61 protein-coding genes (2 of these 61 cut by a window edge) are annotated in these 52935 nt (G+C 71.8%); 25 read left to right on the top strand and 36 right to left on the bottom strand.

The features are described from left to right. A protein-coding gene (locus AB0C28_RS30940) for a VOC family protein (protein ID WP_357860985.1) crosses the window boundary here: on the top strand, positions 1–52 show its final stretch. It extends 971 nt beyond the left edge of the window; 52 of the gene's 1023 nt are visible here — the last part of the coding sequence; its start codon lies beyond the left edge, outside the window; the stop codon is at positions 50–52. 93 nt (positions 53–145) lie between these two features. Here AB0C28_RS30940 and AB0C28_RS30945 read toward each other — a convergent pair whose 3' ends face one another. After that, a complete protein-coding gene (locus tag AB0C28_RS30945) occupies positions 146–928 on the bottom strand; it encodes an SDR family oxidoreductase (protein WP_357860982.1) in 783 nt (260 codons plus the stop codon). Between the two features lie 89 nt (positions 929–1017). Here AB0C28_RS30945 and AB0C28_RS30950 point away from each other — a divergent pair, with 89 nt between their 5' ends. Next, positions 1018–1623, top strand: coding sequence for a TetR family transcriptional regulator (locus AB0C28_RS30950; protein ID WP_357860979.1), 606 nt, complete (start codon positions 1018–1020; stop codon positions 1621–1623). Between the two features lie 274 nt (positions 1624–1897). On the opposite strand, the gene AB0C28_RS30955 is transcribed toward AB0C28_RS30950, so the two are convergent. From AB0C28_RS30955 to AB0C28_RS30985, 7 genes are all read right to left on the bottom strand, one after another. Beyond that, positions 1898–2353 (bottom strand): hypothetical protein, encoded by a 456-nt coding sequence (locus AB0C28_RS30955; protein WP_358079460.1) that lies wholly within the window; start codon positions 2351–2353, stop codon positions 1898–1900. Then, entirely contained in the window at positions 2347–2547 is a 201-nt protein-coding gene (locus AB0C28_RS30960) for a hypothetical protein (RefSeq protein WP_358079462.1), read from the bottom strand. The genes AB0C28_RS30955 and AB0C28_RS30960 overlap by 7 nt, the downstream gene beginning before the upstream one ends. Before the next feature lie 85 nt (positions 2548–2632). Further along, entirely contained in the window at positions 2633–2950 is a 318-nt protein-coding gene (locus AB0C28_RS30965) for a hypothetical protein (protein WP_357860973.1), read from the bottom strand. 71 nt (positions 2951–3021) lie between these two features. Next, positions 3022–3750 carry an aspartate/glutamate racemase family protein gene (locus AB0C28_RS30970; protein ID WP_358079464.1) on the bottom strand — a complete coding sequence of 243 codons (729 nt, stop codon included), beginning with the start codon at positions 3748–3750 and terminating at the stop codon, positions 3022–3024. 48 nt (positions 3751–3798) lie between these two features. Then, positions 3799–5169, bottom strand: a complete 1371-nt coding sequence (murF, locus tag AB0C28_RS30975) for a UDP-N-acetylmuramoyl-tripeptide--D-alanyl-D-alanine ligase (protein WP_358079573.1) — start codon at positions 5167–5169, stop codon at positions 3799–3801. A gap of 5 nt (positions 5170–5174) precedes the next feature. Continuing rightward, on the bottom strand, positions 5175–6131 hold the full coding sequence (locus tag AB0C28_RS30980; protein ID WP_357860967.1) for a D-alanine--D-alanine ligase family protein: 957 nt from the start codon (positions 6129–6131) through the stop codon (positions 5175–5177). A 117-nt stretch (positions 6132–6248) separates the two neighbouring features. After that, positions 6249–6830: a TetR/AcrR family transcriptional regulator gene (locus AB0C28_RS30985; protein WP_357860964.1), complete on the bottom strand. Its 582-nt coding sequence runs from the start codon at positions 6828–6830 to the stop codon at positions 6249–6251. A gap of 82 nt (positions 6831–6912) precedes the next feature. On the opposite strand from AB0C28_RS30985, the gene AB0C28_RS30990 reads away from it, so the two are divergent. Next, a complete protein-coding gene (locus AB0C28_RS30990; RefSeq protein ID WP_358079466.1) occupies positions 6913–7686 on the top strand; it encodes an oxidoreductase in 774 nt (257 codons plus the stop codon). A gap of 34 nt (positions 7687–7720) precedes the next feature. Continuing rightward, positions 7721–8056, top strand: a complete 336-nt coding sequence (locus tag AB0C28_RS30995) for a VOC family protein (protein WP_358079468.1) — start codon at positions 7721–7723, stop codon at positions 8054–8056. A 1-nt stretch (position 8057) separates the two neighbouring features. On the opposite strand, the gene AB0C28_RS31000 is transcribed toward AB0C28_RS30995, so the two are convergent. Further along, complete coding sequence (locus tag AB0C28_RS31000; protein WP_358079470.1) at positions 8058–8657, bottom strand: TetR/AcrR family transcriptional regulator; 600 nt, start codon at positions 8655–8657, stop codon at positions 8058–8060. Between the two features lie 112 nt (positions 8658–8769). Here AB0C28_RS31000 and AB0C28_RS31005 point away from each other — a divergent pair, with 112 nt between their 5' ends. Further along, the gene (locus AB0C28_RS31005; protein ID WP_358079472.1) at positions 8770–9585 is read left to right on the top strand and encodes an SDR family NAD(P)-dependent oxidoreductase; all 816 of its coding nucleotides are present in this window, start codon (positions 8770–8772) and stop codon (positions 9583–9585) included. Positions 9586–9588: 3 nt separating this feature from the next. On the opposite strand, the gene AB0C28_RS31010 is transcribed toward AB0C28_RS31005, so the two are convergent. The 3 genes from AB0C28_RS31010 to AB0C28_RS31020 all read right to left on the bottom strand — a co-directional run bounded on the left by AB0C28_RS31010 (position 9589) and on the right by AB0C28_RS31020 (position 11887). Beyond that, positions 9589–10323 carry a phosphotransferase gene (locus AB0C28_RS31010; protein WP_357860949.1) on the bottom strand — a complete coding sequence of 245 codons (735 nt, stop codon included), beginning with the start codon at positions 10321–10323 and terminating at the stop codon, positions 9589–9591. A 40-nt stretch (positions 10324–10363) separates the two neighbouring features. Then, entirely contained in the window at positions 10364–11209 is an 846-nt protein-coding gene (locus AB0C28_RS31015; RefSeq protein WP_358079474.1) for a M55 family metallopeptidase, read from the bottom strand. 105 nt (positions 11210–11314) lie between these two features. Continuing rightward, entirely contained in the window at positions 11315–11887 is a 573-nt protein-coding gene (locus AB0C28_RS31020; protein ID WP_357860943.1) for a helix-turn-helix domain-containing protein, read from the bottom strand. 136 nt (positions 11888–12023) lie between these two features. On the opposite strand from AB0C28_RS31020, the gene AB0C28_RS31025 reads away from it, so the two are divergent. Beyond that, entirely contained in the window at positions 12024–12761 is a 738-nt protein-coding gene (locus AB0C28_RS31025) for an SDR family oxidoreductase (protein WP_357860940.1), read from the top strand. A gap of 43 nt (positions 12762–12804) precedes the next feature. On the opposite strand, the gene AB0C28_RS31030 is transcribed toward AB0C28_RS31025, so the two are convergent. The 4 genes from AB0C28_RS31030 to AB0C28_RS31045 form a co-directional block, all read right to left on the bottom strand. Further along, positions 12805–13701 (bottom strand): TauD/TfdA family dioxygenase, encoded by an 897-nt coding sequence (locus tag AB0C28_RS31030; RefSeq protein WP_358079476.1) that lies wholly within the window; start codon positions 13699–13701, stop codon positions 12805–12807. A 223-nt stretch (positions 13702–13924) separates the two neighbouring features. Next, positions 13925–16837, bottom strand: coding sequence for a hypothetical protein (locus AB0C28_RS31035; protein WP_358079478.1), 2913 nt, complete (start codon positions 16835–16837; stop codon positions 13925–13927). Then, positions 16834–17262, bottom strand: a complete 429-nt coding sequence (locus AB0C28_RS31040) for a hypothetical protein (RefSeq protein ID WP_357860931.1) — start codon at positions 17260–17262, stop codon at positions 16834–16836. The genes AB0C28_RS31035 and AB0C28_RS31040 overlap by 4 nt, the downstream gene beginning before the upstream one ends. A gap of 114 nt (positions 17263–17376) precedes the next feature. Further along, positions 17377–18111: a Clp protease N-terminal domain-containing protein gene (locus AB0C28_RS31045; protein ID WP_357860928.1), complete on the bottom strand. Its 735-nt coding sequence runs from the start codon at positions 18109–18111 to the stop codon at positions 17377–17379. A 163-nt stretch (positions 18112–18274) separates the two neighbouring features. Between AB0C28_RS31045 and AB0C28_RS31050 the strand changes: the two genes are divergently transcribed. After that, positions 18275–18490 carry a hypothetical protein gene (locus tag AB0C28_RS31050; RefSeq protein ID WP_357860925.1) on the top strand — a complete coding sequence of 72 codons (216 nt, stop codon included), beginning with the start codon at positions 18275–18277 and terminating at the stop codon, positions 18488–18490. A 66-nt stretch (positions 18491–18556) separates the two neighbouring features. Here AB0C28_RS31050 and AB0C28_RS31055 read toward each other — a convergent pair whose 3' ends face one another. Beyond that, the gene (locus AB0C28_RS31055; RefSeq protein WP_357860923.1) at positions 18557–19009 is read right to left on the bottom strand and encodes a hypothetical protein; all 453 of its coding nucleotides are present in this window, start codon (positions 19007–19009) and stop codon (positions 18557–18559) included. A 153-nt stretch (positions 19010–19162) separates the two neighbouring features. Between AB0C28_RS31055 and AB0C28_RS31060 the strand changes: the two genes are divergently transcribed. Then, the gene (locus tag AB0C28_RS31060; protein ID WP_358079480.1) at positions 19163–20440 is read left to right on the top strand and encodes an MFS transporter; all 1278 of its coding nucleotides are present in this window, start codon (positions 19163–19165) and stop codon (positions 20438–20440) included. A 147-nt stretch (positions 20441–20587) separates the two neighbouring features. After that, entirely contained in the window at positions 20588–21016 is a 429-nt protein-coding gene (locus AB0C28_RS31065; RefSeq protein ID WP_358079482.1) for an RICIN domain-containing protein, read from the top strand. Positions 21017–21050: 34 nt separating this feature from the next. On the opposite strand, the gene AB0C28_RS31070 is transcribed toward AB0C28_RS31065, so the two are convergent. Both AB0C28_RS31070 and AB0C28_RS31075 read right to left on the bottom strand, forming a co-directional pair. Further along, the gene (locus tag AB0C28_RS31070) at positions 21051–21440 is read right to left on the bottom strand and encodes a VOC family protein (protein WP_357860911.1); all 390 of its coding nucleotides are present in this window, start codon (positions 21438–21440) and stop codon (positions 21051–21053) included. Next, complete coding sequence (locus AB0C28_RS31075) at positions 21437–22183, bottom strand: ArsR family transcriptional regulator (RefSeq protein WP_357860908.1); 747 nt, start codon at positions 22181–22183, stop codon at positions 21437–21439. The genes AB0C28_RS31070 and AB0C28_RS31075 overlap by 4 nt, the downstream gene beginning before the upstream one ends. 133 nt (positions 22184–22316) lie before the next feature. Here AB0C28_RS31075 and AB0C28_RS31080 point away from each other — a divergent pair, with 133 nt between their 5' ends. Continuing rightward, a complete protein-coding gene (locus AB0C28_RS31080; protein ID WP_358079484.1) occupies positions 22317–23264 on the top strand; it encodes a M56 family metallopeptidase in 948 nt (315 codons plus the stop codon). 66 nt (positions 23265–23330) lie between these two features. Here the strand turns inward: AB0C28_RS31080 and AB0C28_RS31085 are convergent, their stop codons facing one another. Further along, positions 23331–23795: a DUF998 domain-containing protein gene (locus AB0C28_RS31085; RefSeq protein WP_358079486.1), complete on the bottom strand. Its 465-nt coding sequence runs from the start codon at positions 23793–23795 to the stop codon at positions 23331–23333. Between the two features lie 173 nt (positions 23796–23968). Here AB0C28_RS31085 and AB0C28_RS31090 point away from each other — a divergent pair, with 173 nt between their 5' ends. Then, a complete protein-coding gene (locus AB0C28_RS31090) occupies positions 23969–24574 on the top strand; it encodes a helix-turn-helix domain-containing protein (RefSeq protein WP_357860899.1) in 606 nt (201 codons plus the stop codon). A 226-nt stretch (positions 24575–24800) separates the two neighbouring features. On the opposite strand, the gene efeB is transcribed toward AB0C28_RS31090, so the two are convergent. The 3 genes from efeB to efeU are packed head-to-tail and all read right to left on the bottom strand — an operon-like array spanning position 24801 to position 27990. Then, positions 24801–26027, bottom strand: coding sequence for an iron uptake transporter deferrochelatase/peroxidase subunit (gene efeB / locus AB0C28_RS31095; RefSeq protein ID WP_358079488.1), 1227 nt, complete (start codon positions 26025–26027; stop codon positions 24801–24803). Then, positions 26024–27151 (bottom strand): iron uptake system protein EfeO, encoded by a 1128-nt coding sequence (gene efeO, locus AB0C28_RS31100; protein WP_358079490.1) that lies wholly within the window; start codon positions 27149–27151, stop codon positions 26024–26026. Before efeO ends, efeB begins: the two co-directional genes overlap by 4 nt. 11 nt (positions 27152–27162) lie before the next feature. Next, positions 27163–27990 carry an iron uptake transporter permease EfeU gene (efeU, locus tag AB0C28_RS31105; RefSeq protein WP_358079492.1) on the bottom strand — a complete coding sequence of 276 codons (828 nt, stop codon included), beginning with the start codon at positions 27988–27990 and terminating at the stop codon, positions 27163–27165. 107 nt (positions 27991–28097) lie between these two features. Between efeU and AB0C28_RS31110 the strand changes: the two genes are divergently transcribed. Together AB0C28_RS31110 and AB0C28_RS31115 are read left to right on the top strand one after the other, a co-directional pair. Next, the gene (locus AB0C28_RS31110; RefSeq protein ID WP_357860887.1) at positions 28098–28505 is read left to right on the top strand and encodes a BlaI/MecI/CopY family transcriptional regulator; all 408 of its coding nucleotides are present in this window, start codon (positions 28098–28100) and stop codon (positions 28503–28505) included. A gap of 46 nt (positions 28506–28551) precedes the next feature. Beyond that, a complete protein-coding gene (locus AB0C28_RS31115) occupies positions 28552–29985 on the top strand; it encodes a PLP-dependent aminotransferase family protein (protein ID WP_358079494.1) in 1434 nt (477 codons plus the stop codon). Positions 29986–30072: 87 nt separating this feature from the next. Here AB0C28_RS31115 and AB0C28_RS31120 read toward each other — a convergent pair whose 3' ends face one another. Beyond that, positions 30073–31425 (bottom strand): FAD-binding protein, encoded by a 1353-nt coding sequence (locus AB0C28_RS31120; protein ID WP_358079496.1) that lies wholly within the window; start codon positions 31423–31425, stop codon positions 30073–30075. Between the two features lie 181 nt (positions 31426–31606). Here AB0C28_RS31120 and AB0C28_RS31125 point away from each other — a divergent pair, with 181 nt between their 5' ends. Together AB0C28_RS31125 and AB0C28_RS31130 are read left to right on the top strand one after the other, a co-directional pair. Continuing rightward, entirely contained in the window at positions 31607–32419 is an 813-nt protein-coding gene (locus AB0C28_RS31125; protein ID WP_358079498.1) for a helix-turn-helix domain-containing protein, read from the top strand. 72 nt (positions 32420–32491) lie between these two features. Continuing rightward, a complete protein-coding gene (locus tag AB0C28_RS31130; protein WP_358079500.1) occupies positions 32492–33130 on the top strand; it encodes an NAD(P)H-binding protein in 639 nt (212 codons plus the stop codon). 10 nt (positions 33131–33140) lie between these two features. Here the strand turns inward: AB0C28_RS31130 and AB0C28_RS31135 are convergent, their stop codons facing one another. Together AB0C28_RS31135 and AB0C28_RS31140 are read right to left on the bottom strand one after the other, a co-directional pair. After that, positions 33141–34262: an SWIM zinc finger family protein gene (locus tag AB0C28_RS31135; RefSeq protein ID WP_358079502.1), complete on the bottom strand. Its 1122-nt coding sequence runs from the start codon at positions 34260–34262 to the stop codon at positions 33141–33143. Between the two features lie 23 nt (positions 34263–34285). Next, the gene (locus tag AB0C28_RS31140; RefSeq protein WP_358079504.1) at positions 34286–37036 is read right to left on the bottom strand and encodes a DEAD/DEAH box helicase; all 2751 of its coding nucleotides are present in this window, start codon (positions 37034–37036) and stop codon (positions 34286–34288) included. Between the two features lie 102 nt (positions 37037–37138). Here AB0C28_RS31140 and AB0C28_RS31145 point away from each other — a divergent pair, with 102 nt between their 5' ends. Genes AB0C28_RS31145 through AB0C28_RS31155 form a run of 3 tightly spaced genes read left to right on the top strand, consistent with a single transcriptional unit; the run spans position 37139 to position 39502 of the window. Then, positions 37139–37756 carry a DedA family protein gene (locus AB0C28_RS31145; protein WP_357860868.1) on the top strand — a complete coding sequence of 206 codons (618 nt, stop codon included), beginning with the start codon at positions 37139–37141 and terminating at the stop codon, positions 37754–37756. Next, the gene (locus AB0C28_RS31150) at positions 37740–38867 is read left to right on the top strand and encodes a histidine kinase (RefSeq protein ID WP_358079506.1); all 1128 of its coding nucleotides are present in this window, start codon (positions 37740–37742) and stop codon (positions 38865–38867) included. The genes AB0C28_RS31145 and AB0C28_RS31150 overlap by 17 nt, the downstream gene beginning before the upstream one ends. Beyond that, positions 38858–39502, top strand: coding sequence for a response regulator transcription factor (locus tag AB0C28_RS31155; RefSeq protein ID WP_358079509.1), 645 nt, complete (start codon positions 38858–38860; stop codon positions 39500–39502). Before AB0C28_RS31150 ends, AB0C28_RS31155 begins: the two co-directional genes overlap by 10 nt. Before the next feature lie 13 nt (positions 39503–39515). Here the strand turns inward: AB0C28_RS31155 and AB0C28_RS31160 are convergent, their stop codons facing one another. After that, the gene (locus AB0C28_RS31160; protein ID WP_358079511.1) at positions 39516–40385 is read right to left on the bottom strand and encodes a GNAT family N-acetyltransferase; all 870 of its coding nucleotides are present in this window, start codon (positions 40383–40385) and stop codon (positions 39516–39518) included. Between the two features lie 61 nt (positions 40386–40446). Further along, positions 40447–41160 carry an SDR family NAD(P)-dependent oxidoreductase gene (locus AB0C28_RS31165; protein ID WP_358079513.1) on the bottom strand — a complete coding sequence of 238 codons (714 nt, stop codon included), beginning with the start codon at positions 41158–41160 and terminating at the stop codon, positions 40447–40449. A gap of 161 nt (positions 41161–41321) precedes the next feature. On the opposite strand from AB0C28_RS31165, the gene AB0C28_RS31170 reads away from it, so the two are divergent. Genes AB0C28_RS31170 through AB0C28_RS31180 form a run of 3 tightly spaced genes read left to right on the top strand, consistent with a single transcriptional unit; the run spans position 41322 to position 42780 of the window. After that, entirely contained in the window at positions 41322–41921 is a 600-nt protein-coding gene (locus AB0C28_RS31170) for a TetR family transcriptional regulator (RefSeq protein ID WP_357860854.1), read from the top strand. 41 nt (positions 41922–41962) lie between these two features. After that, positions 41963–42343: a nuclear transport factor 2 family protein gene (locus AB0C28_RS31175; protein WP_357860851.1), complete on the top strand. Its 381-nt coding sequence runs from the start codon at positions 41963–41965 to the stop codon at positions 42341–42343. Further along, positions 42340–42780 carry a MarR family winged helix-turn-helix transcriptional regulator gene (locus AB0C28_RS31180; RefSeq protein ID WP_358079515.1) on the top strand — a complete coding sequence of 147 codons (441 nt, stop codon included), beginning with the start codon at positions 42340–42342 and terminating at the stop codon, positions 42778–42780. Before AB0C28_RS31175 ends, AB0C28_RS31180 begins: the two co-directional genes overlap by 4 nt. A 13-nt stretch (positions 42781–42793) precedes the next feature. Here the strand turns inward: AB0C28_RS31180 and AB0C28_RS31185 are convergent, their stop codons facing one another. The 4 genes from AB0C28_RS31185 to AB0C28_RS31200 all read right to left on the bottom strand — a co-directional run bounded on the left by AB0C28_RS31185 (position 42794) and on the right by AB0C28_RS31200 (position 45914). After that, positions 42794–43165, bottom strand: coding sequence for a hypothetical protein (locus AB0C28_RS31185; RefSeq protein WP_358079517.1), 372 nt, complete (start codon positions 43163–43165; stop codon positions 42794–42796). A 4-nt stretch (positions 43166–43169) separates the two neighbouring features. Then, on the bottom strand, positions 43170–43883 hold the full coding sequence (locus tag AB0C28_RS31190; protein WP_357860842.1) for an SDR family oxidoreductase: 714 nt from the start codon (positions 43881–43883) through the stop codon (positions 43170–43172). A gap of 382 nt (positions 43884–44265) precedes the next feature. Beyond that, the gene (locus AB0C28_RS31195) at positions 44266–45018 is read right to left on the bottom strand and encodes an SDR family oxidoreductase (RefSeq protein WP_358079519.1); all 753 of its coding nucleotides are present in this window, start codon (positions 45016–45018) and stop codon (positions 44266–44268) included. Positions 45019–45044: 26 nt separating this feature from the next. After that, positions 45045–45914, bottom strand: a complete 870-nt coding sequence (locus AB0C28_RS31200) for a helix-turn-helix transcriptional regulator (RefSeq protein WP_358079521.1) — start codon at positions 45912–45914, stop codon at positions 45045–45047. Between the two features lie 135 nt (positions 45915–46049). On the opposite strand from AB0C28_RS31200, the gene AB0C28_RS31205 reads away from it, so the two are divergent. Together AB0C28_RS31205 and AB0C28_RS31210 are read left to right on the top strand one after the other, a co-directional pair. After that, positions 46050–46853, top strand: coding sequence for a hypothetical protein (locus AB0C28_RS31205; protein WP_358079523.1), 804 nt, complete (start codon positions 46050–46052; stop codon positions 46851–46853). 61 nt (positions 46854–46914) lie between these two features. Further along, positions 46915–47583, top strand: coding sequence for a TetR/AcrR family transcriptional regulator (locus AB0C28_RS31210; protein WP_358079525.1), 669 nt, complete (start codon positions 46915–46917; stop codon positions 47581–47583). 16 nt (positions 47584–47599) lie between these two features. Here the strand turns inward: AB0C28_RS31210 and AB0C28_RS31215 are convergent, their stop codons facing one another. Then, the gene (locus AB0C28_RS31215) at positions 47600–49093 is read right to left on the bottom strand and encodes an FAD-dependent monooxygenase (protein ID WP_358079527.1); all 1494 of its coding nucleotides are present in this window, start codon (positions 49091–49093) and stop codon (positions 47600–47602) included. 273 nt (positions 49094–49366) lie between these two features. On the opposite strand from AB0C28_RS31215, the gene AB0C28_RS31220 reads away from it, so the two are divergent. Both AB0C28_RS31220 and AB0C28_RS31225 read left to right on the top strand, forming a co-directional pair. Further along, positions 49367–49912, top strand: coding sequence for a dihydrofolate reductase family protein (locus AB0C28_RS31220; RefSeq protein WP_357860823.1), 546 nt, complete (start codon positions 49367–49369; stop codon positions 49910–49912). Between the two features lie 2 nt (positions 49913–49914). Beyond that, on the top strand, positions 49915–50316 hold the full coding sequence (locus AB0C28_RS31225; RefSeq protein ID WP_358079529.1) for a hypothetical protein: 402 nt from the start codon (positions 49915–49917) through the stop codon (positions 50314–50316). 298 nt (positions 50317–50614) lie between these two features. Here AB0C28_RS31225 and AB0C28_RS31230 read toward each other — a convergent pair whose 3' ends face one another. The 3 genes from AB0C28_RS31230 to AB0C28_RS31240 all read right to left on the bottom strand — a co-directional run. Next, the gene (locus AB0C28_RS31230; protein ID WP_357860817.1) at positions 50615–50950 is read right to left on the bottom strand and encodes a helix-turn-helix transcriptional regulator; all 336 of its coding nucleotides are present in this window, start codon (positions 50948–50950) and stop codon (positions 50615–50617) included. Then, positions 50947–51096, bottom strand: a complete 150-nt coding sequence (locus tag AB0C28_RS31235) for a hypothetical protein (protein WP_357860814.1) — start codon at positions 51094–51096, stop codon at positions 50947–50949. The genes AB0C28_RS31230 and AB0C28_RS31235 overlap by 4 nt, the downstream gene beginning before the upstream one ends. A gap of 512 nt (positions 51097–51608) precedes the next feature. After that, a protein-coding gene (locus AB0C28_RS31240; RefSeq protein WP_358079531.1) for a multicopper oxidase family protein crosses the window boundary here: on the bottom strand, positions 51609–52935 show its 3' portion. 146 nt of this gene lie beyond the right edge of the window; the window shows 1327 of its 1473 coding nt (coding positions 147–1473); its start codon lies off the right edge, out of view; it ends in the stop codon at positions 51609–51611.

Here is a 52935-nt window from a genome sequence, read left to right on the forward strand (position 1 = left end):
CGGCTGGGTCAACGACCGCTTCGGCGTCTCCTGGCAGCTCAATCTGCCGTGAGGGCGCGCGGGTGCGCGGCTGATTCGCCGACGGCGGACCCGTCAGCGGATACGCCGGCGGGTTCGTCGGGGGATCCGTCGGCGGTCGCAGGGCTCACACCAGGGCCTGGCCGCCGTCGACGGAGAGCACCGTGCCCGTGATGAGGTTGTTCGCCATGATGAACAGCGCCGCCGAGGCCGCCTCCTGCGCCGTGCCGAGCCGGCCGATCAGCAGTCCCTGCCCGGCGGCCGCCACCGCCGCGTCGTCGGCCAGCCCCATCACCGCACGCGACAGCGGCGTGTCGATCGCCCCGTAGCGGACGGCGTTGACCCGCAGCCGCCGCGGCGCCAGCTCCACCGCCAGCGCCTTGGTCAGCGCCTCCACCGCGCCGATGCCGGCGATGCTCGCGGACGCTCCGGGGACGGGGCGTACCAGGTAGAGGCCCGAGGTGAAGGTGATCGAACCGCCGGCGGGCAGGCGGGGGGCGGCGGCGCGGGCGACGCCGTACGAGCCCCAGATGCGTCCGTCCACGGCCTCGCCGACCTGCTCGCGCGGCGTGTCCAGCAGTGCTCCGCCGGCGATGGAACCTGCCGTCACCAGGACGTGGTCCACCTCGCCCACCTGGTCGAGCGCCCGTTCCACCTCGCTCTCGTCGTTGCCGTCGGCGGAGATCCCGAGCGCGGAGGCGCCGGGCGTCGCGCGTAGGTGGTCGAGTGCGGCCTCCAGGCGGCCCGGGTCGCGCGCGACCAGCGCGACCCGGGCTCCGACCGAGGTCAGCAGCGCGCCGGCGGCCAGGCCGATGCCGGAGCTGCCTCCGATGATCATCACAGTACGGCCTTCCAGCGCCGTGGGCAGGGGAGAGCCGGTCGGCATGGGGGCGAGCGTGGTCGTGGTCATGGTGGTCCCTTTCAGAAATAAACCATCTGGTTGGTTTAGACTGTCCCGCGAGGAGGCGAAAAAGTCAACTGGATGGTTTAATTGCCGGTATGAGATACGACGCGGAGGCGACCCGGCAGCGGATCTTTCAGGCCGCCACCGCCGAGTTCGCCGAGCACGGGCTGGCCGGCGCGCGGATCGACCGCATCGCCGCCGCCGCGCAGGCCAACAAGCAGGCGATCTACCTCTACTTCGGCGGCAAGGAGAAGCTGTTCGGCCTGGTCGTACGGGCCAAGATGGACGAGATCTGCCACGCGGTGAACCTCGACCCCCGCACGCTGCCCGAGTCGGTGGGGCTGCTGTTCGACTGGTACGCCGAGCATCCGGAGCTGATCCGCCTGCTGCTGTGGGAGTCCCTGGAGACCGACGGCGACCGGATCGAGGGCGGAGAGGAACGCCTGCAGTTCTACCGCGGGAACGTGGACCACCTGCTGGAGGCGGGCCTGGAGGACCGGGAGACGGCCCAGGACTGGCTGTTCACCATCCTGGGCCTGGTGGCGTGGAACTTCTCCGTGCCGCAACTGCGCCGCCTCATCCTGGATGAGGCGGACCAGGAGCGGGCCATCGCGCGCCGCCGCGCCATCGTGGTGGACCTGGCCCGCGCCCTGTCCGAACGGACGCTGGCCGAACGCGCGGAGGCCGCCGCCGGCCGCTGACGGTGCCCGACCGATGTCCGACCGCTCCGCAGCGCAGCGGAGAAAAACGACACGATCAGACGTTGATCTGACATGAGCGATTCGAGCGGTGAGCCGGGCCGTTCAGCGGGCAGCGGGCGCGCGGGAGCGGGAGCGAAGGTAGCGGCCGGGCTGCTCATCGTCCTGACGGTTCCGGTCGGGCTCGGGGCGGGGCTTGGCGCGCTGTGGGCGGCGGCCGCAGCGAGTGGCAACCGGTACGTGGCGCTCGCCGTGGCCGCGTCGGTGCTGGCGGGCCTCACCTGGTGGTTGTGCCGGTCGGCGCTGCGGCGGGTGGCGGGCTCACGGGTACGGCGCCTGCTGCCGATCGCGGTCGCCGGGCTGGTGCTGACGGCCGCCGCCGTACCTCTCGCGGGCCTGCTGTCCGGCCCGCCACCGTCCCGGCCGATCGTCGCCGGGCCAGGAACGCGGTACTGGGACCTGCCGACCGGTCGTCGCCGAACAGGCCCAGCGCGGACAGCGCCCAGGCGTCGCCGTGCAAGAACAGCGCCCAGCCCAGATCGGCCAGCGAACGCCGGTCGCAGGCGTCGCGCACCGCGTCCAGCGACTCGTCCTGCTTCTGGGCCAGCGCGACGAGCCGCCTGGTCGCGGCGGCGGGCAGGGCCAGGCCGCCGCCCTTGAGCAGCACCTGCGGCAGGACGTCGGGCTCGGCGTAAGCGGGCAGCCGGGGCGCCCGGCCCGGCGCGGTCAGCACCGCCGGGACGTCCGAGGCGGCGCGTCAGGAACCCGCGGCGCCGGGGCCGGACCGGACAGCTCAGGATGGGCCTTGAGGTGCGTGCGGAGCAGCCCGGCGGCGGGCAGCGCACCGCCCCGTCGCAGGTGCAGGTCTCGGCGCAGGTGCTCGGGGAGGATCAGGACGTCCTCGGCCGGCGGGAAATGATCATCCATGGCGGATCACCGTAGCTGAGCCGGCTGACATTAGTTCCGGGTCCGGCGGGGTACTCCAGCGCTCGGGTGCCGGCCCGCCTGCTGATCAGCGGGGGCGGCTGAGGGCGGCCTCGGCCAGGTCCGTCCACCGCCCGGCCGAGGTGTGCGGCACGACCACCCAGTCCTTCATCTCCCTGCCCTGCCCCGAGGGGTCGAACAGGCACGCCCCGGCCAGCCGCAGCGCGGCCGCGTGTTCGGGCGTCTCCCTGACCAGCCGGAACACCATCGCCCCGTCGCGCTGCAGGCTCGCGAACACCTTCCCCGCCTGATCCTTGAGCGCGGGCCGGCCCATCATCCGGGAGATCCGTACCCCCAGGTCGGCCAGCTCCGCGCCGACCTGCTTGAAGTCCTCTTCCGCGCTCATCGTCGGTCGGCCCCCGAGCTCTCATGGCGGAGTGGCGCGATCGTCCGCCCGCCGTTCCGGCAGAACGGCGATCAGGCTAGTGGGCCGGAGCCGGGCTCATCAAGCGCGGATCCGGCGAGGGCGAAGGCGGCCGCGGCCTCCGCGTGCAGCCGGGCGCTCGGCAGCACAGGGACGGGGGTGTCCTTCTCGCCGATCAGCAGCTCGATCTCCGTGCAGCCGAGAATGACGGCCTCGGCACCGTCGTCCGCCAGGTCGGCGACGATCCGGGCGTACGCCTCCCTGGACGGCTCCCGCAGCACCCCGCGCACCAGCTCCTCGAAGATCACGCGATGGACGAGTTCGCGCTGCTCCCGCCCCGGTACGACCACGTCGAAGCCGTGCGCGGCCAGCCGATCGCGGTAGAAGGGCTGCTCCATGGTGAAGCGCGTGCCCAGCAGGCCGACCTTGCGCATCCCCCTGGTACGCACCTCGGCGCCCACGGCGTCGGCGATGTGCAGCACGGGCACGGTCGCGGCCCGCGCCACGTCGTCGCTCACCCGGCTGAAGGTGTTGCTGCAGATGAGCAGGACCTCGGCGCCGAGCCGCTCCAGTTTCCCGCCCGCCTCGGTCAGCAGCGCGCTCACCTCGTCCCAGCGGTCGGCGAAGATGAGGTTCTCGACGGTGGTGTAGTCGACCGACCAGATGAGGCTGTCGGCGGAGTGACTGCCGCCGAGCCGCTCGCGTACCCGCTGGTTTATGATCTGGTAGTAGATCACCGTCGATTCCCAGCTCAACCCGCCGATGAGGCCGATGGCGCGCATGGAACTCCGTTTCGCTCTCGTGTGCATGATGGGGCTCGGTGCGGGCGGTCAGATGCCGACCAGCGCGCGGGCGCAGGCCCCGAGGCCGACCTCGCTGGACGCCTTGACGAACACCACGTCTCCCGGCTGGATCAGGGCCGTGGCCAGCGTGATCGCCCCGGCCACGTCCTCGACGGCGTGGACGGACACGTTCCGGCTCGCGGCGGCCGCCTCACCGGCCAGCGCGACCGGATCTCCCGATCCGACCGCGATCAGCAGGTCGTAGCCGAGTTCGGCGACGAGCCGGCCGATCTCGGCGTGCCGGGCGCGGGAGACGTCCGCCTGCTGCCCCATCGCGCCGAGCACGGCGACGCTGCGCCGGTTCCCGGCCAGGGCCCTGGCCGCGTGCAGCCCGGCCCGCATGGATTCGGGGCTGGCGTTGTAGGCGTCGTCGACGACGGTGACGCCGTCGGCCCGTTCGACGATCTCCAGCCGGCCGGACGAGCGCCGCCGGGCCGCGTTCAGCCCGGCGGCGATCTCGCGCGCGTCCAGCCCGAGCACGGTCGCGACGGCGGCGGCCGCCACGGCGTTGCCCACCTGGTGCTCGCCGATGAGGTCGAGCTCGACGGGGGCCCGGCCGGAGGGCGCCACCAGCTCGAACGCGGTCCGCCCGCGCCCGGCCGGCCGCACGTCCTCGGCCCGCACCGGCGCCTGCGGCGACCGGCCGAAGCGCACGATCTGGGCCTTCGTGCGGCCCGCCATGCCCATGACGTACGGGTCGTCGGCGTTGAGCAGCGCGAACCCGTCCGCCGGCAGGGCCGCGACCAGCTCGCCCTTGGCCTCGGCGATGTCGGCGGGCCCCGCTCCCATGCGCTCGACGTGCGCGCTGCCGACGTTGAGCACCAGCCCGACCAGGGGCGGCGCGATGCCGGTCAGGTACGTCAGGTCGCCCTTGCGGCCCGCGCCCATCTCCAGCACCAGGTAGCGGGTGCCGGCGTCGGCCCGCAGCACGGTGAGCGGCAGCCCGAGCTCGTTGTTGAACGAGCGGTCGGTGGCGACCGTCGCCGCGTGCCGTTCGAGCACCTGGGCCAGCAGGTCCTTGGTGGTGGTCTTGCCCACCGAGCCGGTCAGGCCGATCACGACCGGGCCGATGCGGCCGAGCACGTGCCTGGCCAGCAGGCCGAGCGCGACCTGGACGTCCTCGACCACCAGCGCGGGCACGCCGACGGGCCTGGAGGCGAGCACGGCGACCGCGCCGGCCGCGACGGCGACGCCCGCGTAGTCGTGCCCGTCCACCCGGGCGCCGGCCGTCGCGGCGAAGAGGCCGCCGGGGACCACCTCGCGCGAGTCGACCGCCGCCGGCGCCGTCACCAGCGCCCCCGGATTGTCCACGTCGTACGGGGCCGCGCCGACGACCTGCGCGATCTCCTCCAGCGTCATGGGGATCACGAGCCGCTCCTGGCGAACGCGAGGTCGATGAGGCGGCGCAGCAGCTCCGGGTACGGGACGCCGCTCGCGGCCCACGCCCTGGCGTAGACGGAACGGGCCGTGAAGCCGGGCATGGTGTTGATCTCCAGCAGATGGATGTGGCCGGTGTCCTCCTCGTAGAGGAAGTCGGCCCTGGCCAGGCCGTAGCCGTCGATGGCCCGGAAGGCGCGCAGGGACAGCTCGCGTACGTCCTCGGCCACCCGCTCCGGCAGCTCGGCGGGGATGGTGGCGATCTCGGCCTGGCTGAGGTATTTGGCCTCGTAGTCCAGCCAGGCGCCGGGCACGATGAGCTCGCCGGGCACCGAGGCGTCCGGGGTGTCGTGGTCGCCGAGCACGCCGCAGATGAGCTCGCGGGCGCGTACCTCCTGCTCGACGACGACCGTCCGGTCGTGGGTGAGCGCCAGTTCCACGCCCGCGCGCAGCTCGTCCATGGTGGTGACCCGGGAGATGCCGATGGAGGAGCCCAGGCCGGCCGGTTTGACGTACATCGGCCAGTCGAGCGGCTTCACCAGGCCCCACGGGTCGGTGGTGGCCCGCCATTCGTGCTCGGTGAACCACACGTAAGGGGGCACCCGGATGCCCTCGGCGAGGAACGCGCGCCGCATCGCGACCTTGTTCATGGCCACGGCCGAGGCCAGGACGCCGCAGCCCACGTACGGGAGGCCGAGCGTCTCCAGGTGGCCCTGGACGACGCCGTCCTCGCCGAACGGCCCGTGCAGCACGGGGAAGACCACGTCCGCCTGGTCGCGGCCGAAGTGCGCGGGCCATCTGCCCTGCCGGTCGATGATGACGGCGACGGGCTCGTACAGGTCTCTCGGCAGAGCGTCCAGCACCGCCTGCGCCGACTGCAGCGAAACCTCGTGCTCGGCGGACGGCCCGCCCGCCAGCACAGCCACGCGCACGCGTTCAGTCACGATCGATCAGCCTTCCTCAGTGGCACGGGGGAGCGCCGGTCCCGTCACGCGGGACCGGGCCTCCACCACTGTCGGCCGCCGGTGTCCCCGCCTCGTCAGCGCCGTGTCATCGTTGTGTCACGGGTGCGACCCGGCGGACGCCGCGCCGTGGCGCAGGCCGTCGTGCAGGATCGTGGCGATGCGGATCGCGTCCTCCTGCCAGCCGTTGGCGCGCATCGAGCAGATGCCGCCGAGGCCGCGCAGCAGGACGCGCCCGGTGACGCCGTCGCGGAGCAGGCCGGCCGCGACTCCGGCGGCGAGGAGGTCGTCGAGGGCGCGGGCCATCTCCTCGCGCGCGTCGTCGAAGACCGGCGAGTCGGTCGCCATGATGCTCTCCAGCGCCTCGCCCATCCCCCTGCTCACCGCCGCGTGCTCCACGAGCAGCAGGAGGAAGGCGCGCAGGGCCTCGTCGGGAGCGTGCTCGGCGAGCAACCGGGCGGGGGTGGCGCAGAGGTCGGCGACCTCCTGGCGGTAGACCTCGGCGACCAGCGCCTCGCGCGTGTCGAAGTGGCGGTACAGCGTGCCGACGGCCACGCCGGCGCGGCGGGCGATCTCCTCCACGTGGGCGTCGTCGTCGGCGAGGAACGCCTCCCGTGCCGCGGCCAGGAGCGCTTCGCGGTTGCGGCGGGCGTCGGCGCGCAGCGGGCGTGGTGACGGCAATGGTCCTCCCTAAGGTGAGTCCGGTTCAGTATATGTGTAGAGTTTCCGGAGTCCGATTCACCTTATTGAGGGGGTCATACCCATGACGATCGATCACGAAGAGCCGGCCGGCCTGCGCGTGCTGGTGACCGGCGCGAGCCGGGGGCTCGGGCTGGCCACGGCTCGCCGCTTCGCCGGGGCCGGCGCCACCGTCCTGACGGCCTCGCGTACCGCGCCTCCTGACGACCTGCCCGCCACCTTCATCCCCGCAGACCTGCGCTCCGAGGAGGGGGTGGAGGAGCTCGGCCGGCGCGTGGTGGAGCGCGCCGGAGGCGTCGACGTCCTGGTCGACAACGCCGGAGCGACGGCCGGGCCGGCGCCGACCCTGGAGCGGTCCGACGCGTCGTGGCTGGCCGACCTGGAGATCAACCTGCTCAGCGCGGTCCGGCTGGACCGGATCCTGGTGCCCGGGATGGTCGAGCGCGGCTCCGGCGTCGTGGTGCACGTCTCCTCCATCGCCAGCCACATCCCCCAGCCCGACGAGGCGTCGTACGCGGCGTCGAAGGCGGCGCTCAACGCCTACAGCCGCGAGCTGGCGACGGCGGTGGGCCCGCACGGCGTGCGCGTGGTGTGCGTCCTGCCGGGGTTCGTCGTGACCGAGGGCGCGGCCGACCATCTGCGGCACATGGCCGACAGCCAGGGAGTGAGCGTCGAGGAGATGCAGCGGCGGCTCGTGGAGCACCTGAAGGTCCCGATGGGGCGGCCCGGCCGGCCCGAGGACGTCGCGGAGCTGATCGCGTTCCTCGCCTCGGACCGTGGCCGCTGGCTCACCGGAGCCCAGTACCGGGTGGACGGCGGCATCATCCCCGTCGTCTGAACCGCCCTATCCGCATCGCATCGAGGAGAGCATCATGACCTTCAGCCTTCTGTCACTCGTCGTGGACGCCGCGGATCTGGAGGGCGAGAGCTCGTTCTGGCACCGGCTGCTCGGCGGCACGGTCACGCGGACGGCGACGCACCACTTCCTGCAGATCGACGGCTTCCCCGTGATCGTGATCCAGCACGCCCCCGGGCACGTTCCGCCGCGCTGGCCGGACGGCATTTCCCAGCAGTTGCACGTCGATCTCGCCACGGACGACGTGGCGGGTGCGGACGAGCGGGTGCGTGCCGCCGGCGGCACGCGGCTGAGCCCGGCCGGGGTGTACGCGAGCCCGGCAGGACACCCCTTCTGCGTCCGCCCGGCCTGAGTCAGCCGGCCGGGCGCATAGCCCTGAGGAAGGCTTCGACCAGGGCGTCGGCGTAGTCAGGGGTGAGCGGTCCCGTGCGCAGCAGCCAGCGCTGGTAGAGGGGGGCGTACAGCAGCTCAAGGGCCAGGTCGAGATCGGCGTCGGCGGCGAGCTGCCCGGCCCGCTGCGCGCTGCGCAGCCGGTCCTTCTTGGCCTCGTCCACCGGGCCGGCCAGCTTCTCGCGATACTGGGCGGCCAGCGCAGGATCGTTGATGATCTCGGCGTTGAGCGCGCGGATCGGCCCCTCGAACGCCGGGTCGGCAAACTCGGCCACCGTCGCCCGCATCACCGCCCTGAGGTCGGCCGCCACGTCGCCGGTGTCGGGCAGCGCCATGCTGCCCTCGGGACCGGCCTCGCTGAGGGCGAGGAAGGCGTCGAGGACGACCGCGCCCTTGGAGGGCCACCAGCGGTAGATGGTCTGCTTGCCCACGCCGGCGCGGGCCGCGATGGCCTCGATGGTCAGCTTGGCGTAGCCCACCTCGGAGATCAGCTCGCGGGCGGCGGCGAGGATGGCCTGCCGGGAGCGCTCACTGCGGCGGGCGGGGTCGGGCTGCTTCACCATGGCCGGGATCCTATCACGTCGGCGAGACGAGACGTACCGTCTTGACAATGTGGCAAGACGAGACGTAACGTCTTGTCTCGTTCGACGACGAATCTGCATAAAGGGGATTGCAATGAGCCGAGTGTGGTTCATCACCGGTGCGTCGCGCGGCCTGGGCCGGGCGTTCACGGAAGCCGCTCTGGAGGCGGGGGATCGGGTCATCGCGGCGGCGCGGAACATCGAGCCGCTCGCCGACCTGGCCGCCGAGCATCCGGACCGTCTGGTACGGCTCCCGCTCGACGTGTCCGACCGGGCGGCCGTGTTCGAGGGCGTGGACAAGGCGGTCGCGGCCTTCGGCCGGCTCGACGTCGTGGTCAACAATGCCGGCGCCATGCTGCTCGGCATGGTGGAGGAGGTGACGGAAGAGCAGATCAGGGCTCATTTCGCGGTCAACGTGTTCGGCGCGCTCTGGGTCACCCAAGCTGTGCTGCCGCACCTGCGCGCCCAGGGCGGTGGCCGCATTCTCCAGGTCACGACGATGGGCACGGGCGGCGGCTTCCCCATGACCGGCCTGTACGCGGCCGGCAAGTCGGCGCTCGACTCGATCTCCGAGGCAGTGGCCATGGAGGCGGAGCAGTTCGGCGTCAAGCTCACCATCGTCCAGATGGGCGGCTACGACACCGCCCTGTTCACGACCGGCACGACGACGACCGACCCCTTGCCGCACTACCAGGGGCTGCGCGACCAGCTGATCGAAATGTGGGGCGACGAGGCCGGGCCCGCGCCGAGCACGGCTGCGCCGGTGATCATGGAGCTGGCGGGGCTGGCGGATCCGCCGCGCCGGCTCGTCGTGGGCAGCGCGTCGTACGACATGGTGCTGGCCGGTCTGGAGGAGCGGGTGGCGGCGTACCGGGCCTGGGAAGACCTCAGCCGCAAGGCCGCCGGGTGACTCTCAGATGGCCCGGACTTCGGCGAGCCGCTTGACCGCGTACTCGTCGTCCCAGCAGACGGCGGCCTCCCACGCGGCCGACGCCTGCGCGGCGACGTCGTACGCGCCGTCGTCCAGGCCGGCGGCGTTGCCGGGCAGCACCAGGTCGAGCTCGGGAACGTCGACGTGCGCCTCGTCCCAGTCGATCAGCGCGACCCGATCGGCGGTCACCCGGACGTTGCCCAGGTTGTTGGAGTCGCCGTGGACGACGCACGTCTCACGCCCGGCGAGCCGCGCCCACGCCGCCCGGCACCGGGCGACGCCTTCTGCGGGCATCGCGCGGAGGTCGACCTTCGTCCCGGTCTCGGCGTGCAGGAGGTCGGCCGACGACCGCCAGCCCGGGCGTTGCGGCCAGCCCCGCGTCAGCTCGTGCAGCCGGCGCAGCGTCTCGGCCGCGCGCCGCCAGTCATCCTCGGTCTCCGGTGGGACGCCCTCCACGTACGTCATCACCACCAGGCCGTCCGCGAACAGCCGGCCGTCCGCCGTGGGGATCGGCACCGGCACGGTCAAGCCCTCACGGTCGAGGTAGCGGAGCAGCTCGGTCTCCCACGCGAGGTCGGCGTCGCTCCTGCCGCCGAGCCGTCCGACCGCGAACCGCCCACCGACGCGCACACTCCACACGTCGTTGGCGACCCCACCGGTGAGCGGCTCGACGCGGGCGGCGTCCGCGCCCCACCGCTTGAGTGTCTCCCATCCCATTGAGCAGATCTTACGCGTGGCGGGGCCCACGCCTGGGGGGTCACCGCCGGGCCACCACGGCGGCGGTGTCCCTGGTCGCGTTCGCCGACAGGTGCAGGCAGGCGGAGATCAGCCGGATCAGGTCCTCGGTGCTGCCGACCTCGCGGACGAGCCCCAGGCCGCCGAGGCGCCGCGCTTCGGGCACGTACATGGCGTAGTCGCAGGCCAGCGGGGTGGTGAACTCGATCTCGACACGCATATCGTCCGGCACCGGCGGGCACTCCAGCCCGGCGTGACCGGCCACGGCGTCGCGGGCGGCGGACCTGATGCGCTCGGCGGCCACCGACGGGTGCGTGGAGGTCGCCGCGTGGAAGCCCGCCGCCCGTTTCACCGGCACGGTCAGCACCCCGGGCAGCGCCTTGGCCGCTGCGGCGCAGACCAGGTCGTCACCGGTGACCAGCCCTACGGGCACGCCCAGCGCCGCCGCGTGAAGGGCGTTGACCTCAAGCTCGCCGACCGGCGCGCCGTTCACCCGGATCTCGCGGAAGGCGCCGGAGAAGCTGTGCGCCAGCACGCCCTGCTCGCCCGCCGCCGCGTGGTAGCCGACGAGCAGGGCGACCGCGTCGCCTTCCGTGATGCCCTGCATCATGGCCAGCGGTTTGGGCGAGCCGGTCACGACTTGGGCGCGCGGGTCCAGCTCGGCGTGGAGCAGGTTGTCCATGCTGCCGTGGCTGTCGTTGACCACGACCTCATCGGCGCCGGCGTCGAACGCGCCCCTAATGGCGGCGTCGGCCTCGGCGGTCATCAGCCGCTGGGCGTGCACGTAGCCGGTGCCGCCGCGTACGGCCTGATCAAGGGTCGCGACGCCCGCGACTCCTTCCATGTCGATCGAGATGAAGACTCGCATGCCCGCGATCTTAGTGACGCCCCTCGTCCGGGACCGGCACCCGCCCGGCGGCGCGGGGACGCCCGGACACGGCGGCGCTTCGCGTGCCCCGCGACGGAAGTGGTGTCACGAGCGAACCCTGAGGCCGTCCAGGGTGAGATCGAGCAGGCGTTCGGCCTGCTCCCGCTGCTCGGGCGCGGCCGAGCTGAGGGCGATGCCGGCCAGGGCGGCGCCCAGGTCCGCCGGGCTGATGTCGGTGCGGATCAGGTCGGCGGCCAGGCAGGCGTCCATCAGGGCGGTGATGGCGTCCTCGATCATCTCCCGGCTGTGCCTGTAGGGGTTCTCGCCCGTGGCCGCGATGGCGCGCAGGGCGTCGGCCATGCCGAGCTTGGCGGTCACGTAGTCGAGGAAGAGCCGCGTCCAGGCGCGCAGGGCCTCGTAGGGCGGATGCGCCGCGAGCAGATCCGGTACGGCGTCGCACAACTGAGCCACCTCGTTGCGGTAGACCGCCTCGATCAGCGCCTCCCGGGTGGGGAAGTTGCGATACAGGGTGGCGGTGCCCACGCCCGCCTCCTTGGCGATGCGTTCCAGGTGGGCGTCCAGTCCCTGCTCGGCGAAGACGCCTGCCGCGGCCGTGATGATCTTGTCCCGGTTGCGGCGCGCGTCGGCCCGCAACGGGCGCGGTGCGTTCTGGCTCATCTGCGGCCCGTCGTCCCCTCTCCGTTTGCTAAACGGAGGCGTGCCCACTTACGCTGCCAATAAGTGGTGGCGCCTCCACTTCCACTGTAGGTCATCGGCTGGCCTGCACACGTACCTCGGGAAAGGACTGCTGATCATGACAGGCATCGCAGGAAAGGTGGTGGCGATCACGGGCGCCAGCAGCGGCATCGGCGCGGCCACGGCGACGTACCTCGCGGAGAGAGGCGCCCGGCTGGTGCTCGGCGCGCGCAGGAAGGACCGGCTGCGCGAGGTGGTGGACCAGATCGTCGCCCAGGGCGGCGTGGCCGTCGGGGAAGTCGTCGACGTGACGCGCCGCGAGGATCTGCGGCTGCTCACGGACACGGCGATCGACCGGTACGGCCGGCTCGACGTCCTGGTCTCCAACGCCGGCACGATGGCGGTCTCACCCTTCGACGACCTGCGCCAGGACGACTGGGACGCGATGGTCGCGACCCACGTCACCGGCCTGCTGAACGGCATCGGCGCGGCCCTGCCCGTCTTCCGGCGGCAGCGCTCGGGCCAGTTCGTCAACGTCGCCTCGACCGCGGCCTACGTCGTGAAATCGCCCCAGGGCGTCTACGCGGCCACCAAGGCGGCGGTCAAGGTGCTGACCGAGGCGCTGCGCCAGGAGTCGGGGCCCGACCTGCGCGTCACCCTCGTCTCACCCGGCTTCACCAACACGGAGGGGGTCGGCAAGGGGGCAGCCCCTGAGACGGCAGCGGCGATGATCCGGCAACGCGACGAGATCGCCATCCCGCCGTCGGCCATCGCGTCGGCGATCGGCTTCGCCATCGAGCAGCCGGCGGGCGTCGACATCAGCGAGATCGTCGTCAGACCCACCGCCCAAGCCTGACGCTCGCGGGCGCCGACGCCCGCCGCGCCCCCACCGGCCACCGTCACGTCGCCAGCCAGAGGCGCAGTAAGTGACGGCGGCGTTCAAGTTGGGGGTGATCGGTGTAGGCGGTGCGGCTGTGCAGGACGACGTGATTGTTGAGCAACTGCAGGTCACCGGGCCGCAGGTCCATGGTCAGCGCGAAGCGGGGGTCGGCGGTCAGCCGGTCGAGCAGCTCCATCACCTCTGCCTGCGCGGGGGTGAGCGGCGGCACGCCGGCGCCGCGCAGCGCCGAGCGCAGGTAGTCGGGGCCGTAGGCGAAGGACACCCCGCCGTCCGGGCGCGGCGTGCACAGCGGCTTGGTGTAGAAGCTGTCGGGGCCGTCTCCGGTGCGGCGGTCGTGCCACCACGGCTGGTAGAGCACCTGGGCCAGGTCGGGGCGGGTGCGTACGACCTCGTTGTGCACCGCGACGGAGCTGACGATGGAACTGAGCCCGCCGGACCGCGCCGGACGCAGACACAGCAGGGCGACGGCGTCATACGGGTCGCTGTGGTAGCCGAGCCGCCCGCTGTGCTGGTAGCTGCGGGTGACGGCGCCGGCCGGGTCGGCCCCGGTGTCGCGTACGTGTCTCAGCGGCGCCCCGTCCGGGCCCTGCGGGATGATCTGCCCGACGTGGCCGGTCAGACCCAGCGCGGCGGCCTCGCACTGCCGCTCGCTCAGCTCACCCACCGGCACGCCGCGCAGCAGCACGAACCCGCGGCCGTGCACGAGCCGCTCACGTACCTCCCTCAGGACGGGTCCAAGCGTCGGCAGCCGGAATCGCCCGGCACCCGGCCCAGTCCTTGCGGCGTCGAGGATCTCCCGCTGGGCTCGCTCGTCGAGGTGGACCTGCCAGTCGCCGCCGTCACGGACCTCCGCCGCCATCCATCCGGCCGGTCCTGACACCTCCGTCACCGCCATCGCGCCGATGCCTCCCTTCCTTCGCCCGGTACCTCGCCTCCTCAACGATCGCCCCCGCATCAGCCGTACGGGACCCGTCATCGCCCACGGCGGAACGTCTTCGCCGACAGCGCAAGACCGGCAGCGCAAGACCGGCAGCGCAAGACCGGCAGCGCAAGACGTTGTCGGAACATCCGTTCCAGCATGCGGGCCGCACTGCGAAGGTCGTGAAGCCGCGCCGGCCTCATCCTCGAGGACGTGGCCGGACCAGCCAGAACAGGACCGCCACCGCAACCCCGCTGAGCGTCGCCTCCAGTGGCCCCCTCCCAGCCGTCAAGCTGAGGACGAAGGCGACCGCCCCCAGCGCGGGCGCAGTCACCAGGCCGACCTTGGTACGCAGGTTCATGGCACGCCTTGGCGGTTCGTCCTGGCCAAGGCCGAAGAGGTTCGCGAACAGATTGGGGAACATGTTGTCGATCTGGTCCTGCAGCCGCGCCGCTTCCCGTGCCTCGGCCGCCGCACGCCTGCGCTTGCCCTGGACTCTGGCCAGTTGCTCGCGGGCCAGATGCAGGTCGATCACCGCTCTGAGCACGCCGACATCCTGGACGAGCCGTTCGTAGAGTGCGACCCTCTCGCCGGCGGCGCCCACGGCCTCCTTCTTCCTGCCCAGCGCGACCAGCAGGGTGACGAACTGGTCGAGCATTCGCGCCAGCTCCAGCCTGGCCGCTGCCTGTGCGTCCGGATCGGCCGGATCCTCCTCCGTGACGGCCGCGCGCAGCCGCTCCGCTGTTTCCCGCGCGTAGGGCAGGGCCTCCTCCTGCCTGTCCAGCGCGGTGAATACGGTCGCCATCCCGGCGAGCATGTTGGTGAGCAGGGGACCGCCGAAGTCTCGGACGGCGACCAGGTGCTCCTGGCCGATGGCGAGGGCCTCTTCCCACCGTTCCAGCCGCTGGTACATGCCCATCAAGCTCACCACGTTCCTGGCCAGCGCTGACTGGAAGGTGCGGATCGGGTGTCTGGCGACGGTCTCACGCGCCAGCGCCACGGCCTCGATCGCGGCCCGCACCCCGTCATCGTGGCGTCCCACGGTGAACAGCTGGGCGGCGTGCGTGCCGAGCATCGTCGGCACCCGGTGCCCGAACGCGTCAGGGTCCGCCTCGGCCAGCCGCCTGCTCAGCGTCATCGCCTCCTGCGAGGCTTCGATCGCCTGCTCCTCGCCCCGCTTCAGCGTCATCCGCAGGTACGCGAGATTGCCCAGGGCCATGGCCAGGCCGCCTTGGAAGTCGAGGTCGTCGGGGTCGGCGGCCACTGCCAGCCGGTGGTTCCGCACGGCCTCCCGCGCCGACTCGATCGCCTCGCTGTTCCTGTCCAGCTGGTAGGCGAGCATTGCGCGGTTGCCCAGTGCCATCGCCAGGTTGAACGGGTCGTCGAGGCCGCGGAGCAGGTCCACCGCTTCCTCCACGGCCGACATGGCCTCCTCGTCGCGATCGGTGCCCATGAGCAGGTTGGCGAGGTTGTTCAGGTTGATGGCGAAGAGGCCCGTGAACCGCGCCGGGTCCTCTCCCACGAGGGCGCGGTAGCCCTCGATCGCCCGCTCCTCGTGGGTGACCGCGTCCTGCGTGCGGTCGACGACCAGCAGGCGGCGCGCGAGAGTGGCGTGGAGCTCAGCTCGCGTGGCCGGGTCGACGCCGGTGGCCAGGCGGTAGGCGACGACGCGCTCGGCGACGGCAGCGATTCCAGCGTCGAGGTCGATGTTCCTGCGCTCGGGGAAGAGCCTCTCGACCGCGTCGAGCACCGCCGGATCGAGGTGCGGTACCTCGGCGAGCGCGGTGAGCGCCGCTCCACCTCCAGCCAGCGCCAGGGCCGGATCCGCGGAAAGGACGTCGGCCAGGCTCTTGCCCACGTGCGGCCACCTCGTGGCCGACGAGGCGAGAAAGGTGATGGCCCGTCCCGCGTAGGCGGGTGGGTCGCCGTCATGGGCCAGCAGCCCGGCGATCGCGCCCGGCGTCCACGGGTCGGCGCCGCCGGCCGCATGGCCGGGCAGAGCCAGCGCCAGCAGGTCCTCCGCCAGCCTGTCGGGGTAGAGCGGTTCCAGGACCCGATCCGGCTCGGCCGGCGGGTAACAGACGGCATGATCGTCGATCAGCTCGTGCGGGTGCCTCGGCAGGCCCAGCCCGCCCAGCACCCCTGCCGCCGCCTCGTAGTTCTGGGCGCCGGTCAGGACAGCGGTGAACACCGTCCTGGCCATCATCTGCGGAGGTGTCGACAGGGCCTGGTTGTCGTGCAGCTCCGTCCAGTGGCGGCGTTCGCGGTCGAGCAGGTAGGCGGAGAACTCCGACGGATCGCCGGGCGGGCTGACGCCTCTGGCGCGTGCGTCGACGGCTACCAGGGCGGCCATGTGCAGGGTCAGCACGAGCTCGAATCCGGGGTCGTCGAGGCGAGGCGGCGCAACCGCATCCGGTACGGCCAGGCCGTACCGTTCGCAGAAGCAGTCGTGAGCGGCGGTGAACACCCGTTCACGGTCGATCGCCTTCCGGGGTAACGGTCCGAGCGGTAGGTCGCCGGTTCGCGCGCCACGTTCGGTCAGTACGGCACGCAGCGCCGGCCAGGACCGCGTCGACCTGGCCACCAGCAGCACCCGCGTGCGTCGATGAGCGTGCAGCAGCGCGTTGGCGAACAGCCAGCTCAGGTGGGAGAGGGGCCACCGATCCGCGTAGTCGACGATCAGCAGCAGGCCGGGCGCCGCCCCGGGGAGCAGGTTCTGGCTCCCGGGAGAGGGGACGGCACGGTGGGCGGCGGTCACGACCTTCCAGCCGCGCTCAGCCACCAGGTCGGCGAACGCGGACACCAGGCGGGTCTTGCCCTGGCCGCCCGGGCCGTGCAACCAGCGCGCCGCCAGTTGCGGCCCCTCCAGCCACGAGGTCAGGTCGGCGAGTTCGGCCTCGCGCCCGTCGAAGGCGACGACCTCGTGGCGGGCGTCGAGCAGCCTGGTGGGCTGTTCGAGCAGCCAGGCGGCGTCCACGGCCGGTGGTCGTGCCCGCTCGATCAGCGTGTAGACGGGACCCGCGTCCTGGAAGACGTTCAGGTCCGCCCCAATGACGCCGTACGCGAAGCCGGCCTCGGCCTGGACCGTCTGTCGGAAGAGCGGCTTCTTCACCGAGCCGGGTCGTCGATGTCGCCGTGGATGATGACGTTGCCCCCTTGCGCGGCGAAGATCCTGCCGTGGTCGCGGGCGATGTTGTTCTGCACCCACGTCATCGACTTCTCCGGGAGCCCGGCCTGCAGCTCGGTCACCAGGTCGCGCAGCTCGCCGGCCAGCTCTGGATGCTCTTCGAGCAGATCCTCGACCTCCAGCTGCCACGCGCCGATCAGCGCCTGGCGGACCCGGTCTTCGTCCTTCCGCGCCACCCGGCCCGCGTTGGTGTCGAGCTGGGCGTCGATCCTGTCCAGTTCGGCCTGGCCGCGCCTGGAAAACAGGCGGGAGAAGCCCGACTTGGCGCTCTCCCATCCGTCTGTGGCCATCGCGCCCACCAGGGTGGTGGCTGCGGTGGCGGCGAGAGCGGACAGAGCCTCTGTGAGCATCGAATCTCCTTCGGGGGAAGCCTGCCACGAGTGTCCATCCCGGGGAGGATCATTTCAATCGTCGAGCAGCCGCCAGATGAGAGAGCGATCTCGTTCCGCGGCGGCCCGGCGGGGTCACGCGTTCTTCGAGCGCAGGATCCGTTCGACCGCGGGTACGATCTCCGCCTCCGCGGGCTGCTTGGCCACGCCGAGCCCGGCCAGCGTGCGCACCACCGGCGCGTCGTCCAGCGACAGGATGCCGAGCAGGAGGTGCTCGGTGCCGACGAAGTCGTGTTCGAGGCGCAGGGCCTCGCGGGCGGCCAGTTCGAGGGCCTTTCTGCCCTGCGCGGTGAACGGTGTCGGCTGGTCGGGCCGCCCGTCGCCGGGGCCCAGGTCGGCCGTGACGGCGTCCCTGACCGCGTCCAAAGAGGCGCCCAGCGCCACCATGGTCGTGGCGGCCAGCCCTTCGGGCTCGCGCAGCAGGCCCAGCACCAGGTGCCCGACCTCGATGTGGGCGTGGCCGCCGGTATGGGCCTCTTCCTGTGCCTTGACGAGGACGCTGCGTGCCTTGTCGGTGAAGCGGGAGAAGGTGCGCAGGTCCTCCTGAAGGGAACTGGCGTTGCCGCTGCTCTTGGGCACGAAGCGCTTCTGCACGGCTTGCTTGCTGACCCCCATGCTGCGGCCGATGTCGGTCCACGAGGCGCCGGAGCGCCTGGCCTGATCGACGAAGTGGCCGATGAGGTGGTCGGCGACCTCGCCGATGTGCTCGGCCAGGGTGACGGCGTCGGACAGCTCGCCGAGCGGGTCGCCGTCCGGGTGGCGGTCCTTGATCGTGGTGATGAGGTCGTCGAGACGTACGTTGCTCTGCATGCCGTCAACTATAGGTTGACGCATTCCAATCGTCAACCATTGGTTGACGGACGCTCTGGCAGGAGAGGTGGCTGCGCTGGGCGGCCGGGTCGTTGGGTGCTTCGTTCAGCGACGGGGGATCTCGGGTGGGAAGAAGGGCGGGGCTCCCGGGGGGAAGGGCAACATGAGCCGGCCGTACTCCTCCAGGACGCTCATGAGCACGGGGAAAGTCCGCGAGATCGCTCAGGAGCGCGCGGAGGCGGATGCCACGGCGGTGGTGTTCTTCAATCCGCTGACCGGCAGGCAGCGTACGGTTCTCAGCGAACTGCTCGGCTGCCCGGTGTTCAGTCGCGCAGATCTCCAGCCGCCTGGAGCATCCGGAGCCGGCTGCGATGAGTGAACGCGAGTACTTCGCCTTCGTGTCCAAGCGGCTGGGCATGTTCTCGTAGGACGGGAGCCGGCGGCCTCACGCCGGGACACGTCTCGTCGCCTTTGCGTACGACCTGATCATCTCCAGGGACAGGACGATCGCGACGGCACCGAGAACCCCGTGGTACCACCGCCAGCCCACGCCGATGCCGACGAAGCCGTCCACGATCATGATGCCGCCCCCGCCCGCGACGGCCAGCCCCATCCCGGCCAGGACGAGCAGCATCAACGCCCTCGGTGCTCTGCGGCCGGCGGGCGTGACCGTGGCCAGGGCGACGCACGCGCCCAGTACGCCGGTCGCGGCCGCGAGCCACTGTGCGGTGGCCGGGTCGAGGAAGTAGCCGGCGGTCTCGGCAGCCGACACGGGCGGCCCGCCCGGGAACCCGAGCCGGGCCTGCGCGGCGAAGGCGGCCTTCCCGGCGGCGTAGCCGAGGAACAGTGCCGCCATCAGGTACGCCGGCCAGCGCCGCGGACGATTCGGATCGCTCATGGGCCCGAGCGTAGGAAGCGCGGGCCGGGCGTCGCCTCCCCGCGGCGGGGAGGGCGGCTCCCTCTCATGGGGGATCAGGCGCGAAAACCCAGGTGAGAATTCCGGACCGCTCGTGCTAGGAAATAGGGCTCATCATCGGACGGGACCAGGGCGGTGCATCGCGTGGCGCGGGCGGCGGAAGACGAGGATGTCGAGCGGAGACGCCGGAGGCGGTGGCCGCTGCTGACGGCGGTGGCGGTCGACTCCGTGGGCACGGGCCTGTATCTCCCGCTGTCCCTGCTGTACTTCCTCAAGGTCACCGACCTGGACCTGGCCACCATCGGCCTGCTGGTCAGCGTGACCACGGCGCTGACGCTGCCGGTGCCGATCGTCGTCGGGCGGCTGGCCGATCGGTTCGGGCCGCGGCTGGTGGTCGCGGGCGGCCAGGCGCTGCAAGGGGTCGGCTTCCTGCTCTACCTGACGGTCTCCGGGGCGGGCTCTCTGGTGGCCGCCGTCCTGGTGACGATGGTGGGGTCGCGGGTCTACTGGTCCTCGATCTTCACGCTCATCGCCGACCACGCCGACCACACCGGGTCGGGGGAGACGAAGGATCACTGGTACGCGCGTACGGGGATGATCAGGGAAGCGGGCGCCGGCGGCGGGGCACTGCTGGCCAGTGCGATGCTCGCCTTCGACTCCACGGGCGTCTACGACGGGCTGATCCTGGGCAGCGCGCTGGCGTTCCTGGCCGCCGCGCTCATGGTGGTGCTGGCCGTGCCGGCGCTCCCGCACGCCCGGCCGCCGACGAACGGCCCCTCCGGGCACCGGGCGCTGCTGCGGGACCGGCCCTACCTCGCGCTGATCGGTACGTGCACGATCTTCGCCCTGTGCAGCACGTTCCTCGCCCTGTCGCTGCCCGTCTACGTCGTCCAGGGCCTGTCCGGCCCCGACTGGGTGCCCGGCCCCCTCCTGGCCATGAACACGCTGCTGCTCGCCACCTGCACGGCGTCCCTCACCCGGTTCGCCCGCCGCCACGGCACCCGCGCCCGCGCCCTGACCTGGGCCGGCGCGTTGTGGGCGCTGTGGTGCGCCTTGTCGGCGGCCGCCGTGCTGCTGCCGACGCAGGCGCTGGTGCCGTACCTGGTGGCGGTGGTGCTGGTCTACACCGCCGCGGAGATGATCTCCGGGCCCGCGACGAACGCGCTGGCGGCCGACGCGGCGCCGGCCGGGTCGCGGGGCACGTACCTGGCGGCCTTCCAGTACTCCTTCGCGGTCGCGAACATCGTCGCGCCCGGCCTGTTCGGCCTGCTCTTCAGCCGGCACCACCAGCTTCCCTGGCTCGTCGTCGGCCTGCTCGCGACGCTGGGCGCGGTCCTCATGCTGCGCCTCGAACGCCGGCTGCCGCAAGAGCGCCAACCGGCCGGGGCCGGCGTGCCGGAGAGCGCGGCCTGACGACCCTGGGACTCAGGTCCCAGACCGCCCGCGTCGGCTTCCCTGCCACAAGGGCTTGACGTCCCTGGAATCGAGGACGCCGGGAGCGCGCGCCTGTGATCGCAGGCGCCATCCACGTCCTGCTCGATCGATTCGAAAGAGGTCCTCATGGCCGACATCGCCGTACGACGCATCCTGGTCCTGGCCGCCGCTGCCGCGCTCGCCCTGTCCGGCGTCTCGGCTGCCACAGCGGCAGCCGACGATCCGGAGGAGACAGGCACGGTCGAGGGGCCGGGACTGACCGTGATCAGCTACGTCCAGCTCCAGAACGAGCGTAGCGGGAAGTGCCTGGAGGTCAACCAGGCCGGCTCGACCAAGGGCAAGGGCGACAACGCCAAACTCCTGCAGTGGAACTGCCACAGGGGCGCCCAGCAGCAGTGGCACAAGGCGCAGCTGAAGGCCGGCTTCCTCAAGAACAGGCGCAGCGGCAGGTGTGCCGAGCCCGACCAGCGGATCGGCAAGGGCCGCGCCGAGGGCGGCCAGGTCCTGCAGTGGACCTGCCACGGCGGGTCACAGCAGCAGTGGAGACAGCGCTGACCATCAGCGGGATCCTCCGATGATCCGGCCGGGATCAGGCCTGGGCGGGCTGGAAGAGTTCGACGAGGTTGCCCGCGGGGTCGGTGAGCAGGATCTGGCGTCCGCCGGGGCCGGCGACCACCTCGCTGACGAACGACGACACGCCGGCGGCACGCAGGCGGGTGATCTCAGCGTCCAGGTCGGCGACGATGAGGTGGATGCGGTTGCCGCCGGCGCCGAGGCCGGTGGGGGTGGCGCGGGCGCCGGAGCTGGCCGGTCCTGACAGCAGCAGCCGCAGGGGCCCGCGTACGACGTCGGCGAAGGCCGGCGCGGCGTCGAGGCGCACGGTGAAGCCCAGGTGCTCGGTGTAGAAGCCGACCGCGGCGGCCACGTCGTCCACGAGGTAGCGGACGCCGGCGAGTTGTTCGGGGGCGGGTGCGGTCATGGCAGGACCTCCTGGGACATGAGGACGGGCAGCAGGTGGCGGACGCGGCTGTCGATCTCCGCCGCGACGCGGTCGAACGCGAGGTGATCACCGCCGGCGGGGTCGGGGATGCTCCAGTGCACCTTCCTGGAACGGGGCCCGAAGCCGGGGCAGACCTCGCGGACCTTGTCGCACAGGCTGATCACGTAGTCGAAGCGGCGGCCGGTCAGGGTGTCCAGGTGCCGGGGCCGCCGGTCGCTCACGTCGATGCCGTGGCGATCGCGCAGGACGCGTACGGCCTCCGGATGCAACCGCGCGCGGGGATGGCTGCCCGCGCTGGCCGTCTCGACGCGGCCGGCGGTGTGATGGCGCAGCAGGGCCTCGGCGATCGGGGAGCGGGCGCTGTTGCCGGTGCAGGTGAACAGCACGACGGGCGGGCGAACGGATACCGGCGCGGGGGAGGGCGGGGCCGGGGCGAGGCGGAGCGCGGGGTGCAGGAGGGCGCCGGTGCCGGCCAGCGCCTGGGCGCAACGTTCCAGGTCGAGGTGGTAGTAGCTGTCGCGGGCGTCGAAGCTGCTGCGGCGGGCGGTGACCAGCCCGGCGCCGCGCAGCTGCCTCAGGTGGTAGGAGACCAGGTTCTGCGGCTGCGCGATCAGGTCGACCAGCTCGCGGACCCGGTGGTCGCCGGTGGCCAGCTCGGTCAGCAGCCGCCATCGGATCGGATGGGCGGCCAGCTTCACGAAGGACGGGGGCGAACTCGCCATGCAGGCGACGATACATCAAAACAGTTTGATGCATAAGGCTCGGGCCGCACCTGGCCCTGGCCGACGCCGCCTGCCCTTCCTTCCGGTCTGCTTCGACATTAGGTTAGGGTTACCTTTCTTCTGGAGTACGGCCTTGTTTGATCATTTCGTCTGGTCCGTCGTGGCGGTTCCGGTGGCGTTGGTCGTGGTCATCGCGCTGCTCGCCGACCGGCTGCCCCCGGCGCGCGCGGCCAAGGTGCTGGCCTGGTCGGCGGCCGGGACCGCGCTGGCGAGCGTGCTCAACGTGGCGGCGTTCACCGTTGTAGCCGCGGCGGAGATTCCCGTCATCGCCGGATATTTCGGATGGTCCTACCAGACGGTGATCGCCGACACAGGGCATGTGCGCTGGGTTCCGTGGTTGTGCGTGGTCCTGCTGGCGTGGGCGGCGGTGGCCGCCGCCCGGGTGGTGCGGCGGCATCGTGGCGGGCGCGCCTGGGCGGCGGGACTGGCCGCGGCCGAAGCCCACGACGGGGTGGTCATGGTACGGAGCCCGGCGGTGGAGGCGTTCGCCGTGCCGGGCAGGCCCGGCCAGGTCGTGGTCACGACCGGGATGAGGAAGATCCTCACCGATCGGCAGTACGAGGCGCTGCTCGCCCATGAGCGGGCGCATCTCGCTCAGGGCCATCCCCTGCTGGTGCTGCTGAGCGACCTGGCCGGCGCGGTCCACCCCGCGCTGTGGTGGGTCTCCGGCCGGGTCGGCTACCTGAGCGAACGTGCCGCCGACGAGCAGGCGGCTGCGGTGGTCGGCGATCGTACGGTCGTGGCCGGGGCGATCGGGACGGCGGCGCTCGCCGCCCACGGCCGGCCGCCGCTGAAGGACGTCCGGTTCGCGTCGTTCGCCAGGCCGAGGCGCCCTGGCGCGATACCGCGCAGGGTCGCCGCGCTGCTCGGCCACCCGAACGCCGGCGGCCGGGCGTGGCCGACCGCCGGCGTTCTGACGGCCATTCCGGTAGTGCTGGCGGTGAGTTCGCTCGTCTGGACCGGAGAGGCGCTCTACGATCTGGTCGAACTACTCGTCCTCGCCCACGGCGCCCTGCATTGAGCCCACGCCGCCCTGCGCTGAGGCGACGCAGTCCTGCGCTGAGGCGGCGTTCGAAGGACGATCTGCTTATTTCGCCGTCGCGTTCATCGCCTCGCCGGATCCGGGAAACAATCCCAGCAGGACGCCGCCGGCGGCCAGCAGCGTCGCGGGTGCAAGCGCTGCCCAGCGGTGTCGGCCGGGTAGACCGCGCAGCGTGGCCACACCGGCCAGAATCGTGATCCCGAACAGGAAGAAACCGGTGTTCATCACCCATGCCAGCGGTGAGTACATGTGCTGCCCGAACAGTGTCGAGGGCCCGTGGACTCCGAGATTGCTGATGAAGTGGTACGTGTAGCTGTAGGGCGGGTCCGTCCATGCCGCGGCGGCGATGAACTCGGCGGGTAGGAAGATCATCGGCCCCGCGATGAGCAAAGCTCCCGCGGTTCGGTGCTGCCAAGGCCGGCGCGCGTCGGGGACGAGCGCTTCAGGCTTTGCGTCGTTCGCGGGTTCGTTTCGTTCGAGGCTCGAGAACGGGTTGATGTTGCCGGCCATGGTCATGGTCCTTTCCGGTGTCGGCGCTGGTTCGCCGGGGTCGGTGCGAGTTCGTGCCGAGTCGCCGCAGCAGGGGGATCCCAGCCACCCGATAACTTCACTTGCACACTTATTACACCGAGACTACTTTTACCGTCAATGTAGTTGGAGTTCGGCACTAGTAGGATCTGGTCATGGTTGACGGAACGGCCGTGGGACGGCGGGAGCGCAAGAAGGCAGCAACGCGGGCGGCGATCTTGGACGCGGCGACGACGCTCTTTCTCGAGCGCGGCTTCGACGGGGTCAGCGTTCGCGAGATCGCCGACAAGGCGGACGTCTCACCCAAGACGGTCTTCACGCATTTCCCGCAGAAGGAGGCGCTCGTCTTCAGCGACGAGGACGAACGGCATGAGCGCCTCGTGGCCGCGGTCAGCGGCCGGGCGCCGGGGACGACGATCTCCGACGCGCTGAAGGCGCATTACCTCTCCGAGATCGCCGCGATGAGGTCCGGGCCCCAACGCCGGATCCTCACCCTCATGGAAGAGACACCGGCCCTGATCGATTACGCGGAGAAGATGTGGTTCCGCCATGAGGGCGCCCTCGTTGCCGCGATCGCCGAGGAGCTCGGGCACACGGAGCCGACCGACGAGATCCGCTTCTACGTCCGTTTCGCCCTGCAGATCCAGCTCAGCGCCGCCCACGAGGCAAGTCCGGAATCGACCATCGACGCAGGGTTCCGGCTTCTCGACGAAGGCTGGGCGCGCTACCACGAGGCCAGAGACCAGAGCGCATCCGGGTGAAGACGCGCGAGCGGTAGCCTCGCCGAGGCGGACGGAGGCCCCCGGTCACGGGGCTTTGCCGGGGCCCGCAACACTGATCCCGAGCGCTGCGGGCTGTTCGTCGTGAACCCGCGGGTGAAGCGCCGCAGGAGTGAAGCGATGTCGCGGAGACTTTCCGCAGGTGGGCACGGCGAACCGTCGATGCGCCGCAACGATCGGGAGGATAAAGAACAAGCTCAGACCGCCCTCACTCGAACAGGGCGCGCCCCCAATAATCCCCGGCGTCCCTGACGCCGGGCGGGCAGGCGAACACGCCGCTCGACACGTGCTTGATGTACTCGTTGAGGCGATCGGCTCTGGCCAGCCCCATCTGGACCGGTACGAACTGCGTCCGCGGATCACGCTGGTAGGCGATGAAGAAGAGCCCCGCGTCCAGCCGGCCGAGCCCGTCGGAGCCGTCGACGTAGTTGTAGCCGCGCCGCAGCAGGTGCGCGCCGCCGTGGCTGCTGGGGTGCGCCAGCCGTACGTGGGCGTCCGGCTGCATGGCCGCCAGGTCGACCGGGTCGAACTCGTTCTTCTTGCCCACCGGCGCGCCCTCGCCCTTGCTGCGGCCGAAGATCTCCTCCTGCTCGCGCAGCGAGGTGCGGTCCCACGTCTCGACGATCATGCGGATCTTCCTGGTCACCAGGTAGCTGCCGCCCGCCATCCAGCCGGCGCCGTCCTCCGCCCTGGCCCAGAGCTGGTCGCGGAGCAGGTCCGCGTCCTCCAGCTTCATGTTGTTGGTGCCGTCCTTGAAGCCCATCAGGTTGCGCGGGGTCACCTGGGCGCGCGAGGTGGAGGACGTACGGCCGAAGCCGAGCTGCGACCAGCGCACCGACACCTTGCCGAAGCCGATCCTGGTCAGGTTGCGGATGGCGTGCACGGCGACCTGCGGATCGTGCGCGCACGCCTGCACGCACAGGTCGCCCCCCGAGATCTCCGGCACCAGCTGCTCACCGGGGAACTTCGGCAGGTCGGCCAGGGCCGCGGGGCGCCTGGCGGCCAGCCCGAAGCGGCGGTCGAACAGGGACGGGCCGAACCCTATCGTCAGCGTCAGCCCCGAGGCGGGCAGTCCGAGCGCCTCACCGGTGTCGTCGGGCGCCGCCTCGGGCGAGCCGCCGACCGCGCCGAGGGCGCCGGCCTCCCTGCCCTGGGTGAGCCGGGCGGCCGCGGCCGTCCACTCCTGCAGCAGGTCCACCAGCTCGGCCCGTTTGTCGGTGACGACGTCGAAGGCGACGAAGTGCAGCCGGTCCTGGGCGGGGGTGACGATGCCCGCCTGATGCTCGCCGTAGAAGGGGAAGGGGTCGGCGGTGCCGGCGTGCGCGGCCGTCGGTTCCTGGACGAGTGAGCGGGAGGCGATCACGCCTGCGCCCGCTGCCGCGACTCCGGCCGCGCCGAGGCCGAAGACCTTCCTGCGACTCAGCCGTCCGTTCATCGCGCCACGATCGGTGCGATCTTGCTGATCGGCTCGGCCAGCGCGTTGATCACGTCGGACAGGCTCTTCAGCTCGGACTTCGACAGCTCGTCGTGCAGTCGCCAGCCGTCGCCCTTGCGGTGCTCGCCCAGCTCGGCCTCGGCGGCGGCGAACTTCTCGTCCAGGGCCTTGACCAGGTCGGGCGCCCGCTCCTCCAGCACCGGGCGCAGCGCCTGCACCGCGGCCTTGGAGCCCTGGAGGTTGGCGTCGAAGTCCCACAGGTCGGTGTGCGACCAGGTGTCCTCCTCGCCGGTGATCTTCCCGGTGGCCACCTCGTCGAGCAGTTCCTTGGCGCCGTTGGCCAGGTTGAGCGGGGTCAGCTCGGCGGCGTTGGCCTTGGTCACGATGGTCTTGACGTCGGCGATGAGCTTGTCGGCGACGGGTCCGTCCTCGCTGACGTCCTTGGTGATCCACAGATCCTTCTCGATCTTGTGGAAGCCGGTCCACTCCTCGCCGTCGGCCAGATCCGCCTCGCGGGCGTCGATGGCCGGGTCGAGGTCGCCGAAGATCTCCGCCACCGGCTCGATGCGCTCCCAGTACGTACGCGAGACAGGGAAGAGCTCCTTGGCCTTGCCGATGTCGCCCGCCTTGACCGCGTCCACGAACTCCTGCGTCTTGACCAGCAGCGTGTCACTCTGCGACTTGACGTAGCGCTGGTAGCTCCTGGTGGCCTCGGCGAGCTTGGCGTCGGCGGTGAGCGGTTTGTGCTCGCCGGTCACCTTCAGCGGGTTGCGGATGCCCTTGCCGATCATGCCGGGCTTGCACGCCGTCTCGTACGTCCCGGCCGGCAGCTCGGCGATCAGCTCGCGGGTCAGCCCGGGGACGATGTTCTCCACCTCGGCCAGCACGCGGTCGCCCGCGGCGTAGACGTAGAACTCGGTCACCTTGCTGCCACCGTTCGTGATCGCGAACGTGCTGGTGCCCGCGGGGACCTCCGAGACGGCGACCTTGCACTCGGTGTCGCTCGCGGCCACGGCGACCTTGCCCGGCTTCGGCGCCGCGCCGGGGGCGGGGGTCTCCGCCGCGCAGGCGGTCAGCGCGGCGAGGGCGAGCGCGCCGGTGGTGAGACGGATGGTGACGGACATGGTGCTCCTGTTCAGACCGCGGGCGCGGGGGAAGGCTGGGTGCGCGAGGGACGCAGGAAGAGGAAGAGCGTGGGGAGCAGGTAGGCGGCCCACGCGATGGTCTCGGCGACGCTGGGCTGCGGGGTGATGTTGAGCATTCCGGCCAGCAGGGCGCCGTACCAGGAGTCGGCGGGCAGGACGGCGCTGAGGTCGAAGGCGTAGGTGCTCAGGCCGGGCAGGATGTTCGCCTCCTGCAGGTCGTGCACGCCGTACTTGAAGATGCCGGCCGCGACCAGGATGAGCAGCAGGCCGGTCCAGGTGAAGAACCTGGTGAGGTTGATGCGGACGGCGGACTTGTAGATGCCGTAGCCGAGCGCGACCGCGGCGAGCAGGCCGAGGCTGATGCCGATGAGCGGCTGGGCCGAGGTGGTCGCGCCGCGTACGGAGGCGAAGAACAGCAGGGCGGTCTCCAGCCCTTCGCGCGCCACGGCCAGGAAGGCCATGACGACGACGGCCGCCGGCCCGAGCTCCAGTGCGCCGGCGAGCTTGCCGCGCAGTTCGCCGGAGAGCGCGCGGGCGGCCCGCCGCATCCAGAAGATCATCCAGGTGACGAAGACGACGGCCAGCAGCGAGGTGATCGCGTCGAAGAGCTCCTGCCCGGTGTGGCCGAGACTGGCGGCGGTGAAGGTCAGGAACGCCCCGAAACCGACAGAGAGCGCCACGGCGGCCAGCACGCCGGTCCAGACGTGCGGCAGCCGGTCCGAGCGGTCGCTCTTGACCAGGAAGGCGACCAGCACCGAGACGACCAGGGCCGCCTCCAGTCCTTCGCGCAGGCCGATGAGAAAGCTGGCGAACACCATTGCTCCAATGCTCGAGCGAGCGGGACCGACACGCCGCCCTGCTACACGCTTGTAGAAGTTAACATAGGCTCACCTAACTAGCCAGGCGGCCCGGTAGGGTGGGCGCGATGAAGGAAGATCCGGCCGGCGGTTCTCCCGATCACGGCCGGCGCCGCCGGCCCGGCGAGCTGGAGGCGGCGATCCTCGCCACCCTGCGCGACGCGGGGCGCTCGCTCACCCCTGGTCAGGTCCGCGATCTCCTCGCTCCCGAGGGCGGGCTGTCCTACAGCGCCGTCGTCACCACGCTGGTCCGCCTGCACAGAAGGAAGGCGGTCACCCGCCGCAGGGAGGGGCGCGCCTACCGCTACGGCGCGCTCACCGACGCCGCCGGGTTGGTCGCGCAGCGGATGAGCGCCCTGCTCGACGCCGAGGACGACCGCGCGACCGTGCTGCGGCGGTTCGTGAACGAGCTGCATCCGGGCGACGAGGAGCTTCTGCGCCGGTTGCTGGCCGACGAGCCGGGCGAAACGCCGTAGGTCGCTCGGGTGGCAGGAATTGGTACCCGCCGATAGGGTCCGATCCGTGGGGCGATCGAGGACCAGTTCCGGACCGGCCGAGGACCTGCTCATCGAACTCGACCGTGATGCCGGAGTGCCGCTGCACCGGCAGATCGAGGCGTCCATCCGGGCGAGCGTCCGGGCCGGCCGGTTGCGCGCCGGCGCCTCGCTGCCGCCCAGCCGCACCCTCGCCGCCGGGCTCGGGGTCTCCCGCGGGGTGATCGTGGAGGCGTACCAGCAGCTCGTGGCCGAGGGCTACCTGACCAGCCGGTCAGGCGGTTACACCCAGGTCGCCGCGTCGATCCCGCCGGCCGCCGGCGACCCCGCGGTTTCCGGCGCGCGGCCGGCCGCGGCCGGCCCCGGCTTCAGGGTCGACTTCGGGTACGGGCGCACCGACGTGTCGCAGTTCCCCCGGGCCGCCTGGCTGCGCTCGGTCCGCAGCGTGCTCACCACCACGCCTAACGACCGGTTCGCCTACCTCGACGGGCGGGGCGTGCCCGAACTGCGCCAGGCCCTGTGCGACTACCTCAACCGGGTACGCGGCACCCTGGCCGCCCCCGGCCACACGGTCGTCTGCAACGGCTACGCGCAGGGCATCTCACTGCTGATCCAGGTGCTCGCGCGGCGCGGCGCCAGGCGGATCGCCGTGGAAGACCCCTCCTCCGCCGACGACGCCCGCCCGCTGGCCGAGGCCGCCGGGCTCGACGTGATCGGCGTCCCGGTGGGCCAGGAAGGCGTCCGGATCGACGCCCTCGATCTGGCCGACGCCGACGCGCTGGTCCTCACGCCGTCACACCAGTGGCCGACCGGTGGGGTGCTGTCGGCGGCGGCCAGGGCCGAGGTGATCCGCTGGGCCAGGCGCCGCGACGCGATCGTGATCGAGGACGACTACGACGCGGAGTACCGCTACGACCGGTCTCCGGTGGGCGCCATGCAGGGCCTGGCCCCCGATCACGTCGTCTACTGCGGCACGGCCAGCAAGACGCTCGCGCCGGGGCTGCGGCTCGGCTGGCTGGTGCTGCCCGCCCACCTGGTCGCCGACGTCGCCGCGGCGAAGGTGCTCGCCGACCGGGGTTCGGCGGTCATCGACCAGCTGACGTTCGCCGACTTCCTCGGCCGCGGCGAGTTCGACCGTCACCTGCGCCGGATGCGGCCGGTGTACCGGCGCCGCCGTGACGCGCTGCTGGACGCGCTGCGCACCCGGCTGCCGGAGCTGCGGCCGGCCGGGATCGCCGCCGGGCAGCACGTGGTCGCCTGGCTCCCGCCCGACCTGGACGAGGCGGCGGTGGTGGCGGCGGCCGCCCGGCACGGGCTCGGCATCCAGGGCGTCGGGCCGTTCCGGATCGCCCCCGCCGGGCCCGGTGGCCTGATCTTCGGCTACGCCATCCTCGGCGAGAGCGCCATCGCCGAGGGGGTCGCGCTGCTCGCGACGGCCATCAGGGAGGTACGGGGCTCCTGACGCGGCCCTGTCACCTGGCCCCGTCACTGCGCCCGATCACTGCGCCCGATCATTGGGCCCGATCATTGGGCCCGATCATTGGGCCGGTCACTGGGCGGGACGGATGTTCTGGTTCAGATGGAACACGTTCGCCGGGTCGTACGCCGTCTTCACCGCGGTCAGCCTGGCCAGCTTCGCCGCCGAGTAGGCCCGCCGCACCCCACGCTGCCCGTCGGCCAGTTCGTCGGCCGTCAGGGAGTTGACGTAGATCCCGCTGGCATACGGTTCGAGCGCGGCCCCCGCGGCACGAGCGGCCCCCATCCTGACGTCGTCCTCCGCCGGGTCGCTCCACCGGGAGCCGGCCCCGAACTCGAACATCGTGTCACGGTGGCTGAACGCCGCGTCCTCTCCCGGCACCTCGGCGATCGCACCCCCGTGCGCCTGCAGACCGACCCCCGGCAGGTCCAGGCCGGCGCTCAGATCGCAGGCCCCGCGCAGCAGGAACGCCTCGATGGCCGCGGTGGGGAAGCTGCGCAGGTAGTGCGCCTTGGAGTAACGGCGGTAGGCGTGCCCGCCGGTGGAGTCCTCACGCTGCTGCAGTTCGAGGTACGACGGCGTGGTGACGCGGGAGGCTATGGGCCGCCCGAGCGCCCGCATCGCGGGCAGCAGCCGGCGGCCCTCGTCCGGGTCGCCGACCCACACGAACCCCACCGTAGCGATCGGGCCGGAGGGAGTGCCCGAGACGCCGGCGGTGAACGTCGCCTGCCGGGGCGCGACGGCGTTCAGGTCGCGCCAGCCCTCGATGACCGGGACAGCGTCCTCGGCGCGGAAGTCGAACTCGGCGACCAGCGTCCGCGTGCCGGTGTGATGCAGCTCGAATTCGAACTCGGTGACGACGCCGAAGTTGCCGCCACCGCCGCGCAGGCCCCAGAACAGGTCGGGGTTGCCGGTACGACTGGCGGTCACCACGTCGCCTTCGGCGGTGACCATCGTGTAGGAGACGACGTTGTCGCAGGCCAGGCCGTACTGGCGGGCCAGCCAGCCCATGCCGCCGCCGAGCGTGAGCCCGCCGACGCCGGTGTGGGAGACGTTGCCGGCGGTGGTGGCCAGGCCGTAGGGCTGGGAGGCCCGGTCCAGCGCGCCGAGCAGGGCGCCGCCCTGCACCCGGGCGCGGCGGCGGGCCGGGTCGACGCGCACGCCGCCCATGGGCGTCAGGTCGATCATGAGACCGCCGTCGGGCACGGCGAACCCGGCGGCGTTGTGGCCGCCGCAGCGGACGCCGATCTCCAGGTCCAGCTCCCGGGCCAGCCGCACGGCGGCGACCACGTCGGCGACGCCCGCCGCGCGGACGATCATGCGTGGCCGCCGGTCGATCATGGCGTTCCAGACGGTACGGGCGTTGTCGTAGCCGGCGTCGCCAGGGGTGAGCACCTGGCCGTCGAAGCAGGTCGCTGTGATCATGCCCTCAGACTGGCAGGAATCGGTACCCTCGATAAGGTCCGATCTGACCACCTGATCGAGGACCAATTTCAGACCCGGAAAATCATCGGCCGCAGCTGTCGGATCCGGTCCGCGTCGTTCGTAGCCAGGGTGAAGGGCCGCCCGCGAGGGGCGCCGTCACGACCGAGGGAGAGACCGACCGATGCTGCCGCACCCGAAGGCCAAGATCCACCGCATGTTCGAGCTCCTGGAGCCGATCGCCACCATCACCTTCTCCGAGGCGGTGAACGAGGCGTTCATGGCGCTCGGCATGCGTAACTTCTGGGACGGATACTTCGCGGGCCGGGCCGCGCCGCTGGGCCAGGCGCCGGCCGGAGTGGTGCACGCGGTCTTCTACAACTTCACCGAGGGTGAGGTGGCGCGCCACATCCCCTGGGTCTGGGGGAAGATCAGCCCGGAGGAGGCGATCGCCGTACGCGAGCGGAGCAGCGCCGCCGTGCTGCGGCAGCGGATCGGGGAGCTCGCCGGCGCCCCCGGTCTGGTGCGGGCCGCCGACCTCGCCACCCGGGCGGCGCTCAGCGCGACGGCCGAGGGCCGGGCGCTGTACGCCGGGCTCAGGGAACTCGACGTGCCCGATGAGCCGGTGGCCAGGCTGTGGCACGCGGCGACGCTGCTGCGGGAGCACCGGGGCGACGGCCACAACGCCGTGCTGGTCGCCCACGGCATCGGCGGCACCGAGGCCCACGTCCTCATGGCTCTCGCCCTCGGGATGAGAGCGGAGGAGTTCGGCCGGATCCACCACCTGCCCAAGGCGCGGCTGGCGGCCGTCGTCGACGGGCTGCGCCGCCGCGGTCTCGTGGACGCCACCGGCGGGTTCACCGACGCCGGCCGGGAGACCAAGGAGCGGATCGAGGCGCTCACCGACGAACTGGCCGCGCCGGCGTACGACGTGCTCGGCGCGGACGAGCTCGACGAGCTGATCGCGGGGCTCGAACCGATCGCCGCCGCGCTCTAGAGCGGGCGGCACGGCTGGGCGCTATGGTGGGTGAGTGGACACTTACTCACCCTTAAGAAGGAGCGGATCGGCATGAGGCTCACCGTCTTCGGAGCGACCGGCGGCACCGGTCTTGAGCTCCTGCGTCAGGGGCTGGCGCAAGCCCACGAGATGACGGCGGTCGTCCGCGACGCCTCCCGGCTCCCCGCCGGCCTGCGTGACCGCCTCGACGTCGTGGAGGCCGACGTCATGGACGCCGACGCCGTCGTACCGGCGGTCAAGGACCGCGACGCCGTGCTGAGCGCGATGGGCACGCGCGAGCGCGGCCCCACCACCGTGCACTCCGCCAGCATCGCCTCCATCATGGCCGCCATGGGCCGCACCGGCTCGCGCCGCCTGCTGATGGTCAGCGCCTCGGGCATGGTGACCGGCCCCGACGACGGGCCTTTGGTCCGGTACGTGCTCAAACCGCTCATCGTCCAGCGCCTGTTCCGCCATTCCTACGCCGACCTGGCCCGAGCCGAAGGGCTGCTGCGGGCCGCCGACCTGGACTGGACGATCGTGCGCCCGTCCCGCCTGACCGACGCCGGCCTCACCGGCTCCTACCGCACGGCCGTCGACCGCAACCTCAGGGGCGGCATGAACACCACCCGCGCCGACCTGGCCGCCTGCATGCTGGAGCTGATCGGCGACGCCACCTCGGTGCGGCACGTCGTCTCGGTGGCCACCTGACCCGCCGCGCTCAGGAGATGAGCGCCGCCGGGTCGCGCTCGGGCGGCCCGGCCGGCCACCATTCGCCTTCGCGCAGCGTGAAGGGGTACCAGCGGCCGTCGCGGCCGTAGCGCAGTTGCAGGGAGCCGAGTGTCCAGCGGTTGCGCCAGATCCGCACCTCCGGCGGGGTCTCGCCCTCCCAGGCGGCCGCCAGCAGCGCCTGGGCCCTGGCCACGTCGCGGCGCGGCGGCGTCCATGCGGTTTCGAGGGCGTCCAGGCCGTCCGCGCCGCCGTACCGCCAGGCCCGCACGGCGGCTTCAGAAGGCCCGCCGAGGTCGTGCTCGGCGGCCAGCCTGACGTGGTCCTGGTGTTCGCTCAGCTCCGGCAGGCGCCCGTGCAGCAGCAGCTCGCGGGCCCGCGCGGCGGCCGAGGCGGCCAGCCCGGCCAGCGCGGCCACGTCCACGCCGGGAGCCGGCGCCCAGATGGGCAGCGTCCGCGGGACGTCGGCGGGCGGCGGGTCGGGCAGCGCGGGCACCCCCATCGCGTACGCCCGCGCGGCCGGCACCCCCGCCACCGCCGCCGGCCGCGCGGAGGGAGCGCCGCGTCGCTGCAGGGCCTCGACGAGCTCGCGTTCGCCGCGCCCGCGCAGGAGCAGCAGCACGAACGGGTCGGCGTCCAGCAGCCAGGACGCCTGGTAGCACAGGGCGGCGGCGTGCTTGCACGGGTGACCCCAGTCGGGGCAGCCGCACTCGGGCTCCAGGTCGCCGACGGCGGGCAGCAACGGCACGCCCGCGTACTCGGCGGCCTCGACCAGGTCGTGCGGCATGTCGCCGTCGAGCAGGGCGGCGATGTGCCCGGACTTGGCGGCCACCTGGTCGAGGAAGCGTTCCCAGGCGGCGTCGCCGAGCTGCTCGACGCGGACGACGGTGTCGTACTCGCTCTCGGCGACGGCGGCCAGGCGGCCTGGGCTGACGGTGATGGGGCCGAGCTGGCCGGTCTTGGCGTACGCGCGGCCCTTGCGCAGCAGGGTGTGGTCCAGGGAGGTTTCCTCCATGGCCTGGACCCAGGCGCGGCCCCACCAGGTGGTGGCGAAGCGGGCGCCCGCGCGTTGCGGGGGGAAGGCGGGGAAGCCGCGGGCGGCGTCGGCGGTCATCGGGGCTCCAGGGGCGGCGGGGGTCATCTGAGCTCCACGAGGGCGGCGAGCTCGGCGTCGGTCAGCTCGGTGAAGGCGGCCTCGCCGGAGGAGAGCACGGCGTCGGCGAGCGAGCGCTTGGCGGTGAGCATCTGGGCGATGCGGTCCTCGATCGTGCCTTCGGCGATGAGGCGGTGCACCTGGACGGGCCTGGTCTGGCCGATGCGGTAGGCGCGGTCGGTGGCCTGGTCCTCGACGGCGGGGTTCCACCAGCGGTCGTAGTGGATGACGTGGTCGGCGCGGGTGAGGTTGAGCCCGGTGCCCGCGGCCTTGAGCGAGAGCAGGAACACCGGGGCGCTGCCGTCCTGGAAGCGCTGGACCATCTCCTCGCGGCGGGCGACGGGGGTGCCGCCGTGCAGCAGCTGGGTGGCCACGCCGCGGGCGGTCAGGTGGCGATCCAGCAGGCGGGCCATGGCGACGTACTGGGTGAAGACCAGGACGGCGCCGTCCTCGGCGACGATGGTGTCGACCAGCTCGTCGAGCAGTTCGAGCTTGCCGGAGCGGCCGGGCAGGCGTGGGTCGGCCTCGTGCAGGTAATGGGCGGGGTGGTTGCAGATCTGCTTGAGCCCGGTGAGCAGCTTGACGATTAGGCCGCGCCTGGCCATGCCCTGGGCCTCGGCGATGCGGGCCATGATCTCGCGGACGACCGCCTCGTACAGGCCGGCCTGCTCGGTGGTGAGGGCGACGGGCCGGTCGGTCTCGGTCTTGGGCGGCAGTTCGGGGGCGATGCCGGGGTCGCTCTTGCGGCGGCGCAGCAGGAACGGCCCGACGAGCCGGGAGAGCCGCTCGGCGGTCTCGCCGTCGCCCGATTCGATGGGTTTGGCCCAGCGTGCCCTGAACTTGGGGAGCGGGCCGAGCAGGCCGGGCGTGGCCCAGTCGAGGATGGCCCACAGCTCCGACAGGTTGTTCTCCACGGGCGTACCGGTCAGGGCGACGCGGGCGGCGGCGGGGATCTCGCGCAGCGCCTTGGCGGTGCCGGAGGCGGGGTTCTTGACGTGCTGGGCCTCGTCGGCGACGAGCAGGCCCCAGGGGTGGGCGGCCAGCGCGGCGGCGTCCAGGCGCATGGTGGCGTACGTGGTCAGCACGAAGCCCTCGCCGGCGAGCGTGCGTCCTGGGCCGTGGTAGCGGTGTACCGGCACGCCCGGCGCGAACCTGGTGATCTCGCGCTCCCAGTTGCCCAGCAGCGAGGCGGGACAGACCACGAGCGTGGGACCGGCGGCCTGCTCCTGGGCGCGGTGCAGGTGCAGCGCGATGAGCGTGATCGTCTTGCCCAGGCCCATGTCGTCGGCCAGGCACGCGCCCAGGCCGAGCGAGGTCATCCTGGCCAGCCAGCGCAGCCCGGCGAGCTGGTAGTCGCGCAGGGTGGCGGCCAGGCTCTCGGGCTGCACCACGTCGGCGGGTTCGGACAGGCGCTCGCGCAGCTCGTTCAGCCAGGCGGTGGGCTCGACCGGCACCTGCTCGCCCTCGACCTCGACCGTGCCGGTCAGGGCGGCGCCGAGCGCCTCGATGCCGGTCAGCGGCTTGAGGTCACGCTGGCGGGCCCGGCGGGCGAGGTCGGGGTCGATGAGCACCCACTGGTCGCGCAGCCGGACGACGGGACGGTGGGCCTCGGCCAGGCGGTCCATCTCGGCGGCGCTCAGGCGTTCGCCGCCGAGGGCGAGCTGCCAGTCGAAGCTGGTCAGGTGGTGGCCGCCGAGGAAGGAGGGCATGTCGGAGGGCGCGGGGTCACGGTCGCCGATGACGGCGCGGGCGCTGAGGCCGCGTACCAGGGACTTGGGCCAGTGCACGTCCACGCCGGCGGCGGCCAGGCGGTCGGCGGCGCCGGCCAGGAGCTGTTCGACGTCGCCGTCGGACAGGGTGAGCTCGTCCGGCACGGCGCTGTCGAGCAGCCGTTCCAGCCGGGGCCAGGCGCGGGCGGCGCGGCGCACGGCGAGGGTGGCCTCGATCCTGGCGCGCGGCCCGAAGCCGGGGTCGGCGCCCTGCCACAGGTCGGCGGCGTCCACGACGAGGGACGGGTCGGCCAGGCCGTGCAGTTGGACGACGGCCCTGAATTCGGCAGCGGACTCGGCGGCGGCCAGGTCGTCGGCCTCGATGCGCAGCGACAGCCGCAGGCCGGCGTCCAGCCCGGCCGAGACCTCCTCCGCCCAGCCGCGCAGGTGGGGCACCTTGACCGGTTTGACCGCGGCGTAGGCGGCGGAGCCGGTGGCGCGCACGGCGCCGGGCGAGCGCGGCATGGCGTCGGCGACGGCGTCGAGGAAAGCGCGCACGAGAGGCTCGGCGTCCGGCAGCAGCAGCTCGCCGGTGCCCTCCACCGGGACGGCGCGGGCGGCGGCGGGCATGGCGGCGGCCAGTTCGCGCACGCGCTGGAGGTCGTCGGCGTCCAGCGGCCCGGCGCGCCAGGAGTCGTGGTCGCCGGGGGAGACGCCGGGCAGGATGCGTCCGCGGGTGAGCAGTTGCAGCGCGATGAGGGCCGCGCCGCCCCAGAAACGGGCGGCCGGGTGGGCGGCGGGGTCCTTGCGGGCCCTGGCCAGGGTGGCCACCGCCGTGCCGACGGGGACGAGGGTGGCGGGGACGGCCCTGGCGCCGGGCTCGCCAGGCTCTCCCGGTCCGCCCGCTTCTGCGATGGTGATCAGGTCGTCGCCGGCGGGGTCGAGGAAGGCCACGTGGCCCGATCGTGGCGGGTCGCCGGGCTGGAAGATCGCCGCGTGCCGGGCCAGGTCCGTGGAAGAGCTCACGGCCGTACAGTGTACGGTACGGATGGGGTGGGGTTTACCACAGTGTCATACGGGCAGCCGCCTCATTCCGCACGTTCCCCGATTATTCATAGCCTTGATCTCATGACTGACTGGCTGGTTGGACTGATGGAGAGCCTGGGCGCCCCCGGCGCCGGGCTCGCCATCGCCCTGGAGAACCTGTTTCCGCCCCTTCCTAGTGAGGTGATCCTGCCACTGTCGGGCTTCACCGCCAGCAGGGGCGAGATGGATCTCCTCGACGTCCTGGTGTGCACGACGCTCGGCTCGGTGATCGGCGCGCTCGCGCTGTACTGGGTCGGAGCGCTGCTGGGCCGTGAGCGCACCCTGGCCATCGCCGCCAAGCTTCCCCTGGTCAAGACCTCCGACATCGAGAAGACCGAGGCGTGGTTCCAGCGCCACGGCCGCAAGACCGTCTTCTTCGGGCGGATGATCCCCATCTTCCGCAGCCTCATCTCCATCCCGGCGGGCGTCGAGCGGATGCCCGTCATGACGTTCACGCTGCTGACCACGGCCGGCAGCCTCATCTGGAACACCATCTTCGTGATGGCCGGCTACTGGCTGGGCGAGAAGTGGGAGCTGGTGGAGTCCTACGTGGGCATCGGTACCTACGTGGTGATCGGCCTCGTGGTGCTGGCGATCGTCGTCTTCGTCGGCGTCCGGCTGGCCGAGCGGCGTAAGGGGAGGCATGCGAACCGCCCTTGACGGGTTGCGCGGGGCCGGCGCGGCGGGCGGCATCACGGCCGGAGCGGTGGCGCTGGGCGCGCTCACCGCGCCGGTCGAGCTGGCCTTCCTGGTGCTGACGCTGCCGTTCCTGGGCAATCCCAACGTACGGGCGTCGGCGCGGCGGCTGGCCCGGCTGGAGGCGTGGCGCCTGCGCCTGGACCCGGCCACGTTGGACGTGCTGGACCACCGCGAGGGCCGCAGGGCGGCCGGCTACCTGGCCGCGCGGGCGCCGATCGGGGTGCTCGGCGGGCTGGTGCTGCTCTTGCTGGCCTGGGGCGCCTGGACCGCCGTCCAGATCGTGGCGGCGTGGGGCACGGGCGAGCCGTTCGACGGCATGCTGCCCACGGCGCCGCTGGTGGCGTACCTGTCCCTGGCCGGGTTCGTGACGCTCTTCCTGGTGCTGTCGGGCCTGGCCGGGGTGCACGCGCTGGAGCGCCGCCTGGCGCTGCGCCTGCTGGGCCCCGACCCGACCGAGGCGCTGGAGCGGCGCATCGCCGAGCTGGCCGAGAGCAGGGCGGGCATCGTGGCCGCGGTGGACGCCGAACGCCGCCGGATCGAACGCGACCTGCACGACGGGCTCCAGCAGCGGCTGGTGGGGCTGTCGATGCTCATCGGCCGCTCGCTGCGTGGCCGCCCCGAGCTGCTCGCGCAGGCCCACCAGGAGGCGCAGCAGGCGCTGGCCGAGCTGCGCGAGGTGGCCTGGCGGGCCTACCCGAGCGGGCTGGACTCACTCGGGCTCGGCGAGGCGCTGGCCGGCGTGGCCGAGCGCTCCAGCGTGCCGGTCAAGGTGGACTGCCGGCTCGGAGAGCGGCCGCCCATGGCGGTGGAGACGGCGGCGTACTTCGTGGTGTGCGAGGCGGTGACGAACGCGGCCAAGCACGCCGGGGCCGCGCTCATCACGGTCGAGGTGGAACAGGAGGACGGGGCGGTGGCCGTACGCGTGCGCGACGACGGCGCGGGGGGCGCGCGGGCGTCCGGCGGCGGCCTGTCGGGGCTGGCCAGGCGGGTGGCGGCGCTGGACGGCCGGTTCGAGGTCAGCAGCCCGGCGGGCGGGCCGACGGTGGTCACGGCGGTGCTCCCGTGCGGGTGATCCTGGCCGAGGACTCGACGTTGCTGCGCGAGGGCCTGATCCGGCTGCTGCTGGAGGAGGGCCACGAGGTGCCGGCCGCCGTGGGCGACGGGCAGGCGCTGGTGACGGCGGTGGCCGAGCATCGGCCGGACATCGTGGTCGTGGACGTACGCATGCCGCCCACCCACACCGACGAAGGGCTGCGGGCCGCGCTGGAGATCCGCCGGCGCTGGCCGGAGATCAAGGTGCTGGTGCTGTCGCAGTACGTGGAGAAGCGCTACGCCACCGAGCTGATGAGCTCCGACGTCGAGGGCGTCGGCTACCTGCTGAAGGACCGGGTGGGCCAGGTGGGCGACTTCCTGGACGCGCTCGAACGGGTCGGCGCGGGCGGGGCGGCGTTCGACCCCGAGGTGGTGCGGCAGCTGCTGGCGCGTACCACGCAGGTGGATCCGCTGGCCCGGCTGACGGGGCGCGAGCGCGAGGTGCTGGAGCGGATGGCGCAGGGACTGACCAACGCCTCGATCGCCCAGTCCCTGCACGTGTCGCAGAGCGCGGTGGAGAAGCACGTCAACTCGCTGTTCGACAAGCTCGGCCTGTCGCACACGACCGGCTACAGCCGCCGGGTGCTGGCGGTGCTGCACTTCCTGGAGTCGTGAACAGGGCCGGGCGTCAAGGAGTGTCGCGGTACAGATCCAGCCTTTCCGACACCCGCTCCATTCCGGCCGAGAGGTAGGTGGCGACGCCGCCGGTGTTGGCGCTCGGGGTGTAGACCGCGACGCTGGACGAGCCCAAGTCCCGCAGCGCGCGGGCCGCCGCGTGAGTGATCGCCCGGCCGTGGCCGTGGCCGCGGTGGTCCCGGTGCACGCCCAGCGGCTCGATCAGGCCGATCCTGCCCGCGCCGGCCGACCACACCGCCACGGCCGCCACCGCCCGCGCCTGCTCGTCGCGGGCGAGCAGGCAGCGGGCGTCCGCGTACGGCGCGCCCGCCGCCAGCGCGTGCCAGCGTTCGCCGGTGAACGTCGAGGCGTCGAACGACGCCCGCACGACCGCGGCCCACTCATGCGCCTGCTCCGGCCCGATCTCCTCGATGGAGACGCCGGGATCGGGCACGGAGGCGCCGAGGTCGAGCCGGAGCAGCGTCCACGCTTCGCCGCCCCGCCAGCCGTCCTCGGCCAGCACATCCCTGACCAGGGCCTCGGCCGGCGCCTCGACGTACACCTTGCCGGCGGGCAGCACGCCGCTCCCGGGCGCCGACGCGTCCGCGGCCACCCGCCGGGCCAGCTCCTCGTCGCGCAGCGTTCCCGGCGCGAACGCCAGCCGCAGCAGGTCGGGGCCGTCCAGCAGCCCGACCGCCAACAGCTCTGCGCCCCGGCTCCAGGTCCGGGTGGCCTGCGCCGTACGCTCCGCGCCGAACCGCCAGAACCACCCGATGTCGCCCGGATGCACCTGCACGGGCACGTCGTCGTGCTGCCACTCCGCCAGGACCCGCGTCACTTCGCCGAGCCGCCCGGCCTCGGGCGTGCCCATCTCGATCGTCATGCCCTCGATCAGACACCAGCCCCTCGGCCCGGCGCACCCGGATATCTCGCCGGCGCTCCGGTCAGTTGGGCTGCCCGATCGGCCGGACGGTCACGGTATTGACGTCGACGCCCGCCGGCTGGTCGAGGGCGTAGCAGATGGCCTCGGCGACGGGCTCGGGCGCCAGGGCGTAGGCGGGGAGGGCGTTGTCCTGCCAGAAGGGGGTGTCGATCATGCCGGGGTTGACGAGGGTGACGCCGACGCCGCGGGTGGTGGCGTACATGCGCAGGTTCTCGGCGAGCCCGGTGACCGCCCACTTGGTGGCCGAGTAGAGGTTGGCCGGGGCGTTCTTCAGCCCGACGACACTGCCGACGAGCACCAGCCGCCCGCCGCCGGCCTCAAGGTGGGGCAGGGCGGCCCTGGCCAGCAGGGCCGGGCCGAGCACGTTGGTGAGGATCATCGGCGGCCACAGAGCCGGGTCGCCGTCGAAGATGGTCGAGCCCGCGGTGCTCAGGTGGTCGGCGGAGGCGAACCCGGCGTTGGCCACCGCGGCGTCCAGGCCGCCGAAGCGCTCCACGGTGCGGGCCACGGCGTCCTGGGTGGCCTCCCAGTCGGCCGCGTCGGAGACGAGACCGAGCAGCCGGTCGGGGTGGCCGGTCTCGTCCAGGAAGGACTTGAGCTTGCCTTCGTCGCGGCCGGTGACGGTCACGCGGTGTCCGCGGCCGAGCAGCAACCGGGCGGCGCTCGCGCCGACGCCACTGGTCGCACCGGTGATGAGTACGGTCTTGCCAGTCATGGTCATGCTCCCGGAGATGGAGGCGTTCGATCGGATCGTGCTGATGGCGCAGGAGCCGGCGTCGTCCGCGCCGCGAAACTCCAACGCTCGTGTTGCTGTTTCGTCTCCACTGTAACCCGGCACGATTCCAACTGCAACGTTGGTGTTGGTACGATGTCCGCATGGCTTGGGACGTCGAGGGAACGAAACGCCGCATCTACGAGGCGGCGCTGGCCGAGTTCGCCCAGCACGGCCAGGAGGGCACGACCGTCGACCGGATCGCCAAGCGCGCCCAGGTCAATCGCGAGCGGGTCTACAACTACTTCGGCGACAAGGCGAAGCTGTTCTCGGCGGTGATCAGCAGCGAACTGGACAAGATCGCCAACTCCGTGCCGCTGGTCATCACCAGCCCCGCGGACGTTGGCGAGTTCGCCGGCCGGACGTTCGACTACCAGCGGGCCAACCCCGACCTGGCCCGGCTGGTGCTGTGGGAGGGGTTGTCGGACACCGGCGGCATCCCGGACGAGCTGGCGCGCACCGAGCTCTACGCCGGCAAGGCCGCGGCCGTGGCTGCGGCGCAGCGGGCCGGGCTGATCGACGACGCCATCGCGCCGGCCCACCTGGTCTTCCTGATCATCTCCCTGTCGAGCTACTGGTCGGCGGCGCCGCAGATCGCCCGCATGTTGTCCGGCGGAGACGCCTCCGACGAGGCGGAGGCCGCCCGCCGCCGCGCCGCCGTGGTCGAGGCCGCCCGGCGGATCGCCACCCCGCCCGCCACCTGACCCCTCACGCGGTATGTATGCGTTTCGCATACACTTGGGGGATGGAACCGGTACTGGAAGCGGTCATCGGCGAGTGGCACGCGAGCGTGAACGAGGGTGACCTGGAACGTTCGGCGCGGGCGGTCGGTGATCCGATCGTCGTCCTCGGCCCGAAGGGGGCGGGAGCGATCACGCCCGCGCAGTTCGCGGAGTGGGTGGAACGCTCGGGGATCACGTTGCGCCCGCGATCGTGGCACCCGGTCGGCGAACGTCTCATGGTCGTGGAGCAGGACGCCTCCTGGCCGGGTTCGCCGGCCTCGACGCGGGTGGCGACGGTGTTCCGGGTGCGCGGCGGAAAGGTGACCGCCGCGCTCCGGCTGCCGGATCTCCGGCAGGCGCTGGAGCTGGCCGGGCTCTGTGAGGCGATGGCGGCCACGGAATGAGCGCGCCAGGGCCTGGGCAGGCGTTGTTCGCGTTCGTCCGGTACTGGTCGCGCCGGCCGCCGGCCGGTGACGGCGTCCTGGCCGAGCACGGCCGGCTCGTGCTCGTCGCCGAGGCCGTCCACGCGCTGACCCTGCGGGGGGCCGCGGCGACGGTCAACGCCGTGGCCCAGGAGATCGGCATCGACCAGAGCGGCGCGTCGCGCCTGGTCAAGGCCGCGACCTCGGCCGGACACCTGGCCATGCGGGCTTCGGAGGCGGACGGGCGGCAGCGTCAGGCGGCGCTCACGCCAGCCGGCCGCGTCCTGCTGGATCAGGCCCATGACTGGCAGGAGCAGGTCTTCGACCGGCTGACGGAGGGCTGGAGCCAGCGGCGGCGCCGCGACTTCCAGCAGGCGATGACGGAGCTGATCGAACGGTCCGGCGCGCCGCACGCCTGACTCCCGGCCTGCCTCAGCCGAGCTGGGAGACCTGGTAGTGGGCGATGAGCCAGTCCGCCCCGGCGCGTCGAACCAGCACGCCGAGGTTGACGTGGAGGGACGGACGGTCGGTGAAGGAGAACTCGACGGCCAGGTAGCCGAGGACGAGGCCGGCGGCCAGATCCCTGGTCTCCAGGATCCGGTACGCGGCCGTCAGGCCGGGCGGCTGGGAGTCGTAGTAGGCGGCGACGCCGGGCCGCCCGACGCTGTAGGGGCGCAGGCCCTGGAAGATGGCGTCGTCGGTGAACAGGGCCGCGACCCGCTCGGGTTCGTGCGCGTCCACGCCGGCCTTCCACCGGTCGAGTACGCCGCGCAGGACCGTCTCCCGGTCGTTCTCGCTCGTCATCGCGTCAGTGGCCGGCACTGACGCCGCCGTCGACGTGCAGGATCTCGCCGGTGACGAAGGGAGCGTTCTCCAGGTAGACGACCGCGTCCACGATGTCCTTCGTCTCTCCCAGCCGGCCCATCGGCTGCAGCGCCGCGAGGGCGTCGTGCGTCTCTCGCGGGTGCATGGGGGTGGCGATGGTGCCCGGCGAGACGGCGTTGACGCGGATGCCGCGCGTGGCGTACTCGATGGCCAGCGACCTGGTGGCGGCCTGGAGGCCGCCCTTGGACAGCGCGGCCAGCACGGACGGGACGCGCGAGTCGGGGTTGTCGACCAGGCTGGTGGTGATGTTGACGATGTGGCCGCCGCCCTGGGCGAGCATGTGCTCGACGGCGAGCTGGGTGATGTGGAAGAAGCCGTCGAGGTTCACCGCGGTCACGGCGGCGTAGTCGTCGGCGGTGTAGTCGGTGAACGGCTTGGCGACGAAGATGCCCGCGTTGTTGACCAGGGTGTCGACCCGGCCGAACCGTTCGACGGCCGCCTTCGCCGCCCGTTCGGCGGTGGCGCGGTCGGCGACGTCGCCCTGCACTGCGACGATGCCGGGGTCGTCGGGGGCGGCGATCGTGCGGGAGATCGCGACGACGGCGTAACCGAGCCGGCGGTACGCCTCGACGAGGCCGGCTCCGATGCCCTGCGACGCGCCGGTGATGAGCGCGACCTTCTGACCCTGGTGGTTCATGATGACCTTCTTCGATGTTTCTGCTGACGGCCGCTTAGCCGACCGGTCGTCTATGACAGTAGACGACCGGTCGACAATCGTCAAAAACCGGACGGCGTGTGTGCCGGATTCGGCTACGTTGACCTGCGCGAATCCCGCCGGAGCGGGTCACGTCACCATGGAGGTGGTGCGCCAGCTTCTGTCGGAGGGCTGGGAGATCGGCGCCGAGGACGTCGCGCAGCTGTCGCCCTACCTGACCGCGCACATCAGCCGGTTCGGCCTGTACGCGACCGACGTGATACGGCTGCGTCCCGACGACTCGACCCCGACCTGCCCGAGATCGACTTCACCACCCTGTCCGAGGCGGCGTAGCGGTGGGCCTGCTACGGCTGTTGTAGGGCTGTCAAAGGCGCAGCCCGAGGGGCGCCGCTCCCACGAGGCCGCCGTCGATAACGAGGTCCTGACCGGTGATGTACGACGCGTCGTCCGAGACCAGGAAGGCGACGGCAGCGGCGACATCGTCCGGATGGCCGAGCGAGCCGAGCGGCACCTCCGCCAGGATGCGGGCCTCCACGTCGGGGTTGATGGCGGACCGGTACATCTCGGTCTCGATGTAGCCGGGACTGACGGAGTTGACGCGGATGCCACGCGGCGCGAGGTCGGTGCCGAGCGTGCGGGCGAGATTGTGCACGGCAGCCTTGCTAGCGGCGTAGATCGAGGCCGCCGGGAGGCCCCGGTGCAGGGTCCAGGATGCGTTGATGACGACGGCGCCTCCGTCGCCCATCAGCGGCAGCGCCTTTTGGATCGTGAAGAACACTCCCTTGAAGTTGATTCCGACGGTGTGGTCGAAGTCCTTCGGGGTGAACTCCGGCCTGAAGTCCGCAATACCGGCATTGGCGAAGACCGCGTCGAGGGCACCGCGCCAGGTCTCGACGCGCCGCACGAGGAGATCGAGGTCGGCGTCAACGCTGACGTCCGCGCGGACGGACAGGACCCGCTCGGAGCCCAGGAGTTCTGCCGCGGCGTCGAGGCGGACCTGGTCGCGACCGGTGATGACGACGTACGCGCCCTCATCGAGAAGCCTGCGCGCGGTCGCGAACCCGATGCCGCTGGTGCCGCCGGTGATCAGAACTGTCTTGTTCGTGAATCGCTTCATACCGACGATCCTCGAGCGGCGGGAGCTTACTCGCCAGTGTTGGCTGAACCTGGGTCTGACACCACCACCAAGCGCTCCAGCAGGGCCCCCGTTCCCGTCCCAGGCGCGGGGGTGTGCAGCCACAGGCGGTGGCCGGGCAGTTCGGGCAGCGGCAGAGTGGTGGCCTCGAAGGTAAGCGTCCCCAGGCCGGTAATCTCCAGGGCCTTGGTGCCGTGAGTGGGACCACCCACGGGGAGTTCCGCCCAAATCTCGGCGAAGGCGGGGCTCGCGGCACACATGTCCGCGGCCAGGCGGCCGAATTCGGGATCGTCGGGGTAGCGGGCGGCGTCCGCCCGGAACAGGCCGACCATCGCTCGCGCCGCGTCGTGCCAGTCCACGACTGCCGCACGATAGCGGGCGTTGGTGAAGAAGCTGACCAGGCAGTTGTGGTCGTACTCGTTGCACTGAAACACGATCTCCGCCGCGCGGTTGACCGCGAGGACGTTCCAGTGCCGGTCGATGACGTACGCGGGCCGCGGCAGCCAGCCCTCCAGCAGCCGCCGCACGGCATCGGGGACCCGTCCTTCGGACGGCGCCGCCTGCGGCGGGTTGAGGCCGGCGAGGAGGTACAGGTGCTCGCGCTCTGCGGGCTCCAGGCGCAGCACCCTGGCGATGGCGTCCAGGACGTCGGCGGAGACGTTGATGTCGCGTCCCTGCTCGAGCCAGGTGTACCAGGACACTCCTACGCCGGCGAGCACCGCCACCTCCTCCCGCCGCAGCCCGGGCGTACGGCGGCCCTCGCCTGCCGGCATGCCCACGTCAGCGGGCATCACCCGGGCTCGCCGCGACCGGAGGAATGCGCGCATCTCGGAACTGCGCCGCTGCCGCGCATCTGTGGAGAGCCGGGAACTGCCCATCGGGTCATGCTATGTCGTGATTAACAGACCTCGTCTGTACGGCGCGCCCACGCGTGTCGCTGCCCGGGAGTGCCGGCCGGGCCGCCTCGTGCGCGAGCGCGCTGTGCCGCGGCGTTTTCTGGATAGAGGTTTCTCATGTTCGCGGTCCTGGCCGCGGCCGCGGAATACGAGCTGGAGCTGCGCGCCGAGCGCCAGGCCGAGGGAATCGCCGCCGCCAGGCGCCGCGAGGCCACCGGTGCCATGCTGCCAGGCAAGAAGAAGACCGGTCGGCCGCGCGTCATCGGCCCCGCCGAGCTGGCCACACTACGCCGCCTGGTCGACGACGATGTCTCGGTCACCGAGGCTGCCCGCACCCTCAAATTCGGCCGCTCCACCGCCTACGCGGTACCCGCGGGACGCTGGCCAACAGCCATCCCACCCGCAGCCCGCTTCCGCCCTGGGGGGTGCCCCAGCAAGATCGTTCTCATCGATAACGGCCGTCCGCCGGTTCCTCAACCTCGCGCTTCATCGGCCGCCAATCAGCGGAAACACCCGTTCATGATCCACTCAATGTGGGTTTTAGGCTTATGTGGGCTGACACCCACGGAGGGAAGCATGATGACAGCGGACGGGCTTCGGTCCTCGCCGGGCATGACGATCGAACTGGCCCGGTTCGGGGTGCGCGAGGGGGCCGAGGGCGCCTTGGTGGCCGAACGGCCGGAGATGGTGGCGGCGTTGCGGCGGCGCTTCCCCGCGTGCCTGGCCGCCTATCTGACCAAGGGCGACGACGGCGAGTGGCTGGACGTGATCCTGTGGCGCAGCCGGGCCGAGGCCGAGGAGGCCGCGCGGGAGGTCAACTCGGTGCCGGAGTGCGCGGCGTGGTTCCGTCACATCGCGGCAGTGGGCGGGCTGCGGCATGTGGAGGTCGTCTCCGCCTGGAGCCTCTCCGACGGCCTGTGACCGGACGGTTCGATAGTCGACCGGTCCAGTAAAAGTAGACGACCGGTCGTACACTAGCAATATGGGACGAACGAGTGACGCCAAGGAGAGGATCCTCAGCGCCGCGCAGACACTCATCGAGCTGCGTGGTTACTCCGCGCTGGGCGTGGCCGAGATCTGCAAGGCGGCCGGAGTGCCGAAGGGTAGTTTCTACTACTTTTTCGCCTCAAAGGAGGATCTCGCCCTGGCGGTCATCGACGAACACTGGGCCGTCCAGCGCGGCGACTGGGAGCGCATCCTGCGCAGCGACGATCCGCCGCTCCAGCGGCTGCGCCGGCTGTTCGAGGCGACCCAGGCCGTCCAGCACGCCGGGCAGCAGAGCTGCGGCACCGTCTCCGGCTGCCTGTTCGGCAACCTGACCCTGGAGATGAGCAACCAGACCGAAGCCCTCCGCGTACGCCTGCAGCAGATCTTCGGCGCGCAGGTCGACCTGGTGGACGAGGTCGTCACCGAGGCCAGGGAGCGCGGCGAGGTCACCGTCGCCGACACCCGCGAGGCCGCGCGGTCCGTGGTCGCCCAGCTTGAGGGTCAGGTGCTCTTCGCCAAGCTCTACAACGACACCGGGCGCCTCGACCTGCTGTGGGCGAACTGCCTGGCCATCCTGGGCGCCACCGCGAGTGCCGCCACGGTAAGCGCCGCCGGGGGTGCCGCGGCCGTCACCGCGCCGGGCCAGGAGGCGCCGGCGCGATGAGGCTTCCCTGACGGCCTCAACCAGTGGGGTTGCCGAACCAGCGGGAGAGCTGCTCGTCCAGGCCCTGCTGATCGTCGCCGACCCAGGCCACATGGCCATCTGGGCGGAGCAGGACGCACGGATGATCCACGGACGCGGTCGGATCCGCGACGTGGTCGACCCGGTCCGACCAGCCGTCCGTGGTCATGCGTTCGGTGCGATCCAGCAGCAGGCCGCGACCTCGGCGCAGCAGATCGTAGAGCCGGCCCTGTTTCACGTCGAGATCGGGCAACCGGCGACCGAGCAGGCCGGGGCCGGGGCCGAAGTCGTAGCGGACGCCGATCGCGGCGATCTTCTCGATCAGGTGGCGGTTCACCTCGTCGTAGTCCATCAGTTCGGTGAGCAGCCGGCGCACGGCCCGCGGGCCGTGCCCGGGGGACAGCAGTTCCGCCTGGGCGCGGGTGTTGTCCAGCACGTCCTCGGCGACCGGGCGGCGTTCGGCCTGGTAGGTGTCCAGCAGTGACGCAGGCGCCCAGCCCCGGATCCGCCCGGCCAGCTTCCAGCCGAGGTTGACCGCGTCCTGAACGCCGAGGTTGAGCCCCTGCCCGCCGATGGGCGGATGGATGTGCGCCGCGTCGCCGGCCAGCAGCACCCGGCCGTCCCGGTAGCGTTCGGCCAGCCGGGTGGCGTCGCCGAAGCGGGACAGCCAGCGCGGGGAGTGCACGCCGAAGTCGGTTCCGGCAACGGCGCGCAGCCGCCGCCGGAAATCCTCCAAAGTGGGCGGTTCCGCGCGGTCGCCGACCTCCCCGGCGGGGACGACGACGCTGTAAACCCCCTGGCCGAAGGGACGGATCCAGAAGGGGTGCGGCAGCTCGCGCAGTGCGGTGAGCGTGGCGGCGATCTCCTCCTGCGGCACGCCCGCCGCCATCTCGCCCATCAGCGTCTCGGTCCGCGAGGGCTCGCCGGGGAAGCCGACGCCGAGCAGTTTGCGCACCGTGCTGCGCCCGCCGTCGCAACCGACGAGATAGCGCGCACGCAGCCGTTCGCCGCCGGCCACCTGAACGGTCACGCCTGCGTCGTCCTGTTCGAACCCGGTCACCGCGTGACCGCGCCAGATGTGCGCGCCGAGTCCGGTCGCGTGCGCTTCGAGCAGGCGCTCGATGACCGGCTGCGGGATGCCCAGCAGGTAGGCGTGCGCGGAGTCCAGGTTCTTGGGCGCGGGTTTGTCGATCGCGGCGAAGAATCCGGCGGCCGGTCGCTTTCGCCCGTGTTCGAGCAGGCGGTCCAGCAGGCCGCGCATGGCCATCAGCTCAAGGCTGCGCATGTGCAGGCCGACGATGCGGACGAACGACTTGGGCTCGGTCTCCTGCTCCAGGACGAGGACCCGTACGTCGTGCAGCCGTAGCTCGGCGGCCAGCATCGCGCCGGTGGGCCCGCATCCGGCGATGATCACGTCGTACGCGTGATCGGTGACGTCGGGCCCGGCCGTGCCGTCCGACGGCGGTCCGGCGGGGAAGTGCGGAGCGTTCATGGTGGTGCCTTTCGGGAGTGCCTTGGTGGCGAGGCGCTCCCGGCGACACCTACGTCAATCGCCGGCCGTGACGGGGAGGGGGAGCACCCACATCGCTACAGCGTTCATGGGACTCACCTCCTCGGGCGGTGTCACGGTCAACGGCAAGCTACAAGCCCGCGCCCGCGCACGTCCAATCCTTTCCGGTACGGGCTTCCTTGACAAACGGATTTGTCGGTGGAAGGGTTGGGGCCGTCCGCCGGACAAAACTATTTGTCAAGGAGTGGAGTCCCCATGAGAAAGATCGTCGCGACCCTGTTCATCTCCCTCGACGGTGTCACCGAGGCGCCGGAGACCTGGCACTTCCCCTACCTGAACGACGAGATGAACCAGGTGGTGGCCACCCAGATGGAGGCCGCGGACGCCCTGCTGCTCGGGCGGCGCACGTACGACGTCTTCGCCGCGCACTGGCCGCGCCAGGACGCCACCAAGGACCCCATGGCGGCGACGCTCAACGCCGCGCCCAAGTACGTCGTCTCCACCACCCTGACCACTCCGTCCTGGGAGAACACCACCGTCCTGGCCGGCGACCCGCACAAGGAGCTGACCCGGCTCAAGGAGCGGCCGGGCAAGCACGTCGGCGTCACCGGCAGCGTCTCCCTGGTGGCCTGGATGTTGCGCGAGGGCCTGCTGGACGAGCTCACCCTGCTCGTGCACCCCATCGTGCTCGGCGCCGGCAAGCGCCTGTTCGATGATGGGATCGGCACCCTCCCGCTCACGCTGACCCGTTCCGGCACCTTCAGCACCGGCGTGCTGAACCTGACCTACGAGAGGGCCTGACCATGGCCGCCAAGACCGTCGCCGACAAACTGCTCGTCAAGCCGGAGACCACGCTCTGGATCTCCGACCCGGCCTGCCGCCCGCTGGTGGAGCCGCTGCCCGAAGGGGCCCGCTACACCGCGGAGCTGAAGGAGGCCGGGGTCGCGGTGTTCTTCGCCGCCGACGCCGCGACCGCCCGCCGCCTGCTCGGCGAGCAGCGCGCGCATCTCGCCGAACCCGCCGTCGTCTGGGTGGCCTACCCCAAGGGCAACCGGTCCGACATCAACCGCGACACGTTGTGGCCGATCGTGGGGGAGTTCGGGCTGCGGCCCAACGGTCAGGTGGCGGTGGACGAGGTGTGGTCGGCGCTGCGGTTTCGGCCGCTGAAGGAGGGCGAGGCGCCGTTCACCGGCGGGCGCGGCTGACCGCCGTGAGCAGAAGCCGAGTCATGAGGCACCCCCACCGCTCGTCGGGAAGGCGGGCAAGGACGTGCTGGTCAGTGCGGCGGCGAAGAGTTGTTCTCCTAGGGAGAATCTCTGTCCGGCGTAGGCCCAGTGGGCGATGACCGGGACGGTGTCCTCCTCGAAGAGCGGGAGCCGTCCGGTCGTGATCTCTTCGGTGACTTTGGCGAAGGCGATGCTGCACGGGCCGAGGACTGGGGGTGGAAGGCGAAAACCCGGCGCTTCGAGAGCGGTCGCCGGGTCAGGGACATAGCAGCGCCAGTTATGCGGCGTGGGTGTCGGTGCCGCGCAGGATGTACAGGTCATCGCCGAACACGGCCGAGATCTGGAGTTGCCCGCCGAGGGCCTGTACGTAGCGGGCGATGGCCTCCACGGTGGACACCTCTCCGCGTTCGATCTGGGAGACCCGGCTCTTGGTCACTCCCATCAGGTCAGCGACCTCGGTCTGTGACAGGCCCAGGCTCTTGCGCCGTTCGGCCAGCCGGTAGCCGTCGATGTAGGCCTGATTGCGCCGCCGGGCCTCAGCCACGGCCTCCTCGCCGCCGGAGGTGGCCACGATGTCGGCGCGAACGTCGCTCCACTTGGGAAAATTCGTCATCGGTCCTTCTCCTCCGCCTCGCGTTCGGCCAGATACTTCGCGTACAGCTCTTCGGCGTGGGGGATGGCCCGCCGATACCAGCCCGACCGGTCACCGGACTTATCCCCGCCGACCAGCAAGATGGCCGAGCGCCACGGATCGAACACGAACAAGATCCGGATCTCGGACCGGCCTCGGCCAGTCGGTCGATGGCGTCGACGACCTGCACCCGGGACGGTTCGTCCAGGGCGTCGATCCAGGCCAGAAGCTCGTTGGTGACGCGGATCTCCCACTCCACACCCAGAAGTGTAGTAAATCCTTTACTCCGAGGAGGAGGAGGAGCGTCACGACGCCGAATCGCTGACGACCACATGCGTCCTGACGGCTACGTTGACGGCAACAGCCTTGGACGATCGTGGATGCCGGTGGACGGATTTGGAGGTGAACAGACCCGCTGCCATGCGTTTCCGCAGGTGGGAAAAGCGATCTGCACACCTTTTGTGTCCACGCCTACGACACCGGCGGTGCTCGCCAGGTGGAGACGAACCTGTTCTGGGACGACAAGAACTACTACTACGGTGCCCGCCGCTCCTCCTGCGGGATCGTGGGAGGTCGCGAGCTGCCCGAGTGCACGCGGATCATCATCTACATCTTGACCGCCCCGCGGGCCGGGGTGACCTCACTCCGGCTCGTTCGCCGCCGGACCACCCACCGTGAACGGGGTGGTGACCCCCTCGTACATCAGGTGCGCGGTGAGCCCCTCCGAGGCGTGCGGCAGGTTGTGGCAGTGGTCCATCCACAGGCCCGGGTTGTCGGCGACGAACGCGATCTCGTACGTCTGGCCCGACCCGACCTCCAGGGAGTCCACCCACCACGGGCTGCCGCCGGCGGGAACGCCGTCGCGGCTGAGCACCACCGCGTGATGGCCGTGCAGGTGCATGGGATGGGCCTCTCCGCTGTGGTTGGAGATGCGCATCCGCACCACGTCGCCCTCGCTCACGTGGAACATCGGCACGTCGGGGTACAGGCGGCCGTTGACGGTCCACCACACCCCCGGCACCCCGTCCAGGAAACCGGGACGGCGTCCCATGTCGTAGACGAAGCGCCGGTCGGGCACGCTGGGGTCGAAGGCGAGCCGCGCGGGGGTGCCGTAGGTGAGCGGGTCCAGCGTCGCCGCCGGCCGGGGAATCGGCGGCAGCTCGTACGATCGCGACCCGAGCACCACGCCGGCCGGCCCGCCCAGGTGGACCCGCACCGGCGAGCCGTCCGCCGGCATGCTCACCTCCAGATCGGCCCGCCCGCCCGCGGCCACCACGACGGCCGCGTCCCGCACCGGCGCGGGCCCGTTGAGCTCCGTGCCGTCCACGGCGGCCAGCCGGTACGGGGCCCCGCTCACCCAGACCGGCATGAGCCCGTACTCGGTGTTGATCACCCGCACCCGCGCCCGCCTGCCCGGCCGCGCCTCGACGCGGACGTCGCCCTCGAAGCCGTTGATCGTGCGCACCCCCTGGTAGAGGTGGGTCAGCGCCACGACCTCGGTCCGTCCATCCGCGCCGGCCCTGGGCGTGACCACCACCGCCCCCAGCAGGCCCCCACGCACCTGCTCGTGGGACATCTGGTGCGAGTGGTACCAGAAGGTGCCGGCCTGATCGGCGACGAACCGGTAGGTGAACCGCTCGCCGACGCCGACCGCGTCCTGAGTGACCCCGGCCACGCCGTCGGCGGCGTTGGGCACGTCCACGCCGTGCCAGTGCAGGGTGATGCCGCCCGGCACCGACTCGTTGACCAGCCGCACCTCGACCAGCTGCCCCTGGACCGCGCGGACGACCGGGCCGGGGGAGACGCCGTTGAGCGTGTAGCCCTCGGCGTCCCGGCCGGACGGCAGGCGGAAGCGCTCCTGGCGGGCGACCATGGTCACGGCCACGTCGGCCGGCCGCTCCGCGTCGGCGGCCAGCCGGGTGACGTCACGCCCGCCATGGCCGCCGTGCCCGCCGTGCCCGCCGTGG

The organism is Nonomuraea sp. NPDC048892 (assembly GCF_040649735.1).
Lineage (GTDB): Bacteria > Actinomycetota > Actinomycetes > Streptosporangiales > Streptosporangiaceae > Nonomuraea > Nonomuraea maheshkhaliensis.

Bases quoted from the DNA above. Each gene is read 5' to 3' on its own strand.
- AB0C28_RS30945 (WP_357860982.1), bottom strand. From the start codon at position 928: ATGACCACGACCACGCTCGCCCCCATGCCGACCGGCTCTCCCCTGCCC.
- AB0C28_RS30950 (WP_357860979.1), top strand. From the start codon at position 1,018: ATGAGATACGACGCGGAGGCGACCCGGCAGCGGATCTTTCAGGCCGCC.
- AB0C28_RS30960 (WP_358079462.1), bottom strand. From the start codon at position 2,547: ATGGATGATCATTTCCCGCCGGCCGAGGACGTCCTGATCCTCCCCGAG.
- AB0C28_RS30965 (WP_357860973.1), bottom strand. From the start codon at position 2,950: ATGAGCGCGGAAGAGGACTTCAAGCAGGTCGGCGCGGAGCTGGCCGAC.
- AB0C28_RS30970 (WP_358079464.1), bottom strand. From the start codon at position 3,750: ATGCGCGCCATCGGCCTCATCGGCGGGTTGAGCTGGGAATCGACGGTG.
- murF (WP_358079573.1), bottom strand. From the start codon at position 5,169: ATGACGCTGGAGGAGATCGCGCAGGTCGTCGGCGCGGCCCCGTACGAC.
- AB0C28_RS30990 (WP_358079466.1), top strand. From the start codon at position 6,913: ATGACGATCGATCACGAAGAGCCGGCCGGCCTGCGCGTGCTGGTGACC.
- AB0C28_RS30995 (WP_358079468.1), top strand. From the start codon at position 7,721: ATGACCTTCAGCCTTCTGTCACTCGTCGTGGACGCCGCGGATCTGGAG.
- AB0C28_RS31000 (WP_358079470.1), bottom strand. From the start codon at position 8,657: ATGGTGAAGCAGCCCGACCCCGCCCGCCGCAGTGAGCGCTCCCGGCAG.
- AB0C28_RS31005 (WP_358079472.1), top strand. From the start codon at position 8,770: ATGAGCCGAGTGTGGTTCATCACCGGTGCGTCGCGCGGCCTGGGCCGG.
- AB0C28_RS31010 (WP_357860949.1), bottom strand. From the start codon at position 10,323: ATGGGATGGGAGACACTCAAGCGGTGGGGCGCGGACGCCGCCCGCGTC.
- AB0C28_RS31015 (WP_358079474.1), bottom strand. From the start codon at position 11,209: ATGCGAGTCTTCATCTCGATCGACATGGAAGGAGTCGCGGGCGTCGCG.
- AB0C28_RS31020 (WP_357860943.1), bottom strand. From the start codon at position 11,887: ATGAGCCAGAACGCACCGCGCCCGTTGCGGGCCGACGCGCGCCGCAAC.
- AB0C28_RS31025 (WP_357860940.1), top strand. From the start codon at position 12,024: ATGACAGGCATCGCAGGAAAGGTGGTGGCGATCACGGGCGCCAGCAGC.
- AB0C28_RS31030 (WP_358079476.1), bottom strand. From the start codon at position 13,701: ATGGCGGTGACGGAGGTGTCAGGACCGGCCGGATGGATGGCGGCGGAG.
- AB0C28_RS31040 (WP_357860931.1), bottom strand. From the start codon at position 17,262: ATGCTCACAGAGGCTCTGTCCGCTCTCGCCGCCACCGCAGCCACCACC.
- AB0C28_RS31045 (WP_357860928.1), bottom strand. From the start codon at position 18,111: ATGCAGAGCAACGTACGTCTCGACGACCTCATCACCACGATCAAGGAC.
- AB0C28_RS31050 (WP_357860925.1), top strand. From the start codon at position 18,275: ATGAGCCGGCCGTACTCCTCCAGGACGCTCATGAGCACGGGGAAAGTC.
- AB0C28_RS31055 (WP_357860923.1), bottom strand. From the start codon at position 19,009: ATGAGCGATCCGAATCGTCCGCGGCGCTGGCCGGCGTACCTGATGGCG.
- AB0C28_RS31065 (WP_358079482.1), top strand. From the start codon at position 20,588: ATGGCCGACATCGCCGTACGACGCATCCTGGTCCTGGCCGCCGCTGCC.
- AB0C28_RS31070 (WP_357860911.1), bottom strand. From the start codon at position 21,440: ATGACCGCACCCGCCCCCGAACAACTCGCCGGCGTCCGCTACCTCGTG.
- AB0C28_RS31075 (WP_357860908.1), bottom strand. From the start codon at position 22,183: ATGGCGAGTTCGCCCCCGTCCTTCGTGAAGCTGGCCGCCCATCCGATC.
- AB0C28_RS31085 (WP_358079486.1), bottom strand. From the start codon at position 23,795: ATGGCCGGCAACATCAACCCGTTCTCGAGCCTCGAACGAAACGAACCC.
- AB0C28_RS31090 (WP_357860899.1), top strand. From the start codon at position 23,969: ATGGTTGACGGAACGGCCGTGGGACGGCGGGAGCGCAAGAAGGCAGCA.
- efeB (WP_358079488.1), bottom strand. From the start codon at position 26,027: ATGAACGGACGGCTGAGTCGCAGGAAGGTCTTCGGCCTCGGCGCGGCC.
- efeO (WP_358079490.1), bottom strand. From the start codon at position 27,151: ATGTCCGTCACCATCCGTCTCACCACCGGCGCGCTCGCCCTCGCCGCG.
- efeU (WP_358079492.1), bottom strand. From the start codon at position 27,990: ATGGTGTTCGCCAGCTTTCTCATCGGCCTGCGCGAAGGACTGGAGGCG.
- AB0C28_RS31110 (WP_357860887.1), top strand. From the start codon at position 28,098: ATGAAGGAAGATCCGGCCGGCGGTTCTCCCGATCACGGCCGGCGCCGC.
- AB0C28_RS31120 (WP_358079496.1), bottom strand. From the start codon at position 31,425: ATGATCACAGCGACCTGCTTCGACGGCCAGGTGCTCACCCCTGGCGAC.
- AB0C28_RS31125 (WP_358079498.1), top strand. From the start codon at position 31,607: ATGCTGCCGCACCCGAAGGCCAAGATCCACCGCATGTTCGAGCTCCTG.
- AB0C28_RS31130 (WP_358079500.1), top strand. From the start codon at position 32,492: ATGAGGCTCACCGTCTTCGGAGCGACCGGCGGCACCGGTCTTGAGCTC.
- AB0C28_RS31135 (WP_358079502.1), bottom strand. From the start codon at position 34,262: ATGACCGCCGACGCCGCCCGCGGCTTCCCCGCCTTCCCCCCGCAACGC.
- AB0C28_RS31145 (WP_357860868.1), top strand. From the start codon at position 37,139: ATGACTGACTGGCTGGTTGGACTGATGGAGAGCCTGGGCGCCCCCGGC.
- AB0C28_RS31150 (WP_358079506.1), top strand. From the start codon at position 37,740: ATGCGAACCGCCCTTGACGGGTTGCGCGGGGCCGGCGCGGCGGGCGGC.
- AB0C28_RS31160 (WP_358079511.1), bottom strand. From the start codon at position 40,385: ATGACGATCGAGATGGGCACGCCCGAGGCCGGGCGGCTCGGCGAAGTG.
- AB0C28_RS31165 (WP_358079513.1), bottom strand. From the start codon at position 41,160: ATGACTGGCAAGACCGTACTCATCACCGGTGCGACCAGTGGCGTCGGC.
- AB0C28_RS31170 (WP_357860854.1), top strand. From the start codon at position 41,322: ATGGCTTGGGACGTCGAGGGAACGAAACGCCGCATCTACGAGGCGGCG.
- AB0C28_RS31175 (WP_357860851.1), top strand. From the start codon at position 41,963: ATGGAACCGGTACTGGAAGCGGTCATCGGCGAGTGGCACGCGAGCGTG.
- AB0C28_RS31180 (WP_358079515.1), top strand. From the start codon at position 42,340: ATGAGCGCGCCAGGGCCTGGGCAGGCGTTGTTCGCGTTCGTCCGGTAC.
- AB0C28_RS31185 (WP_358079517.1), bottom strand. From the start codon at position 43,165: ATGACGAGCGAGAACGACCGGGAGACGGTCCTGCGCGGCGTACTCGAC.
- AB0C28_RS31190 (WP_357860842.1), bottom strand. From the start codon at position 43,883: ATGAACCACCAGGGTCAGAAGGTCGCGCTCATCACCGGCGCGTCGCAG.
- AB0C28_RS31195 (WP_358079519.1), bottom strand. From the start codon at position 45,018: ATGAAGCGATTCACGAACAAGACAGTTCTGATCACCGGCGGCACCAGC.
- AB0C28_RS31200 (WP_358079521.1), bottom strand. From the start codon at position 45,914: ATGGGCAGTTCCCGGCTCTCCACAGATGCGCGGCAGCGGCGCAGTTCC.
- AB0C28_RS31205 (WP_358079523.1), top strand. From the start codon at position 46,050: ATGTTCGCGGTCCTGGCCGCGGCCGCGGAATACGAGCTGGAGCTGCGC.
- AB0C28_RS31210 (WP_358079525.1), top strand. From the start codon at position 46,915: ATGGGACGAACGAGTGACGCCAAGGAGAGGATCCTCAGCGCCGCGCAG.
- AB0C28_RS31215 (WP_358079527.1), bottom strand. From the start codon at position 49,093: ATGAACGCTCCGCACTTCCCCGCCGGACCGCCGTCGGACGGCACGGCC.
- AB0C28_RS31220 (WP_357860823.1), top strand. From the start codon at position 49,367: ATGAGAAAGATCGTCGCGACCCTGTTCATCTCCCTCGACGGTGTCACC.
- AB0C28_RS31225 (WP_358079529.1), top strand. From the start codon at position 49,915: ATGGCCGCCAAGACCGTCGCCGACAAACTGCTCGTCAAGCCGGAGACC.
- AB0C28_RS31230 (WP_357860817.1), bottom strand. From the start codon at position 50,950: ATGACGAATTTTCCCAAGTGGAGCGACGTTCGCGCCGACATCGTGGCC.